The organism is Streptomyces sp. NPDC048337 (genome assembly GCF_043201175.1).
Lineage (GTDB): Bacteria > Actinomycetota > Actinomycetes > Streptomycetales > Streptomycetaceae > Streptomyces.
In genome coordinates, this window is the sequence record NZ_JBICYR010000011.1 from 1 (window position 1) to 55,636 (window position 55,636).

A 55,636-nucleotide genomic window follows, 5' to 3' on the forward strand; every position below is an offset into this window, starting at 1 on the left:
CTTCGTACTCACCCTCGCGGGCTTTCCTCCGGGCTTTCGTTCTGCGTTCTTGCGTTTCCGACTCTATCAGACTCTTTCGGGCCCGATTTCCTCGGCGCTTTCCAGGTTCTACGCTTTCGCGTTTTCCCTTTCCGGCGATTCCGACTCTATCAGCGATTCTCGTTCTGCTTGACCACTCTCCGTTTTGCCAAAAGGGCATGCGGAAAGGAGTCGAGATCAAGATCGATACTGAAGAGGAGGAGTCCCGTCCATCAGACGTTCGCGAGAAGTTCACACGAGGCGTCCTGGCGGGAGTCACGACAGTACAGGTCCCGTGGTGCCCAAGCAAATCGATTCAGGCGTATGGTCTAGTCCACCGGTCTAGTCCACTAGTCTCCGTGCCGAAGGACCAGTCCGGTTCGGGACCAACATCGGGCGGATCCGAACACTCTGTGACATATCCTTCTGAAGAGTACGCCGTTCGCGACAGGTAGTGACGGCGACACGAAGAAGCCCCACCCCTGGGAGGCCCCCATGACCAGCGTGACGTCCCCACTCGCCGGGCGCGCCATCGGACTCGCGGCAGTGCCCGATCCGGTGTTCTCCGGCGCGATGGTGGGACCGGGCACCGCTATTGATCCCGTGCGCGAGCCCTCGGAGGCGGTGTCCCCCGTCGGTGGTGTGGTCGTCTCCCTGCACCCGCACGCGTACGTCGTTGTCGACGGCGATGGCCACGGTGTGCTCACGCACCTGGGGATCGACACCGTCCAGCTCAACGGCGAGGGCTTCGAGCTGCTCGTCAACAAGGGCGACACCGTGACCCGTGGTCAGGCCGTCATCCGTTGGAACCCGCAGGCCGTCGAAGAGGCCGGCAAGTCGCCGATCTGCCCCGTAGTGGCGCTGGAGGCATCCGCCGAGTCCCTCGCCGACGTGAACGAGGACGGGGACGTGAAGGCCGGAGACACGCTCTTCAGCTGGAAGTGACCTGTCCGCCGGCACAGGCCAGTCGGATATCCACCGCGGCGGCTGGGCCCGCCGCTCAATCGGAGACGGTGAAATGGAGACAACGCTGCGAGGCGTCGGCGTGAGCCACGGTGTGGCGATCGGCGAGGTTCGGCACATGGGTACGGCGGTTCTCGAACCGCCGGCGAGGCAGATCACGGCGGATGAGGCGGAGCGCGAGCAGGGGCGCGCCCGCAAGGCCGTGGAGGCTGTCTCGGCCGACCTGATCGCGCGCGGCCAGCTGGCCGGTGGCGAGGCTCAGCACGTGCTCGAGGCCCAGGCGATGATCGCCACGGACCCCGAGCTGATGGCTGACGTGGACCGGCGGATCGCCGTCGGCAGCACCGCGGAGCGCGGGGTGTACGACGCCTTCGCCGCCTACCGCGACCTGCTGGCGGGGGCCGGCGAGTACATGGCCGGCCGGGTGGCCGACCTGGACGACGTACGGAACCGCATCGTGGCGCGCCTGCTCGGCGTGCCGATGCCGGGCGTGCCGGACAGCGACGAGCCGTACGTGCTGATCGCCCGGGACCTGGCGCCTGCGGACACGGCGCTGCTCGACCCGGCTCTGGTGCTCGGCTTCGTCACGGAGGAAGGCGGTCCGACCAGCCACAGCGCGATCCTCGCGCGGGCGCTGGGCGTGCCGGCGATCGTTGCGCTGCCGGGTGCCGGTGAGATCGCCGAGGGTACGGTCATCGCGGTCGACGGCAGCACTGGCGACCTGTTCGTCGAGCCGAGCGATGAGAAGCGGGCCGAGCTGGAGGCCGCGGCCGCCGAGCGCAAGGCCGCTCTCGCCGCGTCGTCCGGTCCGGGCGCCACGTCCGACGGTCACAAGGTGCCGCTGCTGGCGAACGTCGGCGGTCCGGCGGACGTGCCGGCCGCCGTCGAGGCCGGGGCCGAGGGTGTGGGTCTGTTCCGCACCGAGTTCCTGTTCCTGGACGACAGCAAGAAGGCGCCGTCCGAGGAGAAGCAGATCGAGTCGTACCGCAAGGTGCTCGAGGCCTTCCCCGAGGGCCGTGTCGTCGTGCGCGTGCTGGACGCCGGCGCCGACAAGCCGCTGGACTTCCTGACTCCGGGCGATGAGCCGAACCCGGCGCTGGGCGTGCGCGGACTGCGGACCCTGCTCGACCACCCGGAGGTGCTGCGCACGCAGCTCACCGCGCTGGCGAAGGCCGCCGAGGGGCTGCCCGTCTACCTCGAGGTCATGGCCCCGATGGTGGCGGACCGGACCGACGCCAAGGCCTTCGCCGACGCGTGCCGCGAGGCGGGTCTGCGAGCGAAGTTCGGCGCGATGGTGGAGATCCCCTCCGCCGCGCTGCGGGCGCGCTCGATCCTCCAGGAGGTCGAGTTCCTGTCGCTGGGCACCAACGACCTGGCCCAGTACGCCTTCGCCGCCGACCGTCAGGTGGGTGCGGTGTCGCGGCTGCAGGACCCCTGGCAGCCGGCGCTGCTCGACCTGATCGCCATGTCGGCCGAGGCCGCCAAGGCGGAGGGCAAGAGCTGTGGTGTCTGTGGCGAGGCCGCTTCGGACCCGCTGCTGGCCTGTGTGCTGACGGGTCTGGGTGTCACCTCCCTGTCGATGGGTGCCGCTTCGATTCCGTACGTGCGGGCGACGCTCGCCAAGTACACCCTCGCCCAGTGCGAGCGTGCGGCTGCCGCCGCGCGTGCGTGCGACAGCGCCGAGGAGGCCCGTGTGGCCGCCCAGGCGGTGCTGTCCGGCGAGTAGCCGGAGGGTGTGTGCAGTCGCAGTCGATCGAGGGGCCTTCGCCGGTGGCGAGGGCCCCTCGGCCGCTTGTCAGGGGTGCGGTCCCGGGGCGTCCACCTCGTAGCCGGGGCAGTACTCGACGCCCGGTTCGGGGGCCACGGGGTCCCCGGTGTCGGCGTCCGTGCAGTAGGCGTTGAAGACGGCCGCGGCCGAGAGGGCGGTGAGGCGGCCGCGGTCCAGGCGCCAGCCGTGGACGCGGTCCCGGTTGCCCTCTGTGGTACTGCGCAGGACCAGTCCCCCTGGGCCGCCGAGGGCGAGGCCGGCGGCGAGAACGGTCGCGAAGTCGAGGGCGTCGCGGCCCTCGATGCGGAGTGGTGCCTGCGGGTCCTCGCCGGCATCGGCGTGGAGGACGGCGACGAGCTGTTCCGCCTCGGTCGGGACGCTGCACACGAGGTGGTGGTGGCCGGGGCCCGCGCCTGCCACCAGGCGTTCGAGCGCCGCGGCGGCGCGTTCGAAGGAGGCCTGGCCGATGTCCTCTCCGCAGTCGGCGCAGGTGCCGACCCCGGCGAGGAGGCCGGTGGCGTACTCCCAGGTGGCCTGTCGGACGGCCTCGTCGACGAGGAGCGGTACGAGTTCGTCGATGGGCTGGCCCGCATAGGGCAGGCCGGCGCCGGTGCCAGCCAGCTCCGCCGTGAAACGGGTGCGGGCTTCGGCGGTGTCCGGGTCGAGGCCCTGCTCCGCGCAGTATTCGGCGTACTCCTCGGGGTCGAAGAGGGCGACGGTCGTGTGGATGCCCTGCGCCGCGAGGGAGCGGAGCAGGGCCTCGACGTGGCGGAGGTAGTCCTCGTGGTCGTCGAAGGTGAAGCTGCGGTAGTCCCGCATGGCCGCGAAGTCCCCGGGGTCGGCGAGGAGGCCGACGGTGCTGGGGACCTCGCGGCGCAGGGTGCGGCGCCGGTCGGTGCCGGTCGTCGTTCCGCGTGCCCGCGAGGTCCTTCCGGGCTTGGTGCTCCGGGCGGTGTTGGTCGTGTTGGTGTTGGTGGTTCCGGTGTCCTTCTTCGGTGGCATGGCTCCCCCTGAGTGCCGCAATCGCTTGCTCACTCAGAGTAGTTGCCGCCACTGACAGTGACCTCAGCCGCGCGTGCGGGCCAGCTCCTCGTAGAAGTGGAGGAGGTCGAGGTTGTCGACGGAGCCCGGGTTGACCGCCTTGGCCAGGGGCGCGCCCTGGAGGAGCCGCTTGACCGGGACCTCGATGCGCTTGCCGGTGAGGGTGTGCGGGATGCCAGGGACCTCGATGATCTCGTCGGGGACGTGGCGCGGGGAGAGCTCCTCGCGGATCGTCGTCTTGATACGGGCGCGCAGGTCGTCGTCGAGGGTGGCGCCGGGGGCGAGGTGGACGAAGAGCGGCATCCAGTAGCCGCCGTTCGGCTCCTCCAGGCCGATGACCAGGGATTCCTTGATCTCGGGGAGGCGCTCCACGGCCTCGTAGATGTCGGCGGAGCCCATCCGGACGCCCTGGCGGTTCAGGGTGGAGTCGGAGCGGCCGTGGATGATCACGGAGCCGTGGTCGGTGATCGTGATCCAGTCCCCGTGCCGCCAGGTGCCCGGGAACATCTCGAAGTAGCTGTCGCGGTAGCGGCTGCCGTCGGGGTCGTTCCAGAAGCGGATCGGCATGGACGGCATGGGGTTGGTGACGACGAGCTCGCCGACCTCGCCGATGACGGGCTTGCCGGACGGGTCCCAGGACTGGAGGTCCGTACCGAGGCAGGCGGCCTGGAGCTCGCCGATGTGGACGGGGAGGGTGGGGACGGCGCCGGCGAAGCAGCTGCACACGTCGGTGCCGCCGCTGACGGAGGCGATCCAGAGGTCCTCGGCCACCTCGTCGTGGAGCCAGCGGAAGCCGTCGGGCGGGAGCGGGGAGCCGGTGGTGGCCACGCACTTCACGGCGGAGAGGTCGAAGTCGCGGCCCGGGTGGACCTCGGCCTTGCGGCAGGCCATGACGTAGGCGGCGGAGGTGCCGTAGAGGGTGGCCCCGGTGCGTTCGGCGATGCGCCACTGGGCGGCGGTGTCGGGGTAGCCGGGGCTGCCGTCGTAGAGGACGACGGTCGTGCCGGTGAGCAGGCCGGAGACGAGGAAGTTCCACATCATCCAGCCGGTGGAGGTGTACCAGAAGAAGCGGTCCTCCGGGCCGAGGTCGCAGTGCAGGCCGAGCTGCTTGAGGTGTTCGAGGAGGATGCCGCCCTGGGACTGGACGATGGCCTTGGGCAGGCCGGTCGTACCGGAGGAGTAGAGGACCCAGAGGGGGTGGTCGAAGGGGACCGCCTCGAAGACGGGCTCGGTGGCCGCGGAGGTGAGGGCGGACCAGTCGAGGGCTCCGGCGGGGGCCGGCGTGCCGAGGAGCGGGATGTGGACGACGGCGCGCAGGGAGAGCAGCTCGGCGCGGAGCTCGGCGACGGTGTCGCGGCGGTCGTGCTCCTTGCCGCCGTAGCGGTAGCCGTCGACGGTGAACAGGACGACCGGCTCGACCTGCTGGAAGCGGTCGAGGACGCTGCGGGCGCCGAAGTCGGGGGCGCAGGAGGTCCAGACGCCTCCGACGGCGGCCGTGGCGAGGAGGGCGACGACCGCCTCGGGGATGTTGGGGAGGTAGCCGCTGACCCGGTCGCCGGGGCGTACGCCGAGCGCACGCAGCTCGGCGGCGAGCGAGCCGACCTGGCGGCGGAGCTCGGCCCAGGTGACGGGGGTGGTCTCGTGGCTCTCGTCCACGCACAGCAGGGCGGCGTCGTCGGCGCGGGCCGGGTCCTCGGCGGCGCGCAGGGCGTGCTCGGCGTAGTTGAGGGTGGCTCCGGTGAACCAGCGGGCGCCGGGCATGGTGCGGTCGGCGAGGACGGATTCGTAGGGAGTGGTGAAGCGGACCTCGAACCACTCGGCGACCGCCTGCCAGAAGGTGTCGAGCTCGTCGACGGACCAGCTCTGCAGGGCGGGGTAGCCCCCGTCGGCCGGGGCTCCGTGGCGCTCGGCGGCCCAGGTCTGGAAGGCGGTGATCCGGGCCGCGGCGATCCGGTGGGGGCCCGGGGCCCAGAGGGGTTCCGGCTGCGTGGCTGAGGTCATGGGTCGGCTCCCGGTCAAGTCTGCGGCTCGCGCTTCGTGTGCGTACGGTGCCATCGCGCGGGGGGTGTGCGCGCGGCGGCTCACTGGGACGATGCCATGTGATCGACATCCGCACCAGAGTCGTCTTCACCGCTTGCGGGGTCGGCGGCATGTGTGCCGCCGCCACGCGGCGGGGGCCGCCCGTGGGTGAACGACAGTTGAACGCACCACGCTCGGCGGGGGCCCGGTGGCAGGGTGATCGCCATGAACGGTCGTGATCTGGTGCGTGCGGTGAAGGACATCGGTACCGAGCGGGGGCGGCGCGCCTGGCTCTCGGCGTGGCGCCATCGGCGCGCGGACGCGGAGGGGCTTGGGCGCCGGGGCGCGGAGCGGGCGCGCGTGCCGGGGCTGCTGGTCGGTACGGAGCCTCGGCCGGGCGGGGGCGTGCTGCGCTTCGCGCGTTCGGAGCTGCTGGTGCGGGTCACCGCGGGCGGGGCCGTGTTCTGGGGCTGGGACGGGGCCGGGCCGACGCCCTCGTACGCGGTGGTGGGCAGCGGGCCCGAGCCGGATCCGCGGGCCGTGCTGGAGCCGGATACCGGGGGTGGCTGGCGGGTGGTGTCGGAGCGCGTGACGGTGGCGGTGTCCCGGCACGGGGCGGTGGAGGTGCGGACCCCGGGCGGGACGGTGCTGCGCCGGGAGCTGCCGCCGCGCTGGTGGGAGCCGATTCCCCTCGCCGGGGAGGCGACGGGCCCAGGCGGGGGGCCGACCCCGGGCGGGGGCGTGGCCGGGCCGGGAGGGCCGGTGCGGCTTCACGATCGGGGCTCCGCCCCGGACCCCGCGCCTCAAACGCCGGCGAGGCTGGAACCGCGGTGGGCGCAGCGGAGTGAGGTGGCGGCGGATGCGCGGTTCTTCGGGCTCGGCGGGCGGGCCGGGGGGCCGCGGCTGCGGGACGGGGTGTACCGGCTGTGGAACACAGATCCGAAGGGCGGCTTCGGGCCGGATGACGACCCGCTGTACCTGACCATGCCGGTGCAGATGGTGGTCGCCGACGCGGGAACGCACCTGGTGTTCCACGACAACTCGTGGGACGGCCGGGTGGTGTTGCGCGAGGGCGAGGAGGGCGCGGGTTCGGGGGTGGACCGGCCGGGGATGGCGGAGCTGCGCATGGAGGGCGGTCCGCTGCGCTGCTGGGTGCTGGTGGGGACGCCGGCGCGGGTGCTCCAGGGCTGGTCGGGGCTGACGGGCGGCGCCGCGGTGCCGCCGGAGTGGGCGCTGGGGTACCAGCACGCGCGGTGGGGGTTCGGGAGCGCGGAGGAGGTGCGGCGCGTGGTCGGGGGGTACGCGTCGCGCGGGCTCGCGCTGTCGGCCGTACACCTGGACATCGACCACTACGACGGGCACCGGGTGTTCACGGTCGATGGGGAAAGGTTCCCCGATCTGCCGGGGCTGGCACGGGAGTTGGGCGAGCAGGGGGTGCGGCTCGTCTCGATCGTCGATCCGGCGGTGAAGACGGGCGACGCCGTGCACGCGTCGGGCCGCGGGGTGGGGGCGGGTGGTGCCTTCGTACGGGACGCGCTGGGCGGGGAGGTACGCGGCGAGGTCTGGCCGGGCGAGTGCGTGTACCCGGACTTCACGGATCCGGCGGTGCGGGAGTGGTGGGGCGGCCTGTACGAGGAGCGGCTCGCGCAGGGCTTCGCCGGTTTCTGGCACGACATGAACGAGCCGGTGTCCTTCGCGCCGTTCGGGGACGCCACCCTGCCCCGGTCGGCGCGGCACGCGATGGACGGTGCGGGCGGGGACCACCGCGCCGGGCACAACGTGTACGCGCTCGGGATGGCGCGGGCGGGCTGGGAGGGGCTGATCCGGCTGCGGCCGGCGGAGCGGCCGTTCCTGTTCTCGCGGTCGGGGTGGGCGGGGATGCAGAGGTACGGGGGCACGTGGTCGGGGGATGTGGAGAGCAGCTGGGAGGGGCTGCGGGCCTCGCTGGCACTGGTGTTGGGGCTCGGGCTGTGCGGGGTGCCGTACTCGGGGCCGGACGTCGGCGGGTTCGGCGGGTCGCCGTCCCCCGAGTTGTACGTGCGGTGGCTGCAACTGGGGGCGTACCTCCCGCTGTTCCGGACCCACTCGGCGATCTGGGCGGGGCGGCGGGAGCCGTGGGAGTTCGGGCCGGAGGTGGAGGAGCAGGCGCGGGCGGTGATGGCGGAGCGGGAGCGGCTGCGGCCGTACTTCGTGACGCTGTCCCACCTGGCGCGGCGGACGGGGGCGCCGTACGTGCGGCCGGTGTGGTGGGGGACGCCGGAGGAGCGGGGGCTGCGGGACTGCGAGGACGCGTTCCTGCTGGGTGATGCGCTGCTGGTCGCCCCGGTGCTGGAGTGCGGGGCGGACCGGCGGGCGGTACGGCTGCCACGGGGGCGGTGGTACGACACGGCTTCGGGGGCGGCGTACGAGGGGCCGGGGCAGATCCTGCTGGACGCCCCGCAGGGGCGGATCCCGGTGCTGGCGCGGGCGGGGGCGGTGCTTCCGGTCCGGTCGGCCGGGGATGGCGGGGTGGAGCTGGAGGTCTGGGCTCCGGCGCGGGGGCGTACGGGGGGCGGGGTGGTGATCCGGGATCCGGGGCCGGGGTTCGAGGCGGGCGAGGTCGAGCGGTACGCCGTGCGGTGGGTGGGGGACGAGGTGGTGGTGGAGACCGAGGCGGGGGTGCCGGTGGAGGGTGTGGTGGTGCGGGGGGTCTAGCGACGCCGGGCCGGGTGGGTGGGTGCGGCTTCACGATCGGGGCTCCGCCCCGCGCCCCGCGCCTCAAACGCCGGCGGGGCTGGACCTGCCGGCCGGGCCGGGTGGGCGGGTGTCGCTTCAAGAACGGGGCTCCGCCCCGGACCCCCGCGCCTCAAACGCCGGCAGGGCTGGAGTCCGTCAGGTGTAGCGGCCCTCGAACCAGGCATTCGCCGCCCGGGTGTGGAGGGGAAAGGCCAGTTCGGTGGGGGTGTGGAGGGTGTGCCAGCCCGTGGTCTCGTTCGTGGGGGTCGCGGTGGGGAGGGTGGTGGACGGGCGGGGTGGGAGGAGGCCGAAGAGGAGCAGGTGGCCCGCCGGGGAGCTCATGGCGTCGGCCAGGGTGATCTCCGAGGCCGGGGCGGTGATGCCGGTCTCCTCGCGGAGTTCGCGGACGACCGCTTCGCGCCAGTCCTCGCCGAAGTCGATGAAGCCTCCGGGCAGGGCGACGCCTCCGAGGGCCGGCTCGATGGTGCGGGTGATGACCACGAGGCCGGTGCCCTCCGCGTCCTCGACGGGGAGGAGGGCGATGGCCACCGGGAGCGGGTTGCGGTAGGCGGTGGCGCCGCACGAGGCGCAGGTGCGGGGCCACGTAAGGGTGGAGTACGGCGCTCCGCAGGTGGAGCAGTGCGAGTCCCTCAGGTGTGGCGGCATGCGGGGATGGTATGCCAAGGGGTATGAGGGCAGCGGCTGTTGTGATGTGTGTGGGGCTCGTGGCCGGTGGGGCGGCGGCTCCGCCGGAGTTCACGGCCTTGGCGGATGTCGATCCGACGGTCCGGCAGGACATGCGGTATGCGGGCACCCGGAATTTCACCGGCGGACGGGTCGACGGGTACGAGGAGCCCGTGTGCCTGCTCGCGCGGCCCGCCGCCGAGGCGTTGCGGCGGGCACAGCGGCGGCTGCTGCGGCGCGGGCTGTCGCTGAAGGTGTACGACTGCTACCGGCCGCAGCGGGCCGTCGACCAGTTCGTGCGGTGGGCGGCCGACGCCTCCGATCAGAGCACCAAGGAGGAGTTCTATCCGGAGGTCGACAAGTCCCGGCTGATTCCCGAGGGGTACATCGCCGAGAAGTCGGGGCATTCCCGCGGGAGCACCCTCGACGTGACCCTGGTGGCGCTCGCCGGCGGCAGCGGCCGGGAGCTGGACATGGGGACGCCGTTCGACTTCTTCGATCCGCGCTCTCACACGGACAGCCCGGCGGTCTCTGAGGCCGCCCGGGCGAACCGGCGGCTGCTGCGCGAGACGCTCGGGGAAGCCGGGTTCGTCAACCTGCCCGAGGAGTGGTGGCACTTCACCTTCAAGCCCGAGGCGTTTCCGGATACCTACTTCGACTTTCCCGTCTCCGGCGCGTCTGTCGGGTCGGCGCGGCCGTGAGTACCGTGCCCGCATGACGTTCGATTCTTACGAGGAATTCTGGCCCTACTACGTCGCGATGCATTCACGTGGCGCCACCCGCTGGGTGCACCTCACCGGCACGCTCACCGGGCTCGCGCTGACCGTCTACGGGGTGGCGCGGGGGCGGAAGCGGTATCTTGCCGCGCTGCCCCTGATCGGCTACGGGACCGCCTGGCCCGCTCATTTCCTGATCGAGAGGAACAACCCCGCCACCTTCGGGCATCCGGGGTGGTCGCTCCGCGGGGACGCGCAGATGATCCGGATGATGCTGGCCGGTCGCGACGCGGAGTTGACGGAGATCGCGCAGAAGTGGCTCGCCGAGAACCGGTGACCTCGTGGCCCGTCCCGTGCCAGACTCCTGACGATCCGTCAGTTGTTTGGCTTGGGAGGGGTCTTGGCACACACACGCACACCCGTCGTGAGCGGGTGGTTCACCGAGGACGGACCGGGCGGCGGCTTCCGCCTGCTCGGCACCCGGTGTTCCGCCTGCACCGCGGTGTTCTTCCCGCGCGAGGACGCGTACTGCCGCAATCCGCGCTGCTCCGGCGGCGGCGAGCTCGCCGAGGTGCCGCTGTCCCCGCGCGGGCGGGTCTGGTCCTACACCGACGGGCGCTACCGGCCGCCCGCCCCGTACGTGTCCGATCCGGACGCGCCCTGGGAGCCGTACACCCTGGTCGCGGTGGAGCTGGAGGCCGAGGGGATGGTCGTGCTGGGGCAGGCGGCGCCCGGGGTGGGGGTCGGCGACCTGGCGGTCGGGATGGAGGTCGAGGTGGTGGGCGGCGTGCTGAACGAGGATGCCGGGACCACCTGGACCACCTGGCGGTTCAAGCCGGTGGGAGGGGTCGCGTGAGCGCCGACATCGCCGTGCTCGGGGCCGGGATGCACCCGTGGGGCAAGTGGGGCCGCAGCTTCGTCGAGTACGGCCGGGCCGCCGCGCGGGCGGCGCTCGACGACGCCGGACTGGACTGGACGGACGTGGGGTCGATCGTCGGCGCCGACACCGTGCGCTCCGGCTACCCGGGCTACGTGGCCGGGGCGACCTTCGCGCAGGCGCTCGGCTGGCAGGGCGCGCGGGTGACCAGCGTGTACGCGGCCTGCGCGTCCGGGGCGCAGGCGATCGGGGCGGCCCGGGCGCAGATCCTCGCGGGCCTGGCGGACGTGGTGCTCGTGGTGGGCGCGGACGCGGCGCCCAAGGGGTTCTTCGCGCCGGCGGGAGGGGACCGGCCCGACGACCCTGACTGGCTGCGCTTCCGTGTGCTGGGCGCCACCAACCCGGCCTACTTCGCGCTGTACGCCCGCCGCCGGATGGCCGTCCACGGGGACACCCCGGAGGACTTCGCCCAGGTCAAGGTGAAGAACGCGGCGGCCGGGGCGCTCAACCCGTACGCCCGCTACCGCAAGACGGTCACGGCCGAGGAGGTCGCGGCATCGGCCGTCGTCGCCGATCCGCTGCGGCTGCTCGACATCTGCGCCACCTCCGACGGGGGCGCGGCGCTGGTGCTGAGCAGTATGGACTTCGCGCGGTCGCGGGGCGTCGCCGGCCCGGTGCGGATCCGGGCCGTCTCGACGGTGACCCCCACCTATCCCCGTACGGTGCTGGACCTGCCGGACATCGCCACCGACTCGGTGGTGGCCGTGGAGCCCGCGGCCGGGTCCTTCCGGGCCTCGATCGCGCGCGCGGCGTACGAGGAGGCGGGGCTCGGCCCGGACGAGCTCTCCCTCGCCGAGGTGTACGACCTGTCCACGGCGCTGGAGTTGGAGTGGTACGAGGACATCGGGCTCTGCGGGGAGGGTGAGGGCGCCAAGCTCGTACGGGAGGGCGCGACGGCCCTCGGCGGGCGGATCCCCGTCAACACCAGTGGCGGGCTGGCCTCGTTCGGGGAGGCGGTGCCGGCGCAGGCCATCGCGCAGGTGTGCGAGCTGACGTGGCAGTTGCGGGGTACGGCCGGGGCCCGGCAGGTGCCGGGGGCACGGGCCGGGATCACCGCCAACCAGGGGCTGTTCGGGCACGGTTCGGCCGTCGTCGCGGTGTGCTGAGCGGCGGCTTCCGGCGGGTGTTGTCCGAACGCTTGACGGCCCCCGGCGGCGGGTTCACACTCGCTCCACAGTCCCGCGCCGCGACCGGGACCCAAAATCCCCCCATGAGAGCTGCGGCCCGTACCCCAGTCGGCGGGGGTACGGGCCGCCTCCATGTCGGACGGGCGTCCAGGGCCCTCGGGTCAGGCTCCGGCCGTGAGGCTGCGGCGGCGGGCCCGGGCCAGTGACATCGCGTGTTCGACGACCCCGACCAGGACGTCCTTCACCGACTCCCGGTCGCGGGCGTCGCACAGCAGCACCGGCACCCCGGGGTCGAGGTCGAGTGCCTCCCGTACGGTCACCACGGGGTGCCGGTCCGCGCCGTCGAAGCAGTTGACCGCGACGACGAAGGGGATCTCGCGCCGCTCGAAGTAGTCGATAGCGGCGAAGCAGTCGGCGAGGCGGCGGGTGTCCGCGAGGACCACCGCGCCGAGCGAGCCCTGGGCCAGCTCGTCCCACAGGAACCAGAACCGGTCCTGCCCGGGCGTGCCGAACAGGTACAGCACCAGGTCCTCGCGGAGCGTGATGCGCCCGAAGTCCATGGCCACGGTGGTGGTGCTCTTGCCCTCCACTCCCCCGGTGTCGTCGACGGCGGCGCCCGGCTCCGAGAGGAGTTCCTCCGTCCGCAGCGGTCTGATCTCGCTGACCGCACTGACCAGGGTGGTCTTGCCCACCCCGAAGCCGCCCGCGACCAGGATCTTCAAGGTCAGGGGTTCGACCGGTGACACGGCGTGCATGGCACCGGTGCGGCTAGAGCGCCCGAAGGCCATCGATCACCTCACGCAGAATGGATTCGTCGGGCAGTTCGGCCGGCGGTACCGGCCGGGTCACGTGGACCAGTTCCTCGTCGACCAGGTCCCCGATCAGGACCCGTACGACTCCGACCGCGAGGTCGAGGTCGGCCGCGAGTTCGGCGACCGACTGCGGCCGCTCCAGGCACATGCCGAGGATGTGGACGTGCTCCGGGGACAGGGTCATGTCCCAGACCGGATCGTCGGCCGCCGCTTCGGCGACGACGAGGGCGATCAGGTCGAGTCGGTGCTGGCCCGCGTGGCTGGTGCGGCCGCGGGTCATGGCGTACGGGCGTACGACCGGACCGGCTTCGTCGTCGAACCAGTGCGTGGGGTCGGGGGCGGGGGCCCGGTCTGCGACCGGGGTGTCGGCGGGGTGGTCCTGGCCTGGTTCGCTCATTCCGTACGACTCACCCTCCGGCGGGCAGCCCGGTGCGCGGGGTGGTCGCCAGGTGGTCGCCGACGCGCTTGACCATCAGCGTCATCTCGTACGCGACCTGGCCGACGTCGGAGTCGGCGTCGGAGAGCACGGCCAGGCAGCTGCCGTCGCCCGCGGCCATGACGAACAGGAAGGCTTCGTCGAGCTCGACGACGGTCTGGCGGACCTTGCCGGACTCGAAGTGCCGGCCGACGCCCTTGGCCAGGCTGTGGAAGCCGGAGGCCACCGCCGCGAGGTGCTCGCTGTCCTCGCGGGTCAGGTCCTTGGAGCTGCCGGTGGGCAGGCCGTCGCCGGAGAGGACCACCGCCTTGCGGATGGAGCCGACCTTGTCGACCAGCTCGTCGAGGAGCCAGTTGAGCGGGCCGGAGCCGCGGCCCCTGGTGTCGTTGCCGGTCTGCGGTGCGGTCATCGACCGTCCCCTTCGTTCTCGTATCCGGGACCCGTGGCGGCGGACGTGCCGGCCTCGGTCTCCGACTGCTGCTGTGCGTGCTGTTCGCGGCCCGCGGTCCAGCCGCGCTGGAGTGCGGACATGCGCGTCCGTACGTCCTCCGCGTCCCGGTGGGCCACCTGGTCGGGGGCGGCGTCGTCGGGGGCGGGGGCCGGGGAGTTCTTGAGCTGCGGGGCCAGGCTGGCCTGGCGGATCCGGCGGGGCAGGCCGCCGGGGCCGGTGCTCGGGCCGACGCCCGTGCCGGTGCCGGGCATGGGCGCGGCCTTCGGCGTGGTCTTCGGAACGGTCTTCGGCGTCGGGGCCTGCGCCGGTGCGGGCTGCGGCACCACGTGCACGGGGCGCGGCTCCACCCGGCGGCCGTGTTCGGCGACCAGGGTCGGGGTGGGGCGGCGGCGCGGCAGCGGCACGGCACCCCCGGAGGAGCGGGCGCCGTCGGGACGCGGGGTCTCCACGCGCTGGGTGTCGAGGCGGACCGGGCCGGTGGGGGCGAGCGGCTCGCGGTCGCGGTCGCCCCTGCGGGATCCGTGGCGCTCGGCGTGCCGGTCGGTGTGCGGCCGGTCCGCCGGGCGCAGCCCGAGCAGGGCGCTGCGCGGGGTGCCGTTCGGCGGGGTCTCGTCGTCCAGCGTCGCCATGGCCGGGCGGGCTCCGATGCCGTCCAGGACGGCGGGGTCGTCGAGGCCGTCGAGGGACTCGATGGCCTCCACCCCGTCGAGCCCGAGGACGTCGAGCGGGGCCTCCAGCTCCACGGGGCCGCGCAGTTCGGCTGCGGCCGGCAGCGGGCGGCCGGAGGTAGCCCGTTCGACGGCGGCGGGGGCGGGGCGGTCGGTGGGGATCGTGCCGGGCCGGGGGGCGGTGCCCGTCCCGGCGCCGGCCTCGGCGCCGTCGAGCCGGATGCCGGTGCCGTTGGTCTCGGGGGCGTCGGTGAGGACCTCCACGGGGAGGAAGACCACCGCGGTGGTGCCCCCGTACGGGCTTTGCTGGAGGGCGACCTTGACGCTGTGGCGCTGCGCGAGGCGGCTGACGACGAACAGGCCGAGGCGGTCGGTGTCGGAGAGTTCGAACTCGGGGGTCTCGGCGAGCCGGAGGTTCGCGTCGAGCAGCGCGTCCGGGTTCATGCCGAGGCCGCGGTCGTGGATCTCCAGGGTGAAGCCGTTGGCCACGCGCTCGCCGTGCACCTGGACCGCGGTGTGCGGCGGTGAGAACACGGTGGCGTTCTCCAGGAGTTCGGCGACGAGGTGGGTGATGTCGGCGACGGCGGGGCCGGCGATGCCCAGGCGCGGGAGCCGGCGTACCTCGATGCGCTCGTAGTCCTCGACCTCGGCGACCGCGGCCCGTACGACGTCCATCAGCTGGACGGGCTTGCGCCACTGGCGGGAGGGCGCGGCGCCGGAGAGGATCACCAGGCCTTCGGCGTGGCGGCGCATGCGGGTGGTCATGTGGTCGAGGCGGAAGAGGTCGGCGAGCTCCTCGGTGTCCTCGGTGCGGCGCTCCATGGTGTCGAGGAGGGTCAGCTGGCGGTGCAGCAGGACCTGGTTGCGGCGGGCCAGGTTGACGAACACCTCGGAAACGCCGCGACGCAGCTCGGCCTGCTTGACGGCGGCCTCGACGGCGGCGCGCTGGAGGGTGTTGAGGGCCTGGCCGACCTGGCCGACCTCGTCCTTCTCGTACTCCAGGCGGGGCGCCTCGGTCTCCACGTCCACGTGCTCGCCGGCCGCGAGGCGGCGCATCACGGCGGGCAGCCGGACGCCGGAGACCTCGTGGGCCTCCTTGCGGAGGCGGGACAGGTCGCGGACCAGGTCGCGGCCGATGCGCACGGAGAGGAACAGGGAGACGATCAGGGCGATGAAGCCGAGGATGCCGGCGACGGCGGCCTGGACGAGGACGTCCATGGCGACGGGCTCGACGCGCTTCTGGTAGCGGTCGCCGGCGTCGGTGCCCATGGTGGCGAGGTCGTCGAGGACCTTGGTCGCGGCCTCGTCCCACTGGGCGGAGGGGAGGCCGCGCGGGTTCCTGACGGCGCCGGCGCTGAGGAAGCGTTCCTCCGTGTCGCGGACGGCCTTGGAGTCGACGCCGCCCCAGTACTGCTCGAAGAGCTCGCGGTCGGCGGCCGGGAGGATCGCGAGGTTGAACTCGTACAGCAGCTTGCGGTTGGCGACGAAGTCGGAGACGTGACGGATGTCGGCCGGGCTGATGTTGCGCGCGGCGAGGGCGGAGGCGATGACGGCGTCCTCGCGGGAGAGCGCCTCGCGCGCCCGGGTGATGCCGACGAGGGCGCGGCCCTGCTTGTCCATCTCCACGTTCTCCAGGGCGTGGAGATTCATGAGGAACTCGTAGCAGGGGTCGATGAGTCGGCCGTAGAGGTCCAGGGCCTGGCCGGGGTCGAGGCTGTTCGAGTCGACGGAGTGGCGCAGGGCGCCGACGCCGCGGAAGGCGGCGAGGATGGAGCGCAGGCGCTCGGCGTTCTGCGGGCTCAGCTCGTCGACGACCTCGGGGTCCCGGGCGCTGGCGCTGATCTGCTCGACGGCGGCGTCGGTCTCGGCGCGGCGCTTGGCGAGTTCGGCGGTGGCGTTGGCGGCGCGGGGGTCGCCGATGAGGACGAGGGTCTGGCGGCGTTCCTTCTGGATGACGCGGACGACGTCCTCGATGGGGTAGCCGACCTTGTCGATGACGTAGGCGACGTCGAGGAGTTGGACGGCCTGGCGGCCGGTGATGACCGTGGCGAAGCCCCACAGGGCGGTCAGGGAGACGAGCGGCACAAGGAGCAACGCCACGATCTTCCGGCGGATGGACTTCCCGCGAAAGCGCATGGCCTCCCCAGCCTCCCCCAGCTCAACCCCGTTGCCCGGGATCGGTGTTCCGTCATTTAAACGGCGTGAGCCTACTACTGCCACGCTGCGGCATCGAAGGCGTGTCCGGACGTTTTCGGCCGGACCCCTGGGCGAAGATCACGAGTTGTCCGATACTTCCGGTGAATAGCGGCCCGATATGTGGCAGATGACACTCGGTGGGGCGTCGGTTCGCGCAACCGGATGGATGGCTGGAACTATTCGTTCCGCGATCACCGGGGGCGGGGGAAGTGTCCGGGATTCGGGAATCTCTCGCCGGTGCGGAACGTCTTCCTTTCGGGGTAGACGTGGTGGGGAGGGAGCGGACGATGAGCGGATACCACGGATACGAGCGCGAGAGCGGTGGCGGCGGGGGCCGGCGGGGCATGTGGGAGGAGGAGCCGGCGCGCCGGCGCCGGATGCCGGATCCGGTGCGGGCGTCCGCGGTGCGGGCCGTGCTGATCGTCGCCGTGACCCTCACCCAGGCGACGATCACCTTTTTCCTCACGATCACCGGCTCGTGGCTGGCCTTCCCGATGGCGCTCGGCGCGGTGGCGGGGACGATCGTGGCCACGTGGGGGGTCCTGGACGTGGTGATCACCCGGCAGACGTGGAACCAGCGGCACGGGGTCGTCTCGGAGCCGAGCAGCACGGCGCGCGCGGGTCGCTCGGCGCGGGCGGTGCGGGAGTCCCGCGGCCCGGGCCGAATACCGCGCGAGGACGGCACCCTCACGGCCTTCGGCCGCCGCTAGGCCGGTGCGGCGCCGCTGCTGGGGCTCCGCCCCAGACCCCGCGCCCCAAACGCCGGCGGGGCTGGATGTCTCATCGGCGGAACATTCGGGTCGCCGTGATCTCGCCGTGGATCGTCTCCCCCTCCGGGGACTGCTGGGGCAGGCCCGGGCGGAGGTGTTCCTCGACGCTGATGTACTTCAGGCCCGCCCGCAGGTCCGCGTCGTTGCGCAGGCGGATGACCAGCGGGAACTCGGCCAGGGCCGTGGTGTCGAACAGGCCCGTCGTGTAGAGCAGCTGGACGCCGAGGGCGTCCGAGACGGCCCGCTGGAGCTCCAGCAGGTAGGTGGCGTTCGCGCGGCCGATCGGGTTGTCGAGGAACAGCGTGCCCGCGTGGCGGTGCTTGTCGCGGCCGCGGTCGTTGCTGCGCAGCGCCGCCATCGTGCAGTAGAGGGCGATCGCGGCGGTGAGCAGCTGGCCGCCGGAGAAGACGTCGCCCATCTGGCCGACGGGGACCCGTTCGGCGCGCAGGACGGCGTCCGGCTTGAGGATCTCCACCGAGATGCCCTTGGGTTCGAGGGCCGCCTGGACTCCCCGCAGGAGAAGGGACATGCCGTCGCGGCGGCCTTCGCCGAAGGAGGCGGTGCTGTTCTTCTTCACCGCCGCGCGGGTGGCCTCGTCGATGACCTCGCCGAGCCGTTCCGTCAGCGTCGCCTGGTCCGGCTCCTCGAAGCGGATGCGGAGGAATTCCTGGCCCGACCACTCGCCGAGGCCTTCCGGGAGCTGGGAGAGGCGCTGCGCCGAGCGGAGCGTGGCCAGCGCCGACTCGACCAGGCCGCGCAGGCGGTCGACGATGCTGTCGCGGTTGCGCTCCAACTGCGCCAGCTCGTCGGTGAGGACGCGCAGCCGCGGGGCGAAGGCGCTCGCCCAGGCCGCCGCGTGCTCGGGGAGGGCGGAGGCGGGCAGTTCGCGGATCTGCTGGCGCGCGGGGGTGCGTACCTGCTCGTAGCGGGTGGCGTTGGCGTGCCGGACCAGGACGTCGCTCGCCTCGCGCACGGCGGACTCGGCGGCCGACAGGTCCGCCGCGCAGCCGCGCAGGGCCCGGCGGGCCTCGGTGGCCGACTGGCGGGCCTCCTCCAGCGTCCCGGGGTGCGCCGCCGGCTCCTGTTCGTCGTCGGCGTGCGTGTGGTCGCGCAGGAGGTCCCGCAGCAGGGCCGCCGTCTCGTCGAACCCGCCGGCGCCGTCCTCGGCCGTGCGGTGGGCGCGCAGCAGGTCCGCGTGGGCGGCCCGGGCGTTCTCCACGGCGGCGGTGTGCGCGGCGAGTTGCGCGGTGGCCGTTCGGAGCAGGCCCTGGGCCTGGTCCACGTCCTCGGGGATGAGTTCCTCGGGGAGTTCGGTGTGCGACTCGCCCTCGGCGGGGGCGTGCCGTTCGGCCTCGCCGCGGAGCCGGCCGAGCTGCTCGCTGGCGGCGGAGGCACGCGTCTCCAGCATCTGGACGAGGGACTCGGCGCGGGCGGCAGCGGCCTGGCGGGAGGGGCCGTCGGCTCCGTCGGTGCCTTCGAGGAGCTGGGCGGCGCGGGTGCGGACCTTGTTGGTGAGGCGGTCGAGTTCGGCGAGGGCGGCGCTCTCGTCGCTCTCGGCGCGGGCCTGTTCGGCGCGCAGGTCGGCGCCGACGCCGACCTTCTCGTAGAGCCGGGAGGCGGCCCGGTAGGCCTCGCGCAGGTCCGGCAGCGGCGCCTTGACGGTGCCGTCGTCCTCCGGGAGGGGCTCGGGGGCGCCGGCGATCTCGGCGCGTTCGGCCCGCAGGGCGCGGGCGGTGCGGCGGGCGTCGTCGGCGGCGCGCTGGGCGGCACGCCGGTCCTCGTCGGCGGCGCGGGCCCGGTCCAGGCAGACCTCGGCGCGGGCCTCGGACTCGGCGGCCTCGTCGGCGAGTTCGCGCAGGCGGGCCTGCCAGCCGGCGCGTTCGCGCAGCCGGAAGGCGAGGCCTGCGAGGGCGTCGGCGGCCCGGCGGGCGCGCTGGGCGGTGTCCTGGCGCTCGTCGCGCACGCGGGCCGCGTCGGCGGCGGCCTCGTCGGCCTCCGCGCGTACGGTACGGGCCTCCGCGAGCTCGGCGTCGGCCTCCTCGGCGAACGCCCGGGCGGCCGCGGCCTGCTGCGCCAGCTCGGCGAGGCGGCCGGGCGGGCAGCCGGTGCGCCAGGAGGCGAGGCGGGCGGCGAGCTCGCGGTCGCCGGAGAGGCGGGCGGCGAGGTCTCGGATCTCGGTGTCGCGGGCGGTGGCGCGGGTGCGCAGCGCCTGGCGCTCCTCGTCGGCGGCGTGCTCGTCGTGCATGGCCGGGTTGGGCGAAACGATGAAAATACTGGACACCGCGGAATCGCCATCAGCAGTCGGCGGCATGGGTGCCAGCAGGGCGGCGGCCGTGCCGACGGCGACGGTCGAGCGGGGCAGCAGGGCTGCGCCGGAGAGGACCTCGCGGGCGCGGCTGTGGGTGTCGGGGTCGGTGATGACGACGCCGTCGACGAGTTCGGGGCGGGCCGCGAGGACGGCGGCGTGGTCGGCGGGGTCCACGGACTGGGCCAGGTAGCGCCAGCCGGGGAGGGCGGGGATGCCGTGTTCGCCGAGGTACTCGACGGTGGCGAGGACGTCGGGGCCGGGCGGCAGGAGGCCGCCGTCGCCGAGGGCGCCGAGGATGCGGGCGTCGTCGGCGGCGGCGGTGCGCAGCTCGAAGAGGTGGCGTTCGGCCGCCGCGACTCCGTCGGTCAGCAGGACGTGGAGGTCCTCGGCGTTCCGGTCGAGGTCCTCGGCCGTGAGCCGTCCGGCGGTTGCGCGGTCCTGGTCCGCCGCGCCCTGCGGGCCGCCGGGGGGAACTGCGGTGCCCGCAGCTCCTGGCCGGCCGCCGGTCGGCGCGGGGAAGCCGGCCCCGGCTGCCGCCTGGCTCGCAGCCGGCGCGGTGCCCGTGCCCTGCGGGGCGGCGTGGGCGTGCGGGGCACCGGAGCCTCCCCCGGAACCCGGCGCGGCCGGGGCGCCACCGGGCGCAGCGCCGTGCCCGTCGGACGGCGCGTGGCCGGCCGCTCCCGCGGAGCCCTGACCCTCCGTACCGGCTCGGGGCCCGGGGAGGCCCGGGGCGTCCGGGAGGCCCAGGAGGGCGGTCAGGCGGGGGGATTCGGCGAGCGAGGCGGCGGCGCGGTGTTCGGCGTCGTGGGCGGCTTCGGCCGCGTCGGCGGCGTCCGCGGCGCGGGCGGCGGTCAGCTCGGCGCGGGATTCGGCGGCCGCGGCCTCACGGGCGGCTTCGGAGGCGGCGCGGGCGGCTTCGCGGGCCTCGTCCCAGGCGGCCACGGCGGTCTTCTCGGCGTCGGTGGCGGCGAGGGCGGCCCTGGCGGGGTCGGCGTCGGGCTCGGAGTCGTCGAGCCAGCCGGCCCGGACGGCCTCGGCGGTCTCCTGCTGCACCTCGCCGAGCCGGGCCCGGAGGTGTTCGGCCTCGCTGCGGGCGCGCTGGGCGGCCGTGGCGGCGGCGGTGGCGTCGCGGTGTGCGGACTCGCCGGTGGCCTGGAGGGCGGCGGAGCGCTCCTCCTCCTCGTTGGCCACCCGCTCGCCGTGCTCGGCGGCGGTGTGCAGGGCCCGTACGAGATCGGCGGCGGCCGTCGCGCGGGCGGCCAGCGCCGGGGCGGCGTCCCGCTCGGCCTCGCGGATCGCGGCGGCGACGCGGGCGGAGCGGTCGGCGGCGGCGCGGTGGCGCAGCACCGTCTCGGCGGCCTGCCAGGCGGAGTACAGGGTGCGCGCTTCGAGGAGTTCGCGGCGCTGGGCGGCGGCGGCCTTGTCGGCGACGGTCAGCGCCAGCGAGGCGTGCCGGTAGGCGAGTTCGGCGGAGACGGCGGCGCTGCGGGCGCGCGCGGATTCGGCGGCGGTGACCTCGTGGGCGGCGCCGGTGACCCGCTGGGCGAGGTCGGCGGCGCGGCCGCGCTCCTCGGTGGCGCGGGCGGACAGCCGCCGGGCGAGGGTGCGGGTGCGGCGTTCGGCGCCCGCGTGGACGTCGCGCAGCCGGGAGCGGGTCTCGGCGGCCTCGACGATGCGGGTGAGGAGGTCCACGGAGCCGGCGGTGAAGTCCCGTTCGGCCATGAGCTCGGCGCGGCGGCCCAGCTTGTTGCCGAAGCCGTGGACGAGGTCGGCGAGGCCGTCGGTGTCGCGGGTGTCGGTGACGGCGCGCAGCAGGAGGTCGGTGAAGTCGGAGTCCTTCTTGACCGCGAAGAGGCCGGCGGCCTCGCCCTCGTCGGCGTTCATCTCGCGCTGGTAGCGGAAGAGTTCGGGGTCGAGGCCGAGGTCGGTGAGGTGCTCGTTCCAGCGGTCGTGGATCTCCTCGAAGTAGACCTCCAGGTGCGGGTACGCCTTGCCGGCCTCGGTCAGGGCGTCGCGGAAGCCCTTCATCGTGCGGCGGCGGCCCTGGGCACCGGAGGCGCCCTCGACCGGCGGGCGGACGGCGGTGGCCTCGGCGACGGGGAGGTTGTCGAGGCTCAGGCCCGGCCCCGGGCGGAAGGAGTACCAGGCCTCGGCGAACTTGCGGGGGTCGTTGGAGACCTGGCGGCCTCGCCATTCGCTGACCTTGCCGACGACCACACACTCGCCGGTCTGGGTGTGCTGCCACTCCAGGGCGACATGGCCGCAGTCGTCGGCCAGCAGGAACTTGCGCAGCACGCCGGAGCTGGCGCCGCCGAGGGTGTTGCGGTGGCCGGGGAGCATCACCGAGAAGATCAGCTTGAGCAGGACGGATTTGCCGCCGCCGTTCTCCAGGAAGAGCACTCCGGCGGGCGCGGGGCGGCGCGGCGGACCGGTGGGCTCGTCCTCGAAGAACTCCGCCTGGGCGGGTGCCGGGTGGGGCACCGGCTCGCCGACTCCACGCAGGTCGAGCACGGTGTCGGCGTAGCGCGCACCGGCGGGCCCGATGGAGTAGAGGCGGATCCGGGACAGCTCGTACATGGCGGCGGACTCTCGTGGTGTCTTGGTACGGAGGTACGGAGGTACGGAGGCGGGTGGCTCAGGCGTGGAACGGGAGCCCGGCGTCGGCCGCGAGCTCCAGGTCGTCGCCCTCGGGCGGCGGCAGCAGAGTCGCGGAGCCGTCGCTGACGGGGACCACGCCCAGTTCGAGGAGCTCGGCCATTGCCGCGCTGCCCGCCATGTCGCGGACCTGGAGCTGGTAGCGGGGGGTGGTGCGGTAGGTGCCGCCCGCCTCGTCGCCGGTGCGCTGGAGGAAGCCGGAGTCGGTGAGGAAGGCGGCGGCCTTGCCGACGATGCCGGTGGTGGAGCCGGCGAGGCGGCGGGCGTCCTTGGTTGCGCCGGTCGCGCTGCGCCGGGCGTAGACGCGCCAGGCGGCCTCCAGGCCGGGGGTGTCGGAGGCCGGGTCGGTGTTCTCGCCGAGCTCCTCGGCGCGCTCCTCCAGGCGGCGGCACGTCTGGCGGACGAAGGCGTCGACGCCGTTGACGGTGACGCGGCCGATGTAGCCGTCGTCGGCGAGGTCCTCGGGGCGGGGGTAGGCGAGGGCGGCGACGGCGAGGTGGGCGAGGCCGTGCAGGAAGCGGTCGGCGGAGTCGGCGGCGGTGCGGCGGGCGTAGTCGCCCATGCGGACGGCGAAGACGGAGTCCTCGCCGGCGGCGACGGCCATGCCGGCGCGTGGGGACACCTCCAGGACGACGAGGCCGAGGCCGGTGGCGACGGCGTCGGCGAGCCGGCCGAAGGCGGTGTCCTCGCGGTAGCGGCGGAGCAGTTCGGCGTACTCGGCGTCGCGGGCGGGGAGGAGCTTGGGCTGGAGCCCGAAGGCGACGAGCCGGGCGGCGTCCGCCGCGTCGGCCGGGGTGACGGCCCCTGCGGGGGCGGGCGCGACGGGAGCCGACGGCGCGTCGGGCTCGCTCCACGCGGTGTACTCGGCGTGGTGGTCGCTCACGGGCGGGTCTCCTCGGCGGTGCGGGTGTTGCGGGTACGGGTGCGGATGTTCCGGGCGCGGGTGCGGGTACGGCTGGTGTGCGGGGCGGCGGCTTCGGCGGCGGCAGGGTGTCCCCCGCCCCGCCCCTTCCCGGGAGCGGGGGCGAGCCCCCGCGCCCCCGGGCGATACGGCCCCACCAGGGCCTCCGCCCCGGTGACGGGTTCGGCCGCGCGGGCGGGCGCGGCCGGAGCCGTAGCCGGGTGGCGCCCGGCCCCGGGCACCGGGGTCGAGCAGCCGCCCGGCCTGACGGTCATCCCGCCTCCGTGTCGCCTCGCGGTCATGCCGCCTCCGTGCGGTCCGCGGCCATGCCGGCCGCGTCGAGGAGGGCGGTGCCGACGATCAGGTCGGCGCCGCCGAACTCCGGGTCGTCGAGCGGGGTTCCGTCGTCCACCGCGAAGAGCAGCCGCTCCTCGCCCTGGCGGTAGGCCGTGCCCACGGCCGGGCTCGCCGCGTGGACGGCCAGCAGCGCCACCAGGTACGGGAGGTCCGGGTCGCTGCGGCGGGCCTCCGCGAGCAGGCCGGACAGCCGGCGCGGGGCGTCGTGCGGGAGGTCCAGGAGCTCCATCGCGGCGGAGAGCTGCTCCTCGCTGAAGCGGCTGTCGTCCGGGGTGGCGATCAGGTCGGGCTCGGGCATCTCCACGCCGAGGTGCTCCCGCTCCACCGGCGGGGTGAGCAGTATGTCCACCAGGTCCCCGACGCGCACCGAGACCGGGGTGCGCAGGCCCGTACCGGCCGCGAAGAACGCGTCCGTGACCCGGCGGGCCTGAGCGACCGGCAACGGCAGCAGGGGCGCCACCAGCTGCCCGTACAGGTCGATGCCCGAGCGCGGCGCGGGGGCGGCGAAGGCCTGCCGGTCCTGCTCGGCGCGGAAGAGCGGGCCGGCGTCCAGGAGCCGGGACTGGAGCTGGGTGTGGCGGCGGATGCAGTCCTTGACGATGTCGACCAGCTCGGCGGCGCGCCGCTTGCTCTCCGGCTCCTCCGCCTCGTCGCGCGCCTTGCGGATGTTGGTCAGGATCGCGTTCTCGTGCCGGTAGCGGTCGGCGACGTGGTCCAGGGCTTCCGCGATCATGTCGGGGACGGCCTGCAGCCAGTCCACCGCCCGGACGTTGCGCCGGGTCGCGTCCAGGGTCCGGCGCAGGGTCTCGGCGTACTGGACCGTGCGGTAGCGGGCCTGTTCGGCGGCGAGCTGGGCGTCCGCCAGGCGGCCCCGGCTGATCAGGACCTCCAGCTTCACCTCGGCGGCGATCTGCGCGCTGGTGACGTCGGTGTCGAGGGCGCCGACCAGTACGTTGACGGCTTCGTCGGTCGTCCGCAGGTAGACCGCGCCGCCGTAGCCGGGGACCTCTTCGATGAGCTTGAAGTCGTAGTCGCGCCGGACGTACACGCCGTCCGGGCCGAACGTGCCGTAGATCGCCCGGAATCCGCGGTCCACGCTGCCCACGTTGATCAGGTTCTCCAGCACCCAGCGGGCCACCCGCTCGTGCTCGGCCGCGGGCCGGGCCGGGGCCTGGGCGGCGACGCGCGGCAGGAGCCGGGCCACTATCTGCTCGTGGTCGGCGCCCGTGTCGAAGTCCATGTTGAGCGTGACCAGGTCGATCGCGGCGAGTGCGACCTCCGCCATCGCGTAGACCCCGTACTCGCCCGCCAGATTGGCCTTGCGTACGTCGAGGTCGTGCAGCGGGGCGGTGCAGGCGAGGGCGCGCAGCCGCCGGGCCAGGCCCTCGTCGGCGGCCGGGCCCGGCGCCGGGGACGGAAGGGTCTTCGCCGGGGCGGGGAGAGTCACGGACAAAGACTAGGCGCTGTCACGGACAACATCCCAAACGGCATGGTTCGGCCGGATCGTCCCCGGCTCCCTCGCGCCGCCTGCTCTACGCTCGCCGCATGGATTCCATGATCGCACCCACCCCGGTGATCGACCTCAACGCCGACCTCGGCGAGGGCTTCGGGCGCTGGGCGCTGACCGACGACGAGGCGCTGCTGTCCGTCGTCACGAGTGCCAACGTCGCGTGCGGCTTCCACGCCGGGGACCCGTCCATCATGCGCCGGGTCTGCGAGCTGGCCGCCGAGCGGGGCGTACGGATCGGCGCGCAGGTCTCCTACCGCGACCTGGCCGGCTTCGGGCGGCGCTCGATGGACGTGCCGGCCGGTGAGCTGGCGGCCGAGGTCGCGTACCAGATCGGGGCGCTGGAGGTCTTCGCACGCGCGGCCGGCTCCCGGGTGTCGTACGTGAAACCGCACGGCGCGCTGTACAACCGCACCGTGCACGACGCCGACCAGGCCGCCGCCGTCGTCGCGGGCGTCCGGCTCGCGGCCGGGGCCGGCGCCACGGGTGGCCTGCCGGTGCTGGGGCTGCCCGGTTCGCTGCTGCTCGCCGCCGCGGAGGAGGCCGGGCTGGCCCCCGTGGCGGAGGCCTTCGCCGACCGGGCCTACACGCCCGCCGGGACGCTCGTGCCGCGCGGCGAGCCGGGGGCGGTGGTGCACGACCCGGAGGCGGTGGTCGCGCGGGCCGTCGGGATGGCCGCGCGGGGCGAGGTGGCGGCGGCCGACGGCTCCCGGGTGGCGGTGGCCGCGCGCTCGCTGTGCCTGCACGGGGACACTCCGGGGGCCGCGCAGCTGGCCCGCACGGTGCGGGAGGCGCTGGGCGCGGCCGGGGTGCGGGTGGAGGCCTTCGCGTGAGGACCCTGGTGGTGGGCGGCGAGGCGCTGCTCGTCGAACTGGACTCCGCCGCCGAGGTGGCGGCGCTCCACGCCGAACTGCTGCGCCGCCGGGACGCGGGCGAGCTGGGCGCCGTACGGGACCTCGTGCCCGCGGCCCGGACGGTACTGCTCGACGGCGTACGGGATCCCGCCGCGCTCGGCGCCCGGATCTCGCGCTGGGAGGTGCCACCGCTCGCGGAGACGGAGGGTCCGCTGGTGACCGTCCCGGTGCGCTACGACGGCCCGGACCTGGCCGACGTGGCCCGGCTGTGGGGCGTGGGCCCCGCGGAGGTCCCGGCCGTGGTCGGCGGCACCGTGTTCCGGGTGGCCTTCTGCGGGTTCGCCCCGGGCTTCGGCTACCTGACCGGGCTCCCGGAGCGCTTCCACCTCCCCCGCCGCGCCACGCCCCGCACGAGCGTCCCGGCGGGCTCCCTGGCCCTCGCGGGCGAGTACGCCGGGGTGTACCCGCGCTCCTCCCCCGGCGGCTGGCAGCTGATCGGGTCCACGGATGCGGTGCTCTGGGACCCGGAGCGGGACCCGGCGGCCCTGTTCGCGCCGGGGGTACGGGTGCGGTTCACGGAGGCGGGCCTGTGACGGGGCTGCTGGTGGTCCGCCCGGGGGCGCTGACCACGGTCCAGGACCGCGGCCGCCCCGGTTACGCGCACCTCGGGGTCCCGCGGTCGGGGGCCCTCGACTCGGCGGCGTACGCGCTGGCCAACCGGCTGGTCGGCAACGCCCCGGACGCGGCGGCGCTGGAGACGACCCTCGACGGGGTCGGGCTCCGGGCGCCGGCCGCGACCACCGTGGCGGTCACGGGCGCGCCCTGTTCCGTACGGATCGACGGCCGCCCGGTGGCCTGGGGTGCCGCGGTCGGGCTGCCGGCCGGGGCGGAGCTGGAGGTGGGCCGGGCGGAGTCGGGGCTGCGCAGCTACGTCGCGGTACGGGGTGGCCTGGACGTCCCGCCGGTCCTGGGCAGTCGCTCGGCGGACCTGCTGTCGGGGCTGGGGCCGCCGGTCCTGTCGGCCGGGACGCTGCTGCCGGTCGGCCCGCCGGGCCCGGATCCGGTGCCGTGGGCGGATGCCTGCGGGCTGCCCGGGGCGCCCGCGGAACTCCTGCTCCCGCTCCGCCTCGGACCACGGGCCGACTGGTTCACGGCGGCTTCGCTCGCCGGGCTGTGGCGTGCGGTGTTCCGCGTCTCGGCGATGTCCAACCGCATCGGCCTGCGCACGGAGGCGGGGGCCCCGCTGGTCCGGAGCCGGGCGGGCGAACTGCCGAGCGAGGGCATGGTGCTGGGCGCGGTCCAGGTCCCGCCGGACGGCCTGCCGGTGGTGTTCCTGGCCGACCACCCGGTCACGGGCGGCTACCCGGTGGTGGGCGTGGTCCCGCCGGGCCCGGCCCTCGACGCGGCGGCGCAGGCCCGGCCGGGGGTGCCGGTCAGGTTCTTCCGGTCCCGATGAAACGTTCGCGGGGGCTTCGGCCAAGTACCGGATGAGGGGGGCCGACCGGGCCCCCTGTGCAGGGGAGGAACCGGGTGCGCAGCCCACGACAGGAGACCGGACCACCGGATCTCACCACGCCCGAGGGGTTCGGGGCGTTCTACGAGGACCACATCGACGCCGTACTCGGCTTCGTCACCCGCCGGGTCGCCGACCCGCACCTGGCGGCCGACCTGACGGCGGACATCTTCCTCGCGGCGATGGGTTCGGCGGGCACCTACCGGGGCCACAGGGGAGCTCCGGTCGCCTGGCTGTTCGGCATAGCCCGCAACGTCCTGTCGGGCCACGCCCGAGGCATGGCCCGCGAGAGCGGCGCCCTGGCCCGGCTGAGCGGTCGCCGCCTCCTCGACGACGAGGACGTCGCGGCGCTGGAGGAACGGATCGACGCCGAGCGGGCCTTCCGCGACCTGGCCGAGCGCCACGCGGCGCTCTCCGAGCCGCTGCGTGCCGCGCTGGACCTGGTCGTGCTCGACCAGCTCACCCCGGCCGAGGCCGCGCAGGCTCTCGGCGTCACCCAGGCGACGATCCGCGTCCGCCTGCACCGCGCCCGGCGCGCCCTGCGCAGCCCGGGCCCCGGTAGCGAGCCCCAGCTGGAGGTAGCCCGATGAGCAGCAGGCCGCACGGGTTCGAGGACCGACTCAAGGCCGCCCTCCTGGCCCGCCTCCCGGAGACACCCGCTCCCGCGCCCGTCCGTTCCCGCGCCCGGCGGTACGGCATCCCGCTCGCGGTGGGCGTCGCGACAGCCGCCGTGGTCGCCGTCATGGGTCTGCCCGGCAGCAGCCTCCACGGCCCGCGGCCCGCCAAGGGCCCCACGGACGCGCCCGAGATCAGGAAGGACCCGGACGGGTCGCTCCGGTTCGACCTGCCCGAGAACGACCAGGTCCCGTCCCTGGTGGAACGGCTGAAGGAACTGGGTGTCCAGGCCGTGGTGGTGCCGAAGCGGCCGCAATCCCAGTGTTCCGAGCTCGGCGGGGGGTACCGCGGTCCGCAGGCCGACCCCGAGGCCGAGATCATGCCGCGTGGCGGCGACGGCCCCTTCCTCAAAGTCAACGCGAAAACGGTCCCTCCTGGTTACACGCTCACGTTCACGTGGTCGGAGTACTACCCGCTGGGCGAGCAGGGGGTCGGCTTCGGCGTCATCGAGACCTCCAAGGTCCCGTCCTGCAGCATGGACCAGTCCGAAGGCCTGGAGGAACTACTCAAGTCGGGCTCCAAGGACCCGGGCCCCACCATCGAGGTCCCCCGTCCCACAAAGGCCGATGAGCTGCCCGAACTGGTGCGAAGGCTCCAGGCGCAGGGGGTGAGCGTCGCGGTGACGGAGAAGAAGCCGCAGTCGGAGTGCCCGCACCTGGGAGGCGGGTACCGGGGGCCGCAGGCCGACCCCGAGGCCGAGCTGACCTTCCCGAGGGGCTCGTCCACGCTGAGGATCAACGCCAAGACGGTCCCTCCGGGGTACACCCTCGTGTTCACGAAGGGGACGCCGTCGAACCCGTACATCGGGGCCGGCGTGCAGGAGACGTCGAAGGTCACGCCCTGCCAGATCGATTTCTCCCTGCTGAGCCCCGAGGAGGAGGCCAAGCGGAAGGCCGACATGGACAGGGCACTCCAAGAGCTGCGCGAGCGGGGGGGCACGGGCTCCGAGCCCCCGGTGTCACCCTCCCGCACGCGCGCGCGGTAGCCGCGAGCCACTCGACCCGGCTCCCACCAGGGAGCCGGGTCGAGGCGTGTCGCGGGACGGAAGCCCGGCCCTACACGGCCGATTCCGGGGCGATGCGGCTGCGAACGGCCGACTGGACGTCCTCCTCCTCCGCCGGATCGGCCGCCAGGCGGCGCAGGCGGGGGGCGACGCGGACGTCGGCGGTCTCGGCGTGGCGGGCGGCCACCTCGCGGGTGGTCTCCTCGCAGTCCCAGAGGCATTCGACGGCGAAGCCCGCCGCGAAGGTGGGGTCCGTGCTGGCCAGGGCCCGGGCGGCCCGGCCGCGCAGGTGGGACGAGGCCGTCTCGCGGTAGATGTGGCGCAGCACCGGAGCGGCGCAGCCGATCGCGAGGCGGCCGGCTCCGTCCACCAGGGCGTAGAGCCGGCGCGTGTCGGGGCCCTCGCCGCGGACGGTGGAGCGCAGGGCGCCCAGGACCAGGCCGGCGTCCTCGGCCGCACCCCGGGAGGCCAGGGTGGCCGCCGCGGCCGCGCCCAGGGCGTCGGGGCGGTGGATCCAGCGGCGGGCCCGTTCGACGGCCTCGGGGCCGCACATGCGCTCGTAGGCGGCCACGGCGGGCTCGTCGGCGGCGGCTTCGATGAGGTCCAGGACGGCCGGGTTGTCCGGTTCGACGAGGACCAGGTGGTGCAGGGCGGTGGCGCGGGCCGCGTCCCCGCCGGCGCCGGCGGCCGCCGCGAGGATCGCGGGTCGGTCCTCGGGCCCGGCCACGGCGGCGAGGCAGCGGGCGGCGGGCACGTGCAGCGGGGTGCCGCGGCGCAGCCCGTCGGCGGCCCAGTCGAAGACGGCCTGGACGCCCCAGCCGGGCTGCGGGCCCTTGGGCGTGAGCTGGCGCTGCCAGCGGTCGAAGGAGCCCTGCTGCCGGGCTGCGCGCAGGCGCTCCCCGTATACGGGGGACTCCTCCCACAGGCACCACGGCCGGGGCTCGTAGGCGTCGCGGACGGCGGCGGCCAGCCGCGCCTCGCCCTCCGCCGTGGCGGGGAATCTGGCGAGGATCGGCGCGCCCAGGGAGCGCAGTCCCTCGTCGTCGTCGCGCAGGGCGAGTTCGTCGAGGGCCCAGGCCCAGTTCGCGCCGGAGGCGGCGTACCGGCGCAGCAGCATGAGCGCGTCGTCGCGGCCGTACGAGGCGAGGTGGCCCAGTACGGACAGGGCGAGGCCCGTCCGGTGGTCCTCGTCGTCGACGAGGTCGTCGGCGCTGAAGAGGTGGCTCTCGATCTCGCCGAGGGGGCCGTCGAGGTCCAGGTACAGCCGGGCGTAGTACAAGGAGCGGTTCTCGACCTGCCAGTCCTGGCGCGGATCGCGGAGCACGCACTGGTTGAGGGCCTCGAGGGCCTCCGCCCTGGGCGCCGCGAGGGCGTGCAGCGTGCCGTCGCCACGGCCGCGCTGGAGCAGCCCGAGCAGGGTGCCGCTCGGCGCTATGACTGGTTCGAACATGGGAATGGCCTCAAATCAAGCTGGGGACGCAACCGGGAATCGGGATTCACAGGGCCGCGTAACAGCATGTGAGGACGTCCGCCGTCATGTTCCGCTCGATGTAGACCATTGCCTTCTCACTCTCGTCGGTGCTCCGTGAGCCGGGCGGCCGGGCCGGGCCCGGACACCCGTCGTGTCCTGCCCGCTCCTGCCCGTCCGCCGTGCTCGCGAATCGAATCCGACGCCATGATGACCCAGCCGGTTTGTGCACCGCGACCACATTTACGGCCGCCGTGACCAACCTGTGAGGTCGGGAACCGGCCGCGCCCGGCCAGATCACAGGCAAAAGCGGACTACTTGGTTCCGAAAAGTTCCAGCAGGTCGGCCTTGGCGAACATGCGCGCCGTGTCCACGGCGGAGGGGGTTCCGGCGTTCGGATCGGCCCCTCCGTCGAGCAGGGCGCGGATGACGGCCTCCTCGCCCTTGAAGACGGCGCCGGCCAGCGGGGTCTGGCCGCGGTCGTTGGCGCGGTCGGCCTCGGCGCCGCGGGCCAGCAGGGCCGTGACGGTGGCGGCGTGGCCGTGGTAGGCGGCCAGCATGACCAGGGTGTCGCCGCGGTCGTTGGTGAGGTTCGCCGGGACCCCGGCGTCGAGGTACGCGGCGAGCGTCTCGGTCTCGCCCTGCCGGGCCAAGTCGAAGATCTTGGTGGCCAGTTCGATGACGTCCTCGTCGGGAACGTCCTGGGAGGCCGAGCCGCCCTCGGGGTTCTCGCTCATCGTTCGTACCGCCTTTCACTCGCTCGCGTGGGGTTCCGCCCCGGCGCGGCCCAGGCCGGGGCAGGGGGGCGCACGGCACTGCGTCCGTACGGGTGAAGCGTCAGAGTAGCGCCCGGACCTGCACATGTCCGGGCCGGGCCACGGCAATGATCACCCTTGAGGCCCTTTGCTCCCGACGCGCCAGTCAGGGTGACCCAGTCAAGTGAAAAACTGCCAGATTCACCCGTATGCACCTTTTGTCGCATTGATACTTCCTGTGAGCCTGGAAGAACTGATGGTGACTGTCCCCACCCACCAGGAGAACCTCTCATGGTCCTGTCCATCTCAGGCGTCGTCCTGCTCGGCATCATCTGCTTCCTGTTCTTCAAGAAGGACGGGATGAAGCTGACGCACGCGTTCGTCTGCTCCCTGTTCGGCTTCTTCCTCGCAGGCTCCGCCATCGCCCCGAGCATCACGGCGAGCACGGCGAGCCTCGCGAGCCTGCTCGGCGGGATCAAGCTCTAGCCCCGGCCGACGCGGCAGCCACACCCAGCCCCACCCGAAGTACCCGAAACACCCACAACTCCAGGAGACGCCCGTGGCCCGGCGCCCACTCCCCCGCATCCTCAACAGCGGCACCTCGTCGCTGGCCCGGGGCCGCGACTTCGCTCGCACGGCCGCCGACAGCGCCACGGACGTCCTCCATCCGCTCCTCACCATCGGACGCGGCCTGCGCATCCTGGCCTCGGCCGGGCGGCGCAAATGGTCCGGAACCCCCAAGGACAAGCGTGGTCCCGCGCTGTTCCTGGGAGCCGCCTGCGTCCTCGTGGTCGCGCTCGTCCCCTACGGTCCGCTCCTCGCCCTGATCACGCTCATGGCGGCGGCGGCCTGGCAGGGACGCGACCGCAATCCGGTGAAGACCGGGCCCAGCGATGCCGAGTCCGAACGGCTCGGCTCCCTCTACGAAGCCCTCGTGCCGTACTTCTCCATCCCGGAGGACCCGAACCCCCTCTTCGCCCACGGCGGGGACTGGGACAAGGCCTTCAGCGGCTACGAGTTCGACGAGGCGGGCCGCGTCACCCGGCTCCACATCCGCTACCCGGCCTACTTCACCGATGGCGAGGCCGCCTCACGGGCCCGGATCGAGGCACTGCTGCACGCCAAGTCCGGGCGCGGACGGGAGTATCTCTTCGACTGGGACGAGGAGGGCAACCAGCTCGACCTGAGCGTGCTGGCGGCGCTGCCGACGGGTATCGCCGCCCAGCCTTTCGTGACCTCACCCGGGGAGACCGTCCTCGGCTTCACCGACGCCGGCGGCGTGCAGCGCACCCTGCCCGTCCTGGAGGGCGATGAGCCCCGGGACCTGCCGCCGGTGATCTGGCGCACCGGGCCCCGCTCCACCGAGCCCCACCTGCTGGCCGTCGGCCAGCCCGGCAGCGGCACGTCCACCCTGCTGCGGTCCATCGCGCTCCAGGCGCTGCGGCACGGGGGCGACGTACTGATCGTCGAGGGCGGCGGCAGCGGCGAGTACTCCTGCCTGTCCGGCCGCAGCGGCGTCCTCGCCGTGGAATGCGGGCCGAGCGGGGCGTTGGCCACCCTGGAGTGGGCCGCGCAGGAGACCGAGCGGCGCCTCATCGCCAGCCATCGGGCGCGCGAGGCGGGCCGGCCGGCGCCCGAGGACACGCGGCGCCCGCTGTGGATCCTGCTGGACCAGCCGAGCGTGCTCGCGCACCTCGCGGTCGCCGAGGGCGGGCCGGATCCGCTCGCCCAGCTCCAGGTGCCGTTGCGGCACGGGCGGGCCGCGCACATCACGGTGGTCGTCGCCGAACACTTCGAACACCTGGAACTGCTGAACGACGCCGTCTGGCAGCACACCCGGGCGCGGGTCGTCCTCGGGCCCGCCGCGATCCAGCAGATCGCGGATGTGCTGGGGCTGCCGCCGCACACCACGCCTACGGCGCACGTGCCGCCGGGGCGGGGGTACGCGCGGCTGGGGGCGGGTCCGGTGCATCGGCTGCAGGTGCCGGCCACGCCGGATCCGTACGACGACGGGACGCATCCGGGGTTCAAGCAGGCGGTACTGGAGCTGCTGCCGGAGCGGCTCGCCAAGCCGGTGCCGCCTGCCCAGGGCTCCGCCGTCGACGCGTCCGGGGTTCCGGAGGTGGCGGCCGAGACGCGGTGCCGGGGGGGGGGGTTGGGGGGGGCGGGGGCGGGGGCGGGGGCCGGGGTGGGGTGTCGTCCGGGGCGGGCTTCGATGTTCGGCGCCTGTTCCGGGTCGGCTCTGTTGAAGCTGCCCTGCGCCGAATTCATCTCGTTTTAGTCCCGGACGACACCCCACCCCGGCCCCGGCCCCTGGGTTACGCCACGAAGGTGCGTGGGGGTTCTGTCGTGGGGCCGGCCGCGCCCGTGGCGATCAGGGAGGCCGCCGAGGCCAGGCGGGCGGCGGCCTCTTCGGCCACCGGGCCGCCCACCGTGAAGGGGAGGCGGACGTAGCCCTCGAAGGCGCCGTCCACGCCGAAGCGGGGGCCCGAGGGGACACGGACTCCGACCCGTTCCCCTACTTCCGCGAGGCGGGAGCCGGAGAGGCCGCCCGCGCGGGCCCACAGGGTGAGGCCGCCCTGCGGGACCTGGAAGTCCCAGTCCGGCAGCTGTCGGCGTACGGCCTTTACCAGTGCATCGCGGTTGTCGCGGGCCTGGTCGCGGCGGATTCCGACGGCCTCCTGCCAGCCGCCGGTCCGCATCAGCCAGTTCACCGCGAGCTGTTCCAGCACGGGGGTGCCCAGGTCGGCGTAGGCGCGGGCGGCGACCAGGCTGCGGATGACGTCGGGGGCCGCGCGGACCCAGCCGATCCGCATGCCCGCCCAGAAGGCCTTGCTGGCGGAGCCGACGGTGATCACCGTGCTTCCGGCCGGGTCGAAGGAGCAGACCGGGCGGGGCATCGCGAGGTCCGGGTCCAGCTTGAGTTCCAGCATGGTCTCGTCGGCGACGAGGACGGTGCCCGCGGAGCGGGCGGCCTCGACCATCGCGCGGCGCTGCTCCTCGGAGGCCAGGGCTCCGGTGGGGTTGTGGAAGTCGGCCACGACGTAGGCGAGGCGCGGGGCGGAGTCCCGCAGGACCTGGCGCCAGACGTCCATGTCCCAGCCCGCCAGCCCGTCGGCCATGGCCACGGGTACGAGGCGCACGCCAGCGGCACGCATGAGCTGGAGGATGTTGGCGTAGGACGGGGATTCGACGGCGATCCGCTCCCCGCGCCCCGCGAAGAGGCTGCAGATGGCGTCCATGGCGCCCATCGCGCCGGTGGTGACCATGATCTGCTCGGGCATCGTGGGGATGCCCTGCTCGGTGTAGCGGTCGGCGAGCATCCGGCGCAGCGCGGGCAGCCCGGCCGGGTAGTCCCCGTGGGTGTGGGCGTACGGGGGCAGTTCCTCCAGGGCGCCCTGGACCGCCTTGGTGAGCCACGGCTCGGGGGCGGGCAGGGCGGCGCAGCCGAGGTCGATCATGGAGCCCAGCGATTCCGGGGGCAGCGGTTCCAGGCCGCGGGCGGGGAGCGGGTTCCCGGCGGGTACGGCGGTCCAGCTGCCCGCGCCCCGGCGGGACTCCAGGAACCCCTCGCCGCGCAGCGCCTCGTAGGCGGCGGCGACGGTGGTGCGGCTGAGGGAGAGGGCGCCGGCCAGCTCCCGCTCGGCGGGGAGCCGGGCGGCGACGGGGACGCGGCCTTCGAGGACGAGGAGGCGGATCCCGTCGGCGAGGGTGCGGTACGCGGGCAGCTTGCGGGAGCCGGGGCCGGCGGCGCGGTCCTGCTGGGAGGTGATGAGGCGGGCCAGCTGTGCGGCACCGACCGCTGAGGTCCATTCGGCCATGCGTCCGGTCCACCTTCATCGAATTGGCCTCGATGAGACCTTGATTGGATTGGTCTTCGGGGACATAGGGTGCCATGGACCAGTCCACTCACACCAGGCCCTGTCCGCCGTTCACCTGGTGGACCACCGCCTTTCGGCGGCGCGGGGGATACTGCCGCCGTGACGCACGTACGCCTTCGCCATCCATATCTGGACCACCCGGCTCCGATCCCCTTCGCCCACCGGGGAGGTGCCGCGGACGGGCTGGAGAACACCGCCGCCGCATTCCGCCGGGCCGCCGAGGCCGGCTACCGGTACTTCGAGACCGATGTGCACGCCACGGCCGACGGGAAGCTCATCGCCTTCCACGACTCCACCCTGGACCGGGTCACCGACGCGCAGGGCCGGATCGCCGAGCTGCCCTGGAAGCGGGTCCGCGAGGCCCGGGTGGGCGGCACCGAGCCGCTCGCGCTCTTCGAGGAGCTGCTGGAGGAGTTCCCGGACGCCCGCTGGAACATCGACCTGAAGGCCGAGTCGGCGCTCCATCCGCTGGTCAACCTGATCGCCCGGGCCGGGGTCTGGGACCGGGTCTGCGTGGGCTCCTTCTCCGAGAGCCGGGTGGCCCGGGCCCAGAAGATCGCCGGTCCCCGGCTGGCGACCTCGTACGGGGTGCGCGGGGTGCTCGGCCTGCGGCTGCGCTCGTACGCGATCCCCGCCGCGCTGCGCGTGGGGGCGGTCGCGGCCCAGGTCCCGGAGACCCAGGCGGGCATCCGCGTGGTGGACCGGCGCTTCGTGCGGACCGCCCACGAGCGGGGCCTCCAGGTGCACGTGTGGACCGTGAACGAACCGGAACGCATGGAGGCTCTCCTCGACCTCGGTGTCGATGGCATCATGACCGACCGGATCGACATCTTGCGCACGGTGCTGGACCGTCGCGGAGCCTGGGCCTGACATGCCCGCACGGGCCTCCGCGCGGATGCGGCGGCCCGTGCGGTACGGGGACAAGCGAGGGGGCACCGATGAGTGCGCAGACGACGGACGAAGCGGAACCGGGGGCGGAGGACGGCAGAGCCGCCGCCGCACGCAAGCGCGAGCAGCGGGGCTGGTACTTCTACGACTTCGCCGTCTCGGTGTACTCGGCGAGCGTGCTGACCGTGTTCCTCGGCCCCTACCTGACCTCCGTGGCCAAGGCCGCCGCGGACTCCGAGGGCTTCGTGCACCCGCTGGGCATCCCCGTGCGTGCCGGGTCCTTCTTCGCGTACTCGGTCTCGGCCTCGGTGATCCTCGCCGTACTGCTCATGCCGCTCGTGGGGGCCGTCGCCGACCGGACGGGGCGCAAGAAGCCGATGCTCGCGGCGGCCGCGTACACGGGCGCGGCGGCGACGACCGGGATGTTCTTCCTGGGCGGTGAGCGCTACCTGCTGGGCGGGCTGCTGCTGGTCGTGGCGAATGCCGCGCTGTCCGTCTCGATGGTGCTCTACAACGCCTATCTGCCGCAGATCTCCACGCCGGACGAGCGGGACACGGTGTCCTCGCGGGGCTGGGCCTTCGGCTACACCGCGGGATCCCTGATGCTCGTGGTGAACCTGGTGCTCTACATGGGCCACGACTCCTTCGGCCTCTCCGAGGGCGCGGCCGTACGGATCTGCCTGGCCTCGGCGGGCCTGTGGTGGGGGGCGTTCGCGCTGATCCCGCTGCGCCGGCTGCGGGACCGGGCGGTGGTCCGGGAGCCGGGGACGGGTCCGGCCGTCAGTGGCTGGAAGCAGCTCGTCGCCACGCTGAAGGACATGCGGCGCTACCCGCTGACCCTCTCGTTCCTGCTGGCGTACCTGATCTACAACGACGGCGTGCAGACGGTGATCTCCCAGGCCTCCGTCTACGGGTCGGAGGAGCTGGAGCTGGAGCAGTCCACCCTGATCGGGGCCGTGCTGCTGGTGCAGGTCCTGGCGGTGGCGGGAGCCCTGGGGATGGGCCGGCTCGCCCGGACCTACGGCGCCAAGCGGACGATCCTGGGCTCGCTGGCCGCCTGGGGGCTGACGCTGGCGGCCGGATACTTCCTGCCCGCCCGCACTCCGGTGTGGTTCTTCGCACTCGCCGCGATGATCGGGCTGGTGCTGGGCGGCAGCCAGGCGCTGTCCCGCTCGCTGTTCTCGCACCTGGTGCCGGCGGGCAAGGAGGCCGAGTACTTCTCGGCGTACGAGATGAGCGACCGCGGGCTGAGCTGGGTGGGCCCGCTGGTCTTCGGCCTGACGTACCAGCTCACGGGCAGCTACCGGGACGCGATCATCTCGCTGGTGGTCTTCTTCGCACTGGGTTTCGTGCTGCTGGCGCGAGTGCCGGTGCGGCGCGCGGTGGAGGCGGCGGGCAATCCTGTACCCGAGCGGATCTGAGAGCGGAGAGCGGATCCGCGAGCGCGCCCCTGCCCGGATCCGCGAACGAATTCCGAACGAATTTAGACGTTGAAGCAAAGGGCCGGTAGTGTACGCCTTTGGCCTGCCAGGCGGACCGTTACTGCGCGCATAAGAAGTGTAGACGTTGGGTGACATCTGCTGCCAGATGTGACAAAACGGGCATTGGTGGGTACAACAAGGGGCGGCACGACGGGCGACGCATGACCCGGAGCGGGAATCTATACCGCCGACCGGACGTTGACCGGATGACGACGACAGCGACACCTGTCCTGTGGGCGACAAGCCCGGGAGGCACGATTCATGAGTGAGCGAGCTCTCCGCGGTACGCGCCTCGTGGTTACCAGCTACGAGACGGACCGCGGCATCGATCTGGCCCCGCGCCAGGCGGTGGAGTACGCATGCCAGAACGGACATCGATTTGAGATGCCGTTCTCGGTTGAGGCAGAAATTCCGCCGGAGTGGGAGTGCAAGGCGTGCGGCGCCATGGCACTCCTGGTGGACGGGGACGGGCCCGAAGAGAAGAAGGGCAAGCCCGCGCGAACGCACTGGGACATGCTCATGGAGCGACGCACTCGCGAGGAGCTGGAGGAAGTGCTGGCCGAGAGGCTGGCGGTCCTCCGTTCCGGCGCCATGAACATTGCCGTGCATCCGCGGGACAGCCGCAAGTCCGCCTGACAGCCGGACGCAGATACGCCGAGGGGCCCCGCCACACTGTGTGGCGGGGCCCCTCGGCGTGCGTCGTGCGTCGCGCGTCCTCGGCGGAATGTGTGCTTCGCGCTGTCCTACGGTGCCAGCGGCGGGCGGTAGGCCGTGTCCGGGCCCTGCGGCTCCTGCGGCCGGTCCTCGCGGATGACCTCGCCCTGGACGATCTTGCCGTCGGGGTAGTGGATACGGGCCTGCTGGAAGGCGTCGCCGAAGCTGCCGGCGGGAGCCGAGGCCATCCTGCGCTCCAGCGAGCGGGCCGTCCGGCGCCCGATCCAGGCACGGACCGGCGGGATCAGGCAGAGCAGGCCGGCCACGTCGGAGATCAGCCCCGGCATCATCAGGAGCAGGCCCGCCAGCATGGTGAGGCCGTTGCCCTGGCCGGGCTGCTGCGGGGTGGGCGGAACGCCCTGCTGGGCCTGCTGGAAGGTGTCCGTCAGGTTCTTGAAGGCACGGCGCCCGGCCCGCTTGATGACCACCGCGCCCAGGACCAGCCCGCCCGCGAGCAGGGCGGCCACGGTCAGCCCGCCGGCCACGTCGGCCACCAGGCTGAGCAGCCAGATCTCCAGGATCAGCCAGGCGGCTACCGCAAGGGGAAGGAACGTGCGGGCGGGCGAGCGCCGCCGGGGGGCCGTCGAGGTCGGAACGCCGGTCGTCATATCCCCAGTGTGCCTGGAGCGGCGTAAGAGCGGCCTCAGCCGGAGGTACCGGGCAACCCCTAGGGGGCCGCCGGGCCGTGCGATCAGGCCTTGTGGTCGCCCTTGCCGGGCAGCAGCTTGGCGGCCTGGGCCTTGAGGCCCCACTGGGTGACCCGCCACAGGGCCTCCACCACGATGTCCTTGCTCATCTTGCTGTCGCCGAACTCCCGCTCGACGAAGGTGATGGGCACCTCCACCACGCGGAAACCCTTCTGCACCGCCCTGCGGGCCAGGTCGACCTGGAAGCAGTAGCCCGCGGAGGCCACCTCGTCCAGGCCCAGGCCCTCCAGGGTCTCGCGGCGGAAGGCCCGGTAGCCGCCGGTCACGTCGCGGATCGGGACGTCCAGCATCAGCCGGGAGTAGGTCGACCCGCCGCGCGAGAGGATCTCGCGGCTCTTGGGCCAGTTGACCACCCGGCCGCCCGGCACCCAGCGGGAGCCCAGCACCAGGTCGGCGCCGGCCAGCGCGGTGAGCAGCCGGGGCAGCTCCTCCGGCTGGTGGGAGCCGTCGGCGTCCATCTCGACGATCACCCCGTAGCCGGCGTCCAGGGCCCACACGAAGCCCGCCAGGTAGGCGGCGCCGAGCCCCTCCTTGCCCTTGCGGTGCAGGACGTGGACGTGGTCGTCGCCGGCCGCCAGCTCGTCGGCGAGCTTGCCGGTGCCGTCGGGGCTGTTGTCGTCGGCGACCAGGACGTGGGCCTCGGGCACCGCCGCGCGCACCCGGCCGACGATCAGCCCGATGTTCTCCGCCTCGTTGTAGGTCGGAATGATCACCAGGGCCGTTCCGAGCGGTCCGTAGGTCCGCTGTCCGCCGTCGCTCACTGAGTCCCCTTTTGTGCTTTTGCACATCCTGTACGTCTGGTCGCAGGGAACGACTCTAGAACAGTGGCCGGGGCCCGCGGTCCTTCGGGCCGATCGGACTCCCGCTGGCTGCGGGCCGTCACGACCGTTGTCTACTGGACCGCCGGGCCCCGACCCGGGGCCACCTCCCCCAACCACGGCTGGGGGTGCCCCCACCGGCGAAACCTTCCCTCGCCCCCGAGGCGCGGGCGCGCTGAGCAGACGGATCCGTCCGGCACGGACGTCCTGTGGTGGACCCGGCCGAACCTATCCGGGTCCGGCCGCCCGCACCGAACCGAGGCCCGCCGGATCACCCCTGTGGGCGTACGAATACCTCCCGCCCGCCGACGACCGTCGCGAGGCACACCGGCAGCTCGCCGCCGGGGGTCAGGTCGGGCAGCCCGGGGGTGCCGGAGCGGGGGTCCGTGGACCAGCGGGCGACCCTGTCGTCGGGGGCCTGGACGACCAGTTCGGCCGTCTGCCAGACCGCGTAGTCGGCCGGTGCGCCCGGGACCAGGACGCCCGCGTCGTCGCGGCCCAGCGCCCGCCAGCCGCCCCGGGTGTGGGCCGTGAAGGCGGCCCGTACGGAGATGCGGTGCTCGGGAGTCCGGTGGAAGGCGGCGGCGCGGACGGTGCCCCACGGGTCGAGCGGGGTGACGGGCGCGTCCGAGCCGAAGGCCAGCGGGACACCGGCCTTGAGCATGGCCGCGTACGGGTTGAGGGTGCGGGCGCGCTCGGCGCCGAGCCGGTCGGCGTACATGCCGTCCTCGCCGCCCCAGGCCGCGTCGAAGGCGGGCTGCACGGAGGCGGTGAGGCCCAGCTCCGCGAAGGCGGCGATGGTGGCCGGGGTCATCATCTCGGCGTGCTCGACCCGGTGCCGGGCCGCACGGACCCGCGCCAGGCCGACCTTCTCGGCGGCCGCCCGGACCCCCTCCACGACGGCGGTGAGTGCCGCGTCCCCGATGGCGTGGAAGCCGGCCTGGAGGCCCGCCTCGGTACAGGCGGCCACGTGCTCGGCGACGGCTCGGGCGTCGAGGTAGCCGGTGCCGGTGTGCGCGGCGTCCGCGTACGGGGCGTGCAGGCAGGCGGTGTGCGAACCGAGGGCGCCGTCGACGAAGAGGTCACCGGCGGCCCCCACGGCCCCCAGGGCCCGGGCCTGGTCGAGGTCCCGGTCGGCCCAGTAGCCGAAGACGCGCGGGCCGGGCCGCTCGGCGGCCAGGTCCAGCAGGGCCGTGAAGTCCTCGGCGGAGGAGATGTCGGGCCCGCCGCACTCGTGTACGGAACCGATGCCGAGGGAGGCGGCCCGGTCGAGGGCGGCCCGCTGGGCCTCGGCGCGCTGGGCGGGGGTGACGGCGCCGAGGGCGGCCCGCCGTACGGCGTGGTGGTCGTCGCGGGTCAGCGGCTCGTCGCCGGTCGGCCGCACCCCGGGGACGAGGTCGAGGAGGGCGGTGGTGACCACGGCCGAGTGCACGTCGATGCGGCTCAGGTAGAGCGGACGCCCGCCGGCGGCCTCGTCCAGCTCGGCGCGGCGCGGGGCGCGGCGCTCGGGCCAGCGGGCGGCGTCCCAGCCGTGCCCGAGGAGCACCCGGTCGGCCGGCCGGCTCGCGGCGTAGGCCCGTACGAGGTCCAGCGCGGCGGAGAGGGACCGGGCTCCGGTCAGGTCCAGCCCGGTGAGGGCGAGGCCGGCGGAGGTGGTGTGGACGTGGGCGTCGGTGAAGGCGGGCGTGACGAGCGCCCCTTCGAGGTCGACGACCTCGTCCACGCCCTGCGCGAAGGCGTCGGCCGCGCCCTCGGAGCCGACCCAGGCGATGTGGCCGCGCTCGACCACCATCGCGGTGGCGAAGGGGTCGGCGGGGCTGTGGACCTCGCCGCCGCGGAGGAGCACGGTGCGGGTGCCTCCGGCGGCGTCGGCGGAGTTGGCGGTGCGGTCAGTCATGGGGAACAGTCTCGCCCCTCGGACGGGCGGGCCCGGACGCGGGTGCGGGTGCGAGCACGGGTGCGGCTCAAAGAGCGGGGCTCCGCCCCGGACCCCGCGCCTCGCACGCCGGCGAGGCCGGATGTGCCCGGCCGGGCCGGGTGGGCCCCGAGGGGTGGGCTAGTGCTCTGGCCGGAAAGGTTTGCCGGCTCGCGGCGTCCGGTGCGGTGCATCGCAAGGCGGAGGGCCGCAGCTCGTACTCGGCGTACTCGCGCGGTCCGACAACGCGGCGAGGTGCCGTGCCGGACGCCGTGAGGCGGTGAACCTTTCCGGTCAGAGCACTAGATTCGCGGCGGGCGGGCCTCGTACGGGGTGGACAGGACGACCGTCGTGCGCGTCGAGACGTGGGCGAGGGCGCGGAGCCGGCCGAGGAGGTCCTCCAGTTCCAGCGGGGTGGCCACGCGGACCTTGAGGATGTAGTTCTCGTCGCCGGCGACGCTGTGGCAGGCCTCGATCTCGGGGACGCCGGCCAGCCGGTCGGCGATGTCGTCCGGGGCGCTCGGGTCGAACGGCTTGACCGAGATGAAGGCCGTAAGCGGAAGGCCGACGGCCTCGGGGTCGACCACGGCCGCATAGCCGCGGATCACACCGCGCTGTTCCAGCCGGCGTACTCGCTGATGGACTGCCGACGTGGACAGTCCCGTGGCCTTGCCCAGATCCGTGTAGCTCATCCGCCCGTCCCGCACGAGCAGATCCACGATCTGGCGGTCCAGCTCCTCCATTGCGCTCATAGCCGCACAACCTAAGGCCCAAGGGCGCTCCAGGCCCAGTGCTGTCCACCCACTGGCGGCACCTGCAGGGGGCATGTGACCAAGGCCACAAGGGTATGCAGGCGTACGGAGGGCTGTTGTGGTTACTCGTGCCGCTCGACGGGAAGTGCTTGGTGTGGCCGAGGCCGAAGAACCTGCCCGCCCGGCCCACCCAAGGGGGAGTACATCCATGCTGAACACCAAGCGCGCCGGTCGCACTGAACCGGAGCCCCTGGAACTTCTCGATTCCGAGGAGGGTGGCGACCTCGAATACCTCGACGACGGCGAGGGCTTCGAGATCCACCACGCGGTCTGCCCGGACTGCGGCCAGTCGATCGCACTCGTCGCCGACGAGGAGTTCCTGCCGCAGCACGCGCTCTGCCTGACCCCGTGGAACCCCTTCGGGCTCACGGTCTGCGCGGGCACCGGACGGCCCGCCACCGACGCGCTGCCGACCGTCGGGGTGATCCAGCCGGTCGGGGCGCAGGAGCTGGAGCCCGTGGTCCACCTGGGCCTGCCCCAGGGGCTGGACTGGCGGACGCAGCCCTTCTCGCACGTCGGCGGTCCGGGCTCGCGTCCGGTGCGGATGGTGAGCCCCGTGCTGCCGCAGGCGCGGCAGCAGCAGCACGTCCAGGCGGCCTGACGGGGCCCTCCGGGCTCCTTGACGCGGTTACCAGTACGTTCCCTGCACCATGGCGGCCAGGCTGGCATGGTGCAGGATCAGGCTGTCCGGGTCCGCCGGGATCTCCACCTCGCCGAAGTGCGCCTGCCGGTAGGCGATGCGCAGCATCACGATCCCGTGCCGCAGCGCCGCGTAGAGGGTGTGGAACTCCATGTCCCGCGGGGTGTGGCCGGTGAGTTCGGCGTAGCGGCGCTCCAGGTCCTCACGGCGCAGGAAGTCCGGCAGGCCCGGCTGGCCGAAGCCCACGGTGAGGTCCTGGAAGAACCGGTGGAGGTAGACCGTCCAGCCGAGGTCCACCTCGCGCGGGGCGAACGCCGCCATCTCCCAGTCCAGGACGGCCACCGGCGTGAAGCCGTCGTAGATGACGTTGCCGATGCGGGCGTCGCCCCAGTTGAGGACGGACTGCCCCTCCTCCGCGGGCCACAGCTCCTCCAGGCGCGCGAAGGCCCGCTCGATGAGCGGCGACGGGGCGAGCCCGGCAACCACCCACTCGTAGTAGGCGCGTTGGGCGTTCACGTGCCTCCGCAGGGGGCTTCCCTCTCCCTCCGGGAGCAGGAACTCGGCCTCCTTGGCGGGAAACTGGTCGTGCAGGCGGGCCAGCAGGGAGATGCTCGCCTCCTGGAGTCCGGCGCGCTCGGTGTCGGTTGCGGCGTGCAGCCAGTTGCCCTCGTAGGTGTAGGGCATGACGTCGGGCGGCACCCGGCCGTCGGCGCGGGCCATCACGAAGAACGGCGCCCCGAGCGGCTCTGGGTCCTCCTCCAGCCACTGCACGCGGGGGACGGGCACGTCAGTGTGCCGGGCGACCAGGCTCATCACGCGGTGCTGGCGCGGCATGTCGTACGTCGGGAAGACGGTGTAGGCGGCCGGGTCGGCGGCGAGGCGCAGCGCGCAGGCGCGGATCGGGGCGTCGGGGTGCTCTATGTCGAAGAGCAGGGTCTCGCTGGACATGCCGTTGGACCCGGGGACGGACACGTTGGTGACCTTGGCGCCGGCGAGCCTGGCGTCCAGCCAGGCGGCGAGGCGCCGGCCGAGCTCTTCGGGCTCGCGGGTGGAGGTGCGCGGACGTGGCGCTGTGGCCATGGGGACCCCTTTCCTACGGGAACTGCCTGCTGGGACCGGGCGGCTGGGCCTACGGGGCTGCGGCCTACGGGGCTGCTGCCTACGGGGCCACGGAGGAGTAGTCGGTGAAGCCGCTCGGGTCGTGCCGGCCGAAGCTGCCGTGTTCGAAGATGCCGTGGCCGGTCTGCCCGTCGAGGGTGAAGCGGGCCGAGTGGTCGGTGACCCCGAAGGCCGCCATGGGGTGGGCGGCGGGGTCGGAGAGGTCGTAGACGCGGCGGTCGGTCCAGCCGCGCCCCTGCCAGGTGCCGTGCTGCCAGTCGGCGGCGGGCGGGTATCCGGCGCCGACGGCGAGCGGGGAGGAGTTGAGGATCTCCACGCCCAGTTCGAGGGGCTTGCGGGCCGGGTCGGTGAGGTGGACGACGGCGCTCTCGGGGTGCCGGGTGCCGGGCCGGTAGCGGATCTCGGTGTGGGGCCAGCCGAGCTGGACGTCGTGGCGGCCGCTGCCTTCGGGGAAGGCCTGGACGGCCTCGCTCAGGGTGCGGTGGCCGTCGGCGTCCTCCTGGGCGATGACCATGAGGAACCGGTCCGCGAAGCGGACGGGGATCCAGAGCCAGTGGAAGCCCTCGGGGTGGTACTCCTCGGCGGCCCGGCCTCCGTCCTCTCCGGGGATCGGCCGCACGCCCCAACTGCGGTCGCGGGTGCCGGTCCACTCCCCCGGCGTGAGGGTGAACTCCTCGCCCTTGGCGCGGATGGTGCCGGTGACGTTGCCCGCCTGGACGAAGCGGCGGCCTTCCAGCATGAGCCGGTCACCGCGCCGCTGGATGTGGTGGGGCTCCCACACGGCCGGGAACTCGGCGGTCCAGGTGATGTCGTACGAGAGCCCGTCCGGGTCGTCCGGGTCGGCGGCGCAGCGCAGGGTGAGCTGCCGGAGGGGGGCGTCGACGGTGATGGAGAGGGGGCCGACGGCGAGATTCATACGGTCGTCGGTGAGGGCGTCGGAGGCACGGACGGCGAGGAGTTCGTCGCCGATGCGGAGGGTGGCGTAGGCGTCGATGACCCCGGTGTTGGGATAGACCCCGAGGCCGAGGATGAGGACGGCGCGGCCCGCGTGGTCGAAGACGTGGAAGATGCAGCGGTCGTAGGCGTTGCGGTCACCGCTGACGAGGTGCTTCATCGACAGGGGGGCCTGGTGGATGGGGTACTCGTCGAGGCCGATGGGCCGGTCGGCGGGCATGGCGAACCTCCTGGACGCGGGGCACGGAGCACGGGGGCGCGGGCGCGGGCACGCGCGAGCGCGGGCGTGCGGGCTCGCGGGCCGACGGGCTGAGCCGGACGGCCCAGGCGGATATGACGGTACGTCAGAAACCGCCCCCGGGGCCAGGGTTCTGGCACGACCTGACAGCCCGGCATGACGCGCCGGGAGACAGCGGGGACCCACCTCCCGGGCGGTGCGGGGGCGGCCGCCCAGGCGGCGCGTGCCGGGGGGGGCGGGGGCGGCCGCATCCCACCCAAGCGAGCTGACCCGCGGAGCGGAGACTTCGGGGACGGACACCTGTCGGGCGGGACCGGGACCCGAGTCGGGAGCTTCGGCGCCATCGGGGGCCGAAGCCCCCGCCCCGCCTCTCGCCCCCCTGGCCGACACCCCGCCCCCGGGTACCCCTCGAACGGATCCCCGGGGTGGGGAGGCGGTTACCCGTGGGTGCGGTGTCGCGTTGCCCCGGCATGACCACGGTTGAGAGTTCCACGCCACGGGCGGGACGCCGTCGGCGGCAGATGGCGCCCGGTTACGAAGAATCGGTTCAGCGGGGCGGTTGGCCGCGACATCCCGACCCGCCCATCTACAGCGCCATGATCGCCCGCTGGGCCGAGGACGGCCGGACCGTGCCGGGGCGGCGCGACCCGGAGTGGTCCCGGATCACCTCCTCCCCCATCTGGCCGAACGGGCCGCTCTTCGGGAGCTGAGCCCTCGGAGCCGAGCCCTGTCGGAGCCGAGCCTCAGAGCGCCGGCAGTCCCGCCGCCGTCCCGCGGAAGCCGCACTCCGCGTAGAAGGCCTCGAGGTGCGGCTCGTAGTCCACGTGCAGCCGGCTCGCTCCGCGCTCCCGTGCCGCGTCGGCCGCCGCCCGCACCAGCCGTACGCCCGGCCCGCGCCGCCGTTCGTCCGGGTGAACGGTGGTGTCGAGGACGAAGGCGTGCGCACCACCGTCCCTGGGGGCACCTCCCAGCGGTAGCTGGGGAGCCACGTTGACGTAGCCCACCAGGCGGCCGTCCCGGCGGGCTGTGACCCAGGCCAGGCTGCGCTCCAGGACGGGCGCGAAGGAGACGGGTACGTGTCCCGGCCAGGCCTCGGCGAACAGTTCGTTCAGTTCCGCGTCCGCCAGGGCCGGGCGTACCCCGAGGTGCGTCTACCGCGTCTCCGGACCCGCCAGGTGACGGGCGATGACCATCCGCTGGATCTGGTTGGTGCCTTCGACGATCTGGAGCACCTTCGCCTCCCGCATCAGCCGCTCGACCGGGAAGTCCGCCGTGTAGCCGTAGCCTCCCAGGACCTGCACGGCGTCCGTCGTCACCGCCATCGCCGCGTCGGTGCAGAACAGCTTGGCCATCGCCGCCTGCCGGGAGAAGGGCTTGCCCGCGTCCCGCAGCCGCGCCGCCGCGAGGTAGAGCGCCCGGCCCGCCTCGATCTTGGTGGCCATGTCGGCCAGCATGAAGCGCAGTCCCTGGAAGTCGGCGATCGGGTGTCCGAACTGCTTGCGGTCCAGGGCGTAGGTGAGGGCCTCGTCGAGGGCCGCCTGGGCGACCCCTATGGCGCAGGCCGCGATGCCGAGGCGCCCCGCGTCCAGTGCGGCCAGGGCGATGGTGAAGCCCTGCCCCTCCTCGCCGATGCGGCGCGCGTCCGGGACCCGTACGCCGTCGAAGTGCAGCTGGGCGGTGGGCGAGCCCTTCATGCCCATCTTCTTCTCGGGGACGGCGGCCGTCAGGCCCTCCGCGTCACCCGGCACCAGGAAGGCCGTGATGCCCTTGGCCCCCTCGACGCCGGTGCGGGCGAGGACGGTGTAGAAGTCGGCGACCCCGCCGTGGGTGATCCAGGCCTTGGTGCCGGTGATGATCCAGTCTCCCCCACTCTCGGCTCCGCTCGAGCGGGAGGTACCCCCATCGTCGCGCACCGCCTTGGTGGTGAGCGAGGCGGCGTCGGAGCCCGCGGCCGGTTCGGAGAGGCAGTAGGCGCCGAGCAGGCCGCCGCCGAGCATGGCGGGCAGGTGGGCGCCCTGCTGCTCCTTGGTGCCGTAGCCGGCGAGGCCGTGGCAGGCCAGGGAGTGCACGCTGACGCCGAGCCCGACGGTCAGGCGCGCCGCGGCCAGCTCCTCCAGGACCTGGAGGTAGACCTCGTACGGCTGCTCGCCGCCGCCGAACTCGCCGGCGTACGGGAGGCCGAGCAGGCCCGCCTCGGAGAGCAGGGTGAAGACCTCTCGCGGGAACCGCCCGGAGTCCTCCTCCTCGGCGGCCTTGGGGCGGATCTCCCGCTGCGCGATCTCTCGTACGAGCGCGAGGAGGTCCCGGGACTCCTCGGTGGGCAGCTGTCGGTCCACCGGCTGCGGGGCGCGGTCTGTCATGGCGGCGCTCTCCTCCCTCGTCGGGCACGGCGGCGACGCGTGAGGTGTGGTACGCGCCACCGGGTCTCGGTGCTCTTACAGCCGATGTTGCCCTTCCGGATCACGGAAGGGGCAGTTCAGCGGCTGCGGCGGGTCGAGTATGCACGATCAGGGGCTTCCCGTCACCGGGGCAAGATCGTCTTTCCGGTCGGCATTCCGGTCGGCCGTCTCCTCGGGGGCGGGCGGAGCGGGGCACTCCGGGACGAACTCCTCGATGACCGTGAGCGTCGCGCGCAGCTGCCGTACGAGCAGGGCGCCCAGCTCGGCGCGCTCGGGCCGGCCCGCGGGGTCCGCGGCGAGGCCGCCGATCCACTCCAGGGTGATGCCCTCGACCGAGGAGAGCCAGCCGACCAGCGCGAGCCGGGCGACGGGCGGGAGGGTGCGCCTGCCGTACGCGCCTTCGGCGATGGTGGCGACCAGTTCCTCGCGGACGGCGTCGCGGATGGCGAGCACCTCGGCGTCGGAGCCGACGCCGCCGGTGACGATGGTGCGGTAGGCGGCGTGGTGGTGCTCGGCGTACTGGAGGTAGCCGTCGATGGTGCGCCGGACCCGTTCGGCGTTGGGGAGGTCGGCCTCCCCGCCGGCGCGGGCGACGAGCTCGGAGACGGAGTCCTCGACGATGGCGAGGTAGTAGCCGCGCTTGCTCTTGAAGTAGTAGTAGATCAGCCCCTTGGCGACGCCCGCGTGCTTGGCGATGTCGTCCATGGAGAGGGCGTCGTACGAGGTGTCTGCGAACAACTTGCGTCCGGTCGCTATGAGTTCGGCCCTGCGGACCTGCGAACGCTCGGTCGTACCGCGCTGTTGACTATTATTCAAATTCAGCCCTAGCCTCGAACTGCCACAAGATGCCTGAAGTATGGCAGCACTTCCCCTGCGCACCGGACGACGTACGGGAGGATGACCATGAGCACCGACAGCACGCGCAAGGGCACGAGACGGCCCCCCGAGGGCCGGGTCAACTGGAAGAAGACGGCCGTCGTCGCGATGCCCGCGGTCGTCGCGGTCGGGGCGATGGCCATGGTCATGGCACAGGGCGCGCTCGCCGCCTCCTTCGCCGTCTCGGGGACCAGTTTCCAAGTCTCCTCCTCCAAGCTGACCAGCAAGGGACTGGCCTCCTACGTGCAGACGGACCGCTCCGTCGACGGCAAGGGGCATCCCGTCGCGCTGCTCGGCATCGGCGAGGCCACCCTCTCCGACATCTGCCAGGCCGCCGAGGTGGGCACCCCGCTCGGCACGGTGGTCTTCAAGCTGACGGCCGGCGGCCCGGCCGGGCAGGTCACGGCCAGCAATCTGGTGATCGACGGCGAGGACCTCGACGGCGACGCCACCTTCGGCACGGCGCAGATCGGCCGGGACGCCTCGACCCTGGACCAGGTCGGCGGGGTCAAGGGCGAGCCGGGGAAGTTCGGCCTGCAGGCCGGGGACATCGAGGTGGTGGGCGTGAAGTCCCACGCCTGGTCCGCGACCGGCGGCAACTTCAGGCTCAAGGGCATGAAGCTCAACGTCAGCCTGGACGGCGAGAAGTGCTTCTAGGCATCCGGCGGGGGTGGCTGGAGCGACGGCTCCCGCTCCCGGAACACCGGCGGCGGCTGCGCGCCTGGCGCCGGGCCCGGCCTTTCTGGGGCGGTCTGCTGCTGGTGCTGGGCGGGACCGAGCTGCTGCTGGTCCCGCTGTCGCCGCTGACGGTGCTGGTCAGCCTGGGTCTGGGCGGGATCGCGGCCATCGGAATCGGGGTCGCCCTGATCCTGGCGGGGATGTTCCTGTGGTTCCTGCCGCAGGCCCGGGCGTACGTCTCGCTGCACGCCCTGCTGCTGTCGGTGCTCTCCTTCATGGCGACCAACCTGGGCGGCTTCCTGGTCGGGATGCTGCTCGGCATCGCGGGAAGCGCGCTGGCCTTCGGCTGGACCCCGCTGCCCGACGAGGAGGCGGGCGAGGAGGGCCCCTGGGGGTCCCCCCGGACGAAGTCTGGGGGAGTGCCCCGCCTGGACGGCAGCGGCCCGCGCACGCTGGCAGCCGCGCTGCCGGTGGTGCTGCTGGCGGCGCTGGCGGCGGGTGCCCCGGAGGCGAAGGCCGCGCCCGCGGCGGGGCCGCCGACGGCCGCACGGACTCCCCCGACCGTCACGACCTCGCTCTTCGCGCCGCAGGGCTTCGCGTTCGCCGGCGTGACGCACCTACCGACGGCGGACGGGCCGCTCAAGGTGCTGGTGCTGAAGATGCGCGCGGCCTCGCTGCGCGACTACCGGCTGCGCACGCGCGACGGCGCCGACGAGTACGGGCTGGCCGCCACCTCCCTCGACCTGCGGGGCGATGTCACCTTGTACCTCACGAAGTTCAGCGGCTGTATCGAGGGGCTGCTGTGCGTCACCTTCAGCCCGGAGGGGCTGCCCGCTCCCCCGGTGATCCCGCCGTTCGTCTTCATGACCCAGGTCCGCGCCGAGCAGGCGCTGGTCACCTCCGATGTGATCGTCACCGACGGCCTGCGGCTGGAGGCCTCGTGATCCCCGTACAGGCGGCGCCGCTGTGGGCCTACGGGATCGGCGCCACCTTCGCGGTGGCGGCCGGGCGGCAGCTCCAGTGGTGGGAGCGCTCGGTCCGGGGCGACGGAGTCCGTACGAGGAGCCGCGCGGCCAATCCGTACCTGGCGCTGACCGTCCTGTACGCGGCCCTGCTGCTCGCCCCGACCGGGATGTACCTGCTGTGGCACAACCCCGCGTGGGCCACCATGCACGTGGCGCGGGACCACGCCGGTGTGTGGGCGGGCTTCGCGCTCTTCCACACCGGCTCGGTGGTGGTGGGGGCGCTGCTCGGCTTTCTGGCGGCGCGGCTGTTCGTGCTGGTGGGAGCCGGGTACTGGGGGTATCTGCAGGCGGTCGCCGGGTATTTCCTGCTGTTCTTCACCCTGATCCACGGGTGGGACGGCAGCGGCTACCGGCGGCTGCTGAGCGCTGATCCGCGGGCCTACGCCGGCTGGTCCGCGGACAGCGTGGTCAACCACTGCCTGGCCTTCGCGACCTCGGGGACCTTCCTGGCCCTGCTGGTCTTCGGCACGGCCGTGATCGGCACGATGCTGCTGGCCGAGATCGGCTGGCTGGTGGAGGGGTGGCGGCTGCCGGGGGCGGCGGCGGACCTCAAGGTGCCCCGGGTCCTCGCGGTGGTGATCGCGGGGGCGGGGGTGTACGGGCTGCCGGCGGCCGGGGCGGTGGGGGCGAGCGTCCTCGTACGGCTGCTGGGGTGGTGGCCGGGCGCGGCCCTGTTCGCGGGGGTGGCCGGGCTGGTGCTGCTGCCCGCGCGTTCACCCGTACGCAGGCTGTACGGGCTGGTGGGGATCCCGGAACGGCACTGGCGGGTGGAGCCGGAGGAGGACCCTAGAACCAGCCGACCTGGGTGACGAACATGGCGACGACGACCACGAGGGTCCAGCCGAGGACGTGCTCCAGCCAGGAGGAGTCGTCCTTGGGGCCCCCGGTGCGGACGAGGCTCCCGGGGCGGGTGGTCGGGGCGGCGCTGTTGGCTGTCATGCCGTCCAATGTGACAGCGTTCACGGCTTTCGCGGTAGAGACGATGGTCATTGGTGGCACGCGTCACACCGCCGGGCCCCGGCCGCACCCATGTTTCGGGGGCGGTCGGGGCCCGGCGGGCGCTGGGCGTCGTCGTCAGGCTCTGGACTCGCGGTTGCGGCCGGCCATGGCCGCCATGGCGAGGCCGAGGCACAGGGCGACCGCTCCGGTGATCACGTTGCTGACCACCGTGCGGGTCGTGTCCATCTCTCCGGCGATAGCCCACGGGGCGATGATCGTCCACGCGCCGAGGGCGACCGCCGTCCAGGCCATCGCATGGGTGCGCTCGTAGGCGGAACCGAGACCGCCCATGCACAGACAGAACGCCAGGCCGGCGATCAGGTTGTTGATGGCCAGCGGGGTCAGGGCGCTGAACCCGGCGATCCAGGGCGAAGCCGCCAGGTACAGGCCCGTGACCAGGGCCAGTGCTTCAACGGCTTGCGCGGCAGGGGTGCTGGTCACCCGCTCGAACCGAGTGCGCATCTCGGCAAGGTCCGGGTGATGCTCGATGCTGCTGGGATGAGTGGTCATGGTGGGCTGCCTCCTATGAGAAGCCTTATATGCCCTTTATGCCCATATTCCGCCCGTTAAGCCGTCCGGACCAGCGGAGCTTTCTCAGAGCACGCCGACCGCCTCCAGCGCCGCGATCTGCGCCGCGCCCGGGGCCGCGGGGGCGTAGAGGTAGCAGACGCCTCCGCTGCCCGAGACGACCTTGCCGGCGGCGTTGTGGCGCTTGGTGCGCAGCCAGATGTTCTCGAACTCGCGCCGCCGGTAGACCCGGCGGACGGAGGGGTTGTCGGGCGAGTGGGGGTCGTTGGCGATGACGTCCCCGGCGGCCGTGAAGCCGATGACGGTCATCAAGTGGCCGGCGGTGCCGTAACCCGCGCCGGTGAGCTCCTCCCGGCGGAAGGACTGCGAGGTGATGGCCGGGATGCCGGCCCGGACCAGGTGCTCCAGGTCGGTGAGGGAGGCGAGCCTGGTGACGACTCCGGCGAGCGAGGAGTAGGTGGCGGCGTAGGCGGCGTTGAAGGGCCAGTTGCCGCAGCCCTTGTAGGCGGCGTCGTAGGTGGAGCGGGCGGCGTGGCACACCTGGGGGTCGGAGTACCTCGGGTTGACCCAGGTCAGGGCGGTGGCGCTGGCCCGGCGACCCCAGAACTCGATGATCATCTGGGAGGAGGTGGGGCTGCACCAGGCCTCGCCCCCGTTGTCGTACTCGGGATAGCGGCCGGCGTGGACCTCCTGCGAGTAGCGCGGGACCTTCAGCTCGTGGCCCTGGCCGGTGGGGACGGAGGCGGGCACCGTGAACCGGTCCGGGACGTCGGAGGCCATGGCTCCGGCCAGCCAGACGGTGGGGCCGCGGCCGGCGCCGGGCTTGCGGTGGAGGGTCAGGCGCAGCTGCCAGGCGGCGAGGCGCAGGCCCGTCGCGGGGGCGTCGACGGCCAGGGTGTCGGTCCAGACGGTGGACCGGCCGTCGGTCTGGCCGTCCACGGAGGTGCGGCGGATGTCGCCGTCGCCGGAGGCCCAGCGGCCCATGACGTACCAGGGGGTGGCCGTGCGGTCGGTGTAGGTGCCGCGCAGTTCGATCTGGATCCAGGTGCCGGCGGGGGTGCGGGCGTTCCAGGAGGCGATGGCCTCGGTGGCGGGCACGGTGGAGCGGTGCACCGGGGAGGTCCAGGTGGCGTACTCCCAGGTGCTCTTCTTCCCGGTGTGCGGGTCGGCGTACTCGGTGCGGCCGGCCGCCGCCTTGATCTCCAGGCCCGGGCGGGCGCCGCCGACGGCCGTGGTGCCCCGGTGGGTGCCGGCCCGCCAGTGGTCGCGGGAGGACCAGAAGCGGTTGTCGACGGTCCGGCCGGTGCCGCGGGGGACGGGCGGGACGGCCGCGGAGGCGCTGCCGCCGGAGACGGTGGCTGCGGTCGCCGCGGTGGCGGCCGCGAGTGCGGCGACGAGTACGGCCCTGCGCGGTGTGGGTGCGGTCATCGCGTGCTCCCCCTGGGGTGGGTCGGTGCCGGTGCTTGCCGGCCTCACCCTTCCAGTTCCCGGCGGCCACGGACCGAAGCCGCCGGTCGTGTCGGGCCTGTCTACCCTGGTCGGGTGGAGCCACAGCAGTCACTTGAGTCACTCGCGCGGGAGCTCGTCGCGCTGCCGCCCTCGCTCGGGCCGGTGCGGCTGATCGGGATCGACGGGCACGCCGGATCCGGGAAGAGCACCTTCGCCGGGCGGCTCGCGCAGGCGCTGGGAGGCGCGCCGGTGCTGCACCTGGACGACGTGGCCACCCACGGGGAACTCTTCGACTGGGAGCGACGGCTGCGCGCACAGGTGCTGGAGCCGCTGGCCGCGGGACGGGCCGCGCACTGGGCCCCGTACGACTGGGTGGAGCGCCGCTTCGGAGCGGTACGGGTCCTGGAGCCGGCGCCGGTGCTCCTCGTCGAGGGGGTCGGGGCCGGCCGGCGGGCGCTGCGCCCGCACCTGGCGCGGCTGCTGTGGATGGAGACGCCGCGCGCGCAGTCCTGGGGGCGCGGGCGCGACCGGGACGGGCGTGAACTTTCCGACTTCTGGGACGGATGGGAGCGCGCGGAGCTCGCGCACTTCTCGGACGACCCTTCGCGCCCCTTCGCCGACACTCTGGTGCGCCAGAGCGGTACGGGATACGAGTGGTCTTCCGGGGCGGATGCAGCCTCGGGAACGCCCGCTTCCGTCACCGAAGGTGACGAACTCCCCCGGGCCTGAGCGGCTGTGGAGATCGGCTCCGCCGGGCCTCCACCGACCTGCTTGACCTGGGGCCCGCGACGGCCTTACGTTCTCAATGCGCGGCCTTTACCGGCTGCCGCGGACACGAAGCCCCCGATTGTTCCCCCGTGATCGGGGGCTTCGTTCTGCCCGCGGACCCGCCCCGCACCCGTGTCACACGAGGCGAATCCCCTCCGCTCCTTCACCCTGCGTCACCGCGTGCGCCCGGGGCGCACACCCGAACCACGGCCGCGGCACCCTACGTAAGGTGCGAAACCGCAGGTACGATGCAGCCCTGATTTCATCGGCGCCGTAGGCAACTCGCATGCTCGAAGCGGGGGTTGCCGCGCACCACGGGGGCAGGCTTGTGGGGGACGTGATGGATTTCGGCACGCCGGGCAGCGCACACGCCCCGGCCGAGCTCGCCTGGCTCCGCGGAGTCGACGCCTGCACCATGGGCGCGTATCCGCAGGCCGAGGAGGAGTTCCGGGCGGCCGTACGACTCGATCCCGCGATGGCCGACGCATGGCTGGGCCTGCACGCGCTACGGGTCGACACCACCAACGCCTTATTGCGCATGTACGCGCACCGGGAGCGCTTCGGCGAGCAGCGCACCCGGCACCGGCGGACGCTGAACTCCTGGTACTGGCTGGGCTGGTGGGTGCAGCCGGTCCTGGAGAGCCGGCGGGACCTGCTGCTGGCCCACGCCTCGCACTGGCTGGACGGCCGCCACGTGCCCGAGCTGGACCAGGCGCTGGCCGCGCTGCCGCCGGTGGACACCGATCCACAGGTCCGGTTCCTGCACGCCTGCCGGGCCTACCTGGTCAAGGACTGGGAGCAGTTGGTCCGACACACCGAGCCGCTCGTGGACGATCCGCTGCTGGGCATCGAGGCGGGCCTGTTCGGCGGGATGGCCCGGGTCCGGCTGGAGATGTACGGGCAGGCGGAGCCGCTGCTGTCGGCGGCGCTGATGCGCTGCCGCAGCGAGCAGCCGCAGCGCAAGGAGCTGCGGTACTGGCTGGCGCGGGCGCACGAGGGCACCGGACGCAGCGCGGCGGCGCTGCCCCTGTACCGGGCGGTGCACCGGGTGGATCCCTCCTTCATGGACACCGCGGCGCGGCTGACGGCGATCGAGGACGGCGACGACACCGACGGCATGGCCGACCTGGCGAACATGGCGGGGTACTCCGGGTACGGCACGTACGCCGGGCACGGCCCGTCCCCGGTCGGCGGGAACTTCGCGGCGCTGACGCTCGGCGGCGGGCCCGTCCAGGACATCGCGGCGGACGGCCAGGCGGAGTCCGACCCGCTGACCGCGGCGCCGCCTCCGTCGGGCCGGATGGAGGGCGTACGGCGCAAGGTGGCCGTCCCGCCGCAGGGCGCGCCCGAGGGGCTGCCGGCCGGGCCGGCCGATCCCGAGGCGCTCGCCGAGGCGCTGGCGGAGCTGGAGCGGATGGTGGGCCTGGAGC

The 55,636-nt window shown here is 73.6% G+C and carries 50 protein-coding genes (1 of these 50 cut by a window edge); 24 read left to right on the forward strand and 26 right to left on the reverse strand.

From position 1 onward, the window contains the following. Window positions 1-513: 513 nt before the first annotated feature. Window positions 514-963, forward strand: coding sequence for a PTS glucose transporter subunit IIA (locus ACGFYU_RS19180; protein ID WP_393828474.1), 450 nt, complete (start codon window positions 514-516; stop codon window positions 961-963). A gap of 73 nt (window positions 964-1,036) precedes the next feature. Beyond that, window positions 1,037-2,707 carry a phosphoenolpyruvate--protein phosphotransferase gene (gene ptsP / locus ACGFYU_RS19185; RefSeq protein WP_393828475.1) on the forward strand — a complete coding sequence of 557 codons (1,671 nt, stop codon included), beginning with the start codon at window positions 1,037-1,039 and terminating at the stop codon, window positions 2,705-2,707. A gap of 69 nt (window positions 2,708-2,776) precedes the next feature. On the opposite strand, the gene ACGFYU_RS19190 is transcribed toward ptsP, so the two are convergent. Both ACGFYU_RS19190 and ACGFYU_RS19195 read right to left on the reverse strand, forming a co-directional pair. Beyond that, window positions 2,777-3,751, reverse strand: a complete 975-nt coding sequence (locus ACGFYU_RS19190; RefSeq protein ID WP_393828476.1) for a hypothetical protein — start codon at window positions 3,749-3,751, stop codon at window positions 2,777-2,779. Window positions 3,752-3,814: 63 nt separating this feature from the next. Beyond that, a complete protein-coding gene (locus ACGFYU_RS19195) occupies window positions 3,815-5,791 on the reverse strand; it encodes an acetoacetate--CoA ligase (protein ID WP_393828477.1) in 1,977 nt (658 codons plus the stop codon). Between the two features lie 243 nt (window positions 5,792-6,034). On the opposite strand from ACGFYU_RS19195, the gene ACGFYU_RS19200 reads away from it, so the two are divergent. Next, window positions 6,035-8,503, forward strand: a complete 2,469-nt coding sequence (locus ACGFYU_RS19200; RefSeq protein ID WP_393828478.1) for a glycoside hydrolase family 31 protein — start codon at window positions 6,035-6,037, stop codon at window positions 8,501-8,503. A gap of 177 nt (window positions 8,504-8,680) precedes the next feature. On the opposite strand, the gene ACGFYU_RS19205 is transcribed toward ACGFYU_RS19200, so the two are convergent. Next, window positions 8,681-9,190: an NUDIX domain-containing protein gene (locus tag ACGFYU_RS19205; RefSeq protein ID WP_393828479.1), complete on the reverse strand. Its 510-nt coding sequence runs from the start codon at window positions 9,188-9,190 to the stop codon at window positions 8,681-8,683. 23 nt (window positions 9,191-9,213) lie between these two features. Between ACGFYU_RS19205 and ACGFYU_RS19210 the strand changes: the two genes are divergently transcribed. The 4 genes from ACGFYU_RS19210 to ACGFYU_RS19225 all read left to right on the forward strand — a co-directional run bounded on the left by ACGFYU_RS19210 (window position 9,214) and on the right by ACGFYU_RS19225 (window position 11,967). Next, on the forward strand, window positions 9,214-9,909 hold the full coding sequence (locus tag ACGFYU_RS19210) for a M15 family metallopeptidase (protein WP_393828480.1): 696 nt from the start codon (window positions 9,214-9,216) through the stop codon (window positions 9,907-9,909). Between the two features lie 13 nt (window positions 9,910-9,922). After that, window positions 9,923-10,261, forward strand: coding sequence for an Mpo1-like protein (locus ACGFYU_RS19215; protein ID WP_393828481.1), 339 nt, complete (start codon window positions 9,923-9,925; stop codon window positions 10,259-10,261). Window positions 10,262-10,324: 63 nt separating this feature from the next. Beyond that, window positions 10,325-10,780: a Zn-ribbon domain-containing OB-fold protein gene (locus ACGFYU_RS19220; RefSeq protein WP_393828482.1), complete on the forward strand. Its 456-nt coding sequence runs from the start codon at window positions 10,325-10,327 to the stop codon at window positions 10,778-10,780. After that, window positions 10,777-11,967, forward strand: coding sequence for a lipid-transfer protein (locus ACGFYU_RS19225; protein WP_393828483.1), 1,191 nt, complete (start codon window positions 10,777-10,779; stop codon window positions 11,965-11,967). The genes ACGFYU_RS19220 and ACGFYU_RS19225 overlap by 4 nt, the downstream gene beginning before the upstream one ends. Before the next feature lie 182 nt (window positions 11,968-12,149). Here the strand turns inward: ACGFYU_RS19225 and ACGFYU_RS19230 are convergent, their stop codons facing one another. The 4 genes from ACGFYU_RS19230 to ACGFYU_RS19245 are packed head-to-tail and all read right to left on the reverse strand — an operon-like array spanning window position 12,150 to window position 16,491. Further along, the gene (locus ACGFYU_RS19230; RefSeq protein ID WP_393828484.1) at window positions 12,150-12,776 is read right to left on the reverse strand and encodes an ATP/GTP-binding protein; all 627 of its coding nucleotides are present in this window, start codon (window positions 12,774-12,776) and stop codon (window positions 12,150-12,152) included. Next, a complete protein-coding gene (locus ACGFYU_RS19235; RefSeq protein WP_393828485.1) occupies window positions 12,757-13,197 on the reverse strand; it encodes a DUF742 domain-containing protein in 441 nt (146 codons plus the stop codon). Before ACGFYU_RS19235 ends, ACGFYU_RS19230 begins: the two co-directional genes overlap by 20 nt. Before the next feature lie 10 nt (window positions 13,198-13,207). After that, on the reverse strand, window positions 13,208-13,645 hold the full coding sequence (locus ACGFYU_RS19240) for a roadblock/LC7 domain-containing protein (RefSeq protein ID WP_393828486.1): 438 nt from the start codon (window positions 13,643-13,645) through the stop codon (window positions 13,208-13,210). After that, entirely contained in the window at window positions 13,642-16,491 is a 2,850-nt protein-coding gene (locus ACGFYU_RS19245) for a nitrate- and nitrite sensing domain-containing protein (protein WP_393828487.1), read from the reverse strand. The genes ACGFYU_RS19240 and ACGFYU_RS19245 overlap by 4 nt, the downstream gene beginning before the upstream one ends. 347 nt (window positions 16,492-16,838) lie before the next feature. Here ACGFYU_RS19245 and ACGFYU_RS19250 point away from each other — a divergent pair, with 347 nt between their 5' ends. Next, window positions 16,839-17,261: a hypothetical protein gene (locus tag ACGFYU_RS19250; RefSeq protein ID WP_393828488.1), complete on the forward strand. Its 423-nt coding sequence runs from the start codon at window positions 16,839-16,841 to the stop codon at window positions 17,259-17,261. A 70-nt stretch (window positions 17,262-17,331) separates the two neighbouring features. Here the strand turns inward: ACGFYU_RS19250 and ACGFYU_RS19255 are convergent, their stop codons facing one another. The 4 genes from ACGFYU_RS19255 to ACGFYU_RS19270 are packed head-to-tail and all read right to left on the reverse strand — an operon-like array spanning window position 17,332 to window position 24,989. Further along, on the reverse strand, window positions 17,332-22,206 hold the full coding sequence (locus tag ACGFYU_RS19255) for a hypothetical protein (RefSeq protein ID WP_393828489.1): 4,875 nt from the start codon (window positions 22,204-22,206) through the stop codon (window positions 17,332-17,334). Window positions 22,207-22,264: 58 nt separating this feature from the next. Beyond that, window positions 22,265-23,167 carry a hypothetical protein gene (locus ACGFYU_RS19260; protein ID WP_393828490.1) on the reverse strand — a complete coding sequence of 301 codons (903 nt, stop codon included), beginning with the start codon at window positions 23,165-23,167 and terminating at the stop codon, window positions 22,265-22,267. Then, window positions 23,164-23,460 carry a hypothetical protein gene (locus ACGFYU_RS19265; protein WP_393828491.1) on the reverse strand — a complete coding sequence of 99 codons (297 nt, stop codon included), beginning with the start codon at window positions 23,458-23,460 and terminating at the stop codon, window positions 23,164-23,166. The genes ACGFYU_RS19260 and ACGFYU_RS19265 overlap by 4 nt, the downstream gene beginning before the upstream one ends. 23 nt (window positions 23,461-23,483) lie before the next feature. Beyond that, the gene (locus tag ACGFYU_RS19270; protein WP_393828492.1) at window positions 23,484-24,989 is read right to left on the reverse strand and encodes a hypothetical protein; all 1,506 of its coding nucleotides are present in this window, start codon (window positions 24,987-24,989) and stop codon (window positions 23,484-23,486) included. A gap of 98 nt (window positions 24,990-25,087) precedes the next feature. On the opposite strand from ACGFYU_RS19270, the gene ACGFYU_RS19275 reads away from it, so the two are divergent. From ACGFYU_RS19275 to ACGFYU_RS19295, 5 genes are all read left to right on the forward strand, one after another. Further along, on the forward strand, window positions 25,088-25,882 hold the full coding sequence (locus ACGFYU_RS19275; protein ID WP_393828493.1) for a LamB/YcsF family protein: 795 nt from the start codon (window positions 25,088-25,090) through the stop codon (window positions 25,880-25,882). Continuing rightward, entirely contained in the window at window positions 25,879-26,496 is a 618-nt protein-coding gene (locus ACGFYU_RS19280) for an allophanate hydrolase subunit 1 (RefSeq protein ID WP_393828494.1), read from the forward strand. Before ACGFYU_RS19275 ends, ACGFYU_RS19280 begins: the two co-directional genes overlap by 4 nt. Next, window positions 26,493-27,359: a biotin-dependent carboxyltransferase family protein gene (locus tag ACGFYU_RS19285; protein WP_393828495.1), complete on the forward strand. Its 867-nt coding sequence runs from the start codon at window positions 26,493-26,495 to the stop codon at window positions 27,357-27,359. The genes ACGFYU_RS19280 and ACGFYU_RS19285 overlap by 4 nt, the downstream gene beginning before the upstream one ends. Before the next feature lie 74 nt (window positions 27,360-27,433). Beyond that, entirely contained in the window at window positions 27,434-28,006 is a 573-nt protein-coding gene (locus ACGFYU_RS19290; protein WP_393828496.1) for an RNA polymerase sigma factor, read from the forward strand. Continuing rightward, the gene (locus ACGFYU_RS19295; RefSeq protein WP_393828497.1) at window positions 28,003-29,076 is read left to right on the forward strand and encodes a hypothetical protein; all 1,074 of its coding nucleotides are present in this window, start codon (window positions 28,003-28,005) and stop codon (window positions 29,074-29,076) included. Before ACGFYU_RS19290 ends, ACGFYU_RS19295 begins: the two co-directional genes overlap by 4 nt. 70 nt (window positions 29,077-29,146) lie before the next feature. Here the strand turns inward: ACGFYU_RS19295 and ACGFYU_RS19300 are convergent, their stop codons facing one another. Together ACGFYU_RS19300 and ACGFYU_RS19305 are read right to left on the reverse strand one after the other, a co-directional pair. Then, window positions 29,147-30,544: a HEAT repeat domain-containing protein gene (locus ACGFYU_RS19300; protein ID WP_393828498.1), complete on the reverse strand. Its 1,398-nt coding sequence runs from the start codon at window positions 30,542-30,544 to the stop codon at window positions 29,147-29,149. A gap of 332 nt (window positions 30,545-30,876) precedes the next feature. Then, entirely contained in the window at window positions 30,877-31,299 is a 423-nt protein-coding gene (locus ACGFYU_RS19305) for an ankyrin repeat domain-containing protein (protein ID WP_393828499.1), read from the reverse strand. A 309-nt stretch (window positions 31,300-31,608) separates the two neighbouring features. Between ACGFYU_RS19305 and ACGFYU_RS19310 the strand changes: the two genes are divergently transcribed. Beyond that, window positions 31,609-31,803 carry a hypothetical protein gene (locus tag ACGFYU_RS19310; protein ID WP_030031218.1) on the forward strand — a complete coding sequence of 65 codons (195 nt, stop codon included), beginning with the start codon at window positions 31,609-31,611 and terminating at the stop codon, window positions 31,801-31,803. A gap of 73 nt (window positions 31,804-31,876) precedes the next feature. Next, window positions 31,877-33,598, forward strand: a complete 1,722-nt coding sequence (locus ACGFYU_RS19315) for a hypothetical protein (protein ID WP_393828500.1) — start codon at window positions 31,877-31,879, stop codon at window positions 33,596-33,598. Between the two features lie 37 nt (window positions 33,599-33,635). Here ACGFYU_RS19315 and ACGFYU_RS19320 read toward each other — a convergent pair whose 3' ends face one another. Next, window positions 33,636-35,138 (reverse strand): PLP-dependent aminotransferase family protein, encoded by a 1,503-nt coding sequence (locus tag ACGFYU_RS19320; protein ID WP_393828501.1) that lies wholly within the window; start codon window positions 35,136-35,138, stop codon window positions 33,636-33,638. A 159-nt stretch (window positions 35,139-35,297) separates the two neighbouring features. Between ACGFYU_RS19320 and ACGFYU_RS19325 the strand changes: the two genes are divergently transcribed. The 3 genes from ACGFYU_RS19325 (at window position 35,298) to ACGFYU_RS19335 (ending at window position 38,203) form a co-directional block, all read left to right on the forward strand. Next, entirely contained in the window at window positions 35,298-36,068 is a 771-nt protein-coding gene (locus ACGFYU_RS19325) for a glycerophosphodiester phosphodiesterase family protein (protein ID WP_393828502.1), read from the forward strand. A gap of 68 nt (window positions 36,069-36,136) precedes the next feature. Beyond that, a complete protein-coding gene (locus tag ACGFYU_RS19330) occupies window positions 36,137-37,507 on the forward strand; it encodes an MFS transporter (RefSeq protein WP_393828503.1) in 1,371 nt (456 codons plus the stop codon). 321 nt (window positions 37,508-37,828) lie between these two features. Then, window positions 37,829-38,203 carry an RNA polymerase-binding protein RbpA gene (locus ACGFYU_RS19335; RefSeq protein WP_007262928.1) on the forward strand — a complete coding sequence of 125 codons (375 nt, stop codon included), beginning with the start codon at window positions 37,829-37,831 and terminating at the stop codon, window positions 38,201-38,203. Between the two features lie 107 nt (window positions 38,204-38,310). Here ACGFYU_RS19335 and fxsA read toward each other — a convergent pair whose 3' ends face one another. The 4 genes from fxsA to ACGFYU_RS19355 form a co-directional block, all read right to left on the reverse strand. Continuing rightward, on the reverse strand, window positions 38,311-38,889 hold the full coding sequence (gene fxsA / locus ACGFYU_RS19340; protein WP_393828504.1) for an FxsA family membrane protein: 579 nt from the start codon (window positions 38,887-38,889) through the stop codon (window positions 38,311-38,313). 83 nt (window positions 38,890-38,972) lie between these two features. Next, window positions 38,973-39,776 (reverse strand): polyprenol monophosphomannose synthase, encoded by an 804-nt coding sequence (locus ACGFYU_RS19345; RefSeq protein WP_393828505.1) that lies wholly within the window; start codon window positions 39,774-39,776, stop codon window positions 38,973-38,975. A 301-nt stretch (window positions 39,777-40,077) separates the two neighbouring features. Further along, a complete protein-coding gene (locus ACGFYU_RS19350; RefSeq protein ID WP_393828506.1) occupies window positions 40,078-41,703 on the reverse strand; it encodes an amidohydrolase in 1,626 nt (541 codons plus the stop codon). Window positions 41,704-42,023: 320 nt separating this feature from the next. Further along, the gene (locus tag ACGFYU_RS19355; protein WP_179178588.1) at window positions 42,024-42,464 is read right to left on the reverse strand and encodes an Lrp/AsnC family transcriptional regulator; all 441 of its coding nucleotides are present in this window, start codon (window positions 42,462-42,464) and stop codon (window positions 42,024-42,026) included. A gap of 217 nt (window positions 42,465-42,681) precedes the next feature. Here ACGFYU_RS19355 and ACGFYU_RS19360 point away from each other — a divergent pair, with 217 nt between their 5' ends. Further along, window positions 42,682-43,134, forward strand: a complete 453-nt coding sequence (locus tag ACGFYU_RS19360; RefSeq protein ID WP_393828507.1) for a hypothetical protein — start codon at window positions 42,682-42,684, stop codon at window positions 43,132-43,134. Window positions 43,135-43,161: 27 nt separating this feature from the next. Here the strand turns inward: ACGFYU_RS19360 and ACGFYU_RS19365 are convergent, their stop codons facing one another. The 5 genes from ACGFYU_RS19365 to ACGFYU_RS19385 all read right to left on the reverse strand — a co-directional run bounded on the left by ACGFYU_RS19365 (window position 43,162) and on the right by ACGFYU_RS19385 (window position 48,699). Continuing rightward, complete coding sequence (locus tag ACGFYU_RS19365) at window positions 43,162-44,253, reverse strand: phosphotransferase family protein (protein WP_393828508.1); 1,092 nt, start codon at window positions 44,251-44,253, stop codon at window positions 43,162-43,164. Window positions 44,254-44,332: 79 nt separating this feature from the next. After that, window positions 44,333-45,466, reverse strand: a complete 1,134-nt coding sequence (locus tag ACGFYU_RS19370) for a hypothetical protein (RefSeq protein WP_393828509.1) — start codon at window positions 45,464-45,466, stop codon at window positions 44,333-44,335. 761 nt (window positions 45,467-46,227) lie between these two features. Next, window positions 46,228-46,611, reverse strand: coding sequence for a GNAT family N-acetyltransferase (locus ACGFYU_RS19375; protein ID WP_393828675.1), 384 nt, complete (start codon window positions 46,609-46,611; stop codon window positions 46,228-46,230). 24 nt (window positions 46,612-46,635) lie between these two features. Next, on the reverse strand, window positions 46,636-47,844 hold the full coding sequence (locus tag ACGFYU_RS19380; RefSeq protein WP_393828510.1) for an acyl-CoA dehydrogenase family protein: 1,209 nt from the start codon (window positions 47,842-47,844) through the stop codon (window positions 46,636-46,638). A gap of 147 nt (window positions 47,845-47,991) precedes the next feature. Then, a complete protein-coding gene (locus tag ACGFYU_RS19385) occupies window positions 47,992-48,699 on the reverse strand; it encodes a TetR/AcrR family transcriptional regulator (protein ID WP_393828511.1) in 708 nt (235 codons plus the stop codon). Window positions 48,700-48,867: 168 nt separating this feature from the next. Between ACGFYU_RS19385 and ACGFYU_RS19390 the strand changes: the two genes are divergently transcribed. From ACGFYU_RS19390 to ACGFYU_RS19400, 3 genes are read left to right on the forward strand one after another with little or no spacing between them, the layout of a single operon-like run. After that, complete coding sequence (locus ACGFYU_RS19390) at window positions 48,868-49,416, forward strand: DUF6230 family protein (protein ID WP_393828676.1); 549 nt, start codon at window positions 48,868-48,870, stop codon at window positions 49,414-49,416. Beyond that, window positions 49,407-50,381: a DUF6114 domain-containing protein gene (locus ACGFYU_RS19395; RefSeq protein WP_393828512.1), complete on the forward strand. Its 975-nt coding sequence runs from the start codon at window positions 49,407-49,409 to the stop codon at window positions 50,379-50,381. The genes ACGFYU_RS19390 and ACGFYU_RS19395 overlap by 10 nt, the downstream gene beginning before the upstream one ends. Then, on the forward strand, window positions 50,378-51,271 hold the full coding sequence (locus tag ACGFYU_RS19400) for a hypothetical protein (protein WP_393828513.1): 894 nt from the start codon (window positions 50,378-50,380) through the stop codon (window positions 51,269-51,271). The genes ACGFYU_RS19395 and ACGFYU_RS19400 overlap by 4 nt, the downstream gene beginning before the upstream one ends. Here ACGFYU_RS19400 and ACGFYU_RS19405 read toward each other — a convergent pair. From ACGFYU_RS19405 to ACGFYU_RS19415, 3 genes are all read right to left on the reverse strand, one after another. Continuing rightward, the gene (locus ACGFYU_RS19405) at window positions 51,249-51,401 is read right to left on the reverse strand and encodes an SCO1431 family membrane protein (protein WP_393828514.1); all 153 of its coding nucleotides are present in this window, start codon (window positions 51,399-51,401) and stop codon (window positions 51,249-51,251) included. The two genes, ACGFYU_RS19400 and ACGFYU_RS19405, sit on opposite strands and share 23 nt — an antisense overlap. A 135-nt stretch (window positions 51,402-51,536) precedes the next feature. Continuing rightward, window positions 51,537-51,971, reverse strand: coding sequence for an SPW repeat protein (locus ACGFYU_RS19410; RefSeq protein WP_393828515.1), 435 nt, complete (start codon window positions 51,969-51,971; stop codon window positions 51,537-51,539). Between the two features lie 84 nt (window positions 51,972-52,055). Next, a complete protein-coding gene (locus ACGFYU_RS19415) occupies window positions 52,056-53,417 on the reverse strand; it encodes a peptidase C39 family protein (RefSeq protein ID WP_393828516.1) in 1,362 nt (453 codons plus the stop codon). 114 nt (window positions 53,418-53,531) lie between these two features. Here ACGFYU_RS19415 and ACGFYU_RS19420 point away from each other — a divergent pair, with 114 nt between their 5' ends. Continuing rightward, window positions 53,532-54,167 (forward strand): uridine kinase, encoded by a 636-nt coding sequence (locus ACGFYU_RS19420; protein WP_393828517.1) that lies wholly within the window; start codon window positions 53,532-53,534, stop codon window positions 54,165-54,167. 379 nt (window positions 54,168-54,546) lie between these two features. Beyond that, window positions 54,547-55,636, forward strand: partial view of an AAA family ATPase gene (locus tag ACGFYU_RS19425; protein ID WP_393828518.1) — the 5' portion only. Its footprint extends 830 nt past the window's final position; only the first 1,090 of its 1,920 coding nucleotides appear in the window; it begins with the start codon at window positions 54,547-54,549; its stop codon lies off the right edge, out of view.

Excerpts from the sequence above, each read along its gene's own strand:
- ACGFYU_RS19180 (WP_393828474.1), top strand. The coding sequence starts at position 514 with ATGACCAGCGTGACGTCCCCACTCGCCGGGCGCGCCATCGGACTCGCG.
- ptsP (WP_393828475.1), top strand. The coding sequence starts at position 1,037 with ATGGAGACAACGCTGCGAGGCGTCGGCGTGAGCCACGGTGTGGCGATC.
- ACGFYU_RS19190 (WP_393828476.1), bottom strand. The coding sequence starts at position 3,751 with ATGCCACCGAAGAAGGACACCGGAACCACCAACACCAACACGACCAAC.
- ACGFYU_RS19195 (WP_393828477.1), bottom strand. The coding sequence starts at position 5,791 with ATGACCTCAGCCACGCAGCCGGAACCCCTCTGGGCCCCGGGCCCCCAC.
- ACGFYU_RS19200 (WP_393828478.1), top strand. The coding sequence starts at position 6,035 with ATGAACGGTCGTGATCTGGTGCGTGCGGTGAAGGACATCGGTACCGAG.
- ACGFYU_RS19205 (WP_393828479.1), bottom strand. The coding sequence starts at position 9,190 with ATGCCGCCACACCTGAGGGACTCGCACTGCTCCACCTGCGGAGCGCCG.
- ACGFYU_RS19210 (WP_393828480.1), top strand. The coding sequence starts at position 9,214 with ATGAGGGCAGCGGCTGTTGTGATGTGTGTGGGGCTCGTGGCCGGTGGG.
- ACGFYU_RS19215 (WP_393828481.1), top strand. The coding sequence starts at position 9,923 with ATGACGTTCGATTCTTACGAGGAATTCTGGCCCTACTACGTCGCGATG.
- ACGFYU_RS19230 (WP_393828484.1), bottom strand. The coding sequence starts at position 12,776 with ATGGCCTTCGGGCGCTCTAGCCGCACCGGTGCCATGCACGCCGTGTCA.
- ACGFYU_RS19235 (WP_393828485.1), bottom strand. The coding sequence starts at position 13,197 with ATGAGCGAACCAGGCCAGGACCACCCCGCCGACACCCCGGTCGCAGAC.
- ACGFYU_RS19240 (WP_393828486.1), bottom strand. The coding sequence starts at position 13,645 with ATGACCGCACCGCAGACCGGCAACGACACCAGGGGCCGCGGCTCCGGC.
- ACGFYU_RS19245 (WP_393828487.1), bottom strand. The coding sequence starts at position 16,491 with ATGCGCTTTCGCGGGAAGTCCATCCGCCGGAAGATCGTGGCGTTGCTC.
- ACGFYU_RS19250 (WP_393828488.1), top strand. The coding sequence starts at position 16,839 with ATGAGCGGATACCACGGATACGAGCGCGAGAGCGGTGGCGGCGGGGGC.
- ACGFYU_RS19255 (WP_393828489.1), bottom strand. The coding sequence starts at position 22,206 with ATGTACGAGCTGTCCCGGATCCGCCTCTACTCCATCGGGCCCGCCGGT.
- ACGFYU_RS19265 (WP_393828491.1), bottom strand. The coding sequence starts at position 23,460 with ATGACCGTCAGGCCGGGCGGCTGCTCGACCCCGGTGCCCGGGGCCGGG.
- ACGFYU_RS19275 (WP_393828493.1), top strand. The coding sequence starts at position 25,088 with ATGGATTCCATGATCGCACCCACCCCGGTGATCGACCTCAACGCCGAC.
- ACGFYU_RS19295 (WP_393828497.1), top strand. The coding sequence starts at position 28,003 with ATGAGCAGCAGGCCGCACGGGTTCGAGGACCGACTCAAGGCCGCCCTC.
- ACGFYU_RS19300 (WP_393828498.1), bottom strand. The coding sequence starts at position 30,544 with ATGTTCGAACCAGTCATAGCGCCGAGCGGCACCCTGCTCGGGCTGCTC.
- ACGFYU_RS19305 (WP_393828499.1), bottom strand. The coding sequence starts at position 31,299 with ATGAGCGAGAACCCCGAGGGCGGCTCGGCCTCCCAGGACGTTCCCGAC.
- ACGFYU_RS19310 (WP_030031218.1), top strand. The coding sequence starts at position 31,609 with ATGGTCCTGTCCATCTCAGGCGTCGTCCTGCTCGGCATCATCTGCTTC.
- ACGFYU_RS19320 (WP_393828501.1), bottom strand. The coding sequence starts at position 35,138 with ATGGCCGAATGGACCTCAGCGGTCGGTGCCGCACAGCTGGCCCGCCTC.
- ACGFYU_RS19330 (WP_393828503.1), top strand. The coding sequence starts at position 36,137 with ATGAGTGCGCAGACGACGGACGAAGCGGAACCGGGGGCGGAGGACGGC.
- ACGFYU_RS19335 (WP_007262928.1), top strand. The coding sequence starts at position 37,829 with ATGAGTGAGCGAGCTCTCCGCGGTACGCGCCTCGTGGTTACCAGCTAC.
- fxsA (WP_393828504.1), bottom strand. The coding sequence starts at position 38,889 with ATGACGACCGGCGTTCCGACCTCGACGGCCCCCCGGCGGCGCTCGCCC.
- ACGFYU_RS19345 (WP_393828505.1), bottom strand. The coding sequence starts at position 39,776 with ATGTGCAAAAGCACAAAAGGGGACTCAGTGAGCGACGGCGGACAGCGG.
- ACGFYU_RS19350 (WP_393828506.1), bottom strand. The coding sequence starts at position 41,703 with ATGACTGACCGCACCGCCAACTCCGCCGACGCCGCCGGAGGCACCCGC.
- ACGFYU_RS19355 (WP_179178588.1), bottom strand. The coding sequence starts at position 42,464 with ATGGAGGAGCTGGACCGCCAGATCGTGGATCTGCTCGTGCGGGACGGG.
- ACGFYU_RS19360 (WP_393828507.1), top strand. The coding sequence starts at position 42,682 with ATGCTGAACACCAAGCGCGCCGGTCGCACTGAACCGGAGCCCCTGGAA.
- ACGFYU_RS19365 (WP_393828508.1), bottom strand. The coding sequence starts at position 44,253 with ATGGCCACAGCGCCACGTCCGCGCACCTCCACCCGCGAGCCCGAAGAG.
- ACGFYU_RS19370 (WP_393828509.1), bottom strand. The coding sequence starts at position 45,466 with ATGCCCGCCGACCGGCCCATCGGCCTCGACGAGTACCCCATCCACCAG.
- ACGFYU_RS19380 (WP_393828510.1), bottom strand. The coding sequence starts at position 47,844 with ATGACAGACCGCGCCCCGCAGCCGGTGGACCGACAGCTGCCCACCGAG.
- ACGFYU_RS19390 (WP_393828676.1), top strand. The coding sequence starts at position 48,868 with ATGCCCGCGGTCGTCGCGGTCGGGGCGATGGCCATGGTCATGGCACAG.
- ACGFYU_RS19405 (WP_393828514.1), bottom strand. The coding sequence starts at position 51,401 with ATGACAGCCAACAGCGCCGCCCCGACCACCCGCCCCGGGAGCCTCGTC.
- ACGFYU_RS19410 (WP_393828515.1), bottom strand. The coding sequence starts at position 51,971 with ATGACCACTCATCCCAGCAGCATCGAGCATCACCCGGACCTTGCCGAG.
- ACGFYU_RS19415 (WP_393828516.1), bottom strand. The coding sequence starts at position 53,417 with ATGACCGCACCCACACCGCGCAGGGCCGTACTCGTCGCCGCACTCGCG.